We start from the raw sequence: 57671 nt of genomic DNA, 5'->3' as shown, positions 1-57671 counted from the left end.
GACCGGATCGAGCCCGATCGTGACCAGGCCGGGTACGCGCAGGCCCAGGCGACGGGCGAGTTCACCACAGACGACCTCCGCGACGAGGGTCTTCCGTCCCTGTCCGGCGCCGGTGAACTTCATGACGTACGTTCCGAGATCGTCCGCCTCGACGAGCCCCGGCAGCGAGCCGCCCTCACGCAACGGCGTGACATAGCGGGTCGCGCTGACTTCCTTGAGCATCGCCCCAGGTTACTGGGGCGTTCCCCGTCCACTCGCACGAAGGGATCACCTGTGACCGCCGAAGACCTGCCCCTGCAGCACGCCCGTACGAAACGCTTCTCCCTCGGTGTGCCGCGCGGCTTCACCGTCTCGCCGGACGGCGACCGCGTCGTCTTCCTGCGCACCACGAGCGGCCGCTCCACGACGGGCCTGCTCTGGCTGTACGAGAACGGCGAGGAGCGGCTGCTCGCCGACCCGCTCGCGCTCGGCGACAGCGGCGAGGTCCCGGAGGCAGAGCGGATCCGCCGCGAGCGGGCGCGCGAGACGAGCGCGGGGATCGTCTCGTACGCCACCGACACGGCCGTCCGCCTGGTCGTGTTCGCCCTCTCGGGCGCCCTGTGGGCCGTACGCACGGACGAGGGCGTCCCGCGCCGGATCCCCACCGCGGGCCCGGTCGTCGCCCCGCACCCGAGCCCCGACGGCTCCCGCATCGCGTACGTGAGTGACGGCGCCCTCCGGGTCGTACGCATCGACGGCACGGCCGACCGCGCGCTGGCCAGGCCGGAGGGCCCGGAGATCACGTACGGGCTCTCCGACCACGTCTCGGCCGAGTCACTGCACCGCACAGGGTCGTTCTGGTGGTCGCCGGACGGGGACGCGCTGCTGGTGGTGCGGGTCGACAACGCGCCGGTCCAGCAGTGGTTCATCAGCGATCCGGCGGACCCGACGCGTCCGCCGCGCGCGATCCGCTACCCGGCCGCGGGCACCGCCAACGCCGAGCTGTCGCTGCACGTGGTGGGCCTCGACGGCGAGCGCGTCGAGGCACGGCTCCCCAAGGAAGCTTCCGGGCCGCATCCGGCGGGCGATTGGACCGACCCGTCCTTCGAGTACGTCGTGCACGCGGCCTGGGACGACGCCGGGCCCTCCGCCGTCGTGCAGACCAGGGACCAGCGCTCGGCGTATCTGCTCAGGATCGGTTCCTCCACGGGCCTGACCACGACGCTCCACCATCTCCGCGACGCCGCCTGGCTGGAGTTCATACCCGGAACCCCGGCCACCACCGCCACCGCCGGTCTCGTCCTCACCACCCAGGAGGGGACACGCGGACTCCTGTTGACAGAAACGGGAGTGCGCACCCCGGAGAGCATGTACGTCCACGAACTGCTCGGTGTCGTGGGCGACCGGCTCTACTTCACGGCGTCCGAGGAGCCGACAGAGACGCACGTCTGGTCGTACGACCCGGAGAAGGGCTTCGAGCGGCTGACCGACGAGCCGGGTGTGCACCGCGCCACCGTCGGGGGCGACACCGCCGTCCTGGACAGCACCACCCTCGACGGGCAGACGGTGACGGTGCATCGGGACGGCGGACCGGCCGGGCGGATCCGGGTGCTGGCCGAGCGGCCCGTGACCGAGCCGCGCCCCCGCTTCCTGACCCTCGGCGAGCGGGAGTTGCGGGCGGCGCTGTACCTGCCGACGTCGAACGAACCGGGGGCGGGCCGTCTGCCCGTGATCGTGCACTCGTACGCGGGGCCCGGCGCGCAGAAGGTCGTGAAGGCCGCCGCCTGGCACCACGCCGTGAACCAGTGGTTCGCCGACCAGGGCTTCGCGGTGCTGTGCGTCGACGGCCGGGGAACGCCGGGGCGCGACCGGGCCTGGGAGACCGCCATCCACGGGGACCAGCTCATGCCCGTGATCGAGGACCAGGCGGACGCCGTACGCGCGGCCGCGGAGCTCTTCCCCGAACTGGACACGGGACGCGTGGCCATCCGGGGCTGGTCGTTCGGCGGCTATCTCGCGGCGGGGGCCGTGCTGCACCGGCCCGACGTGTTCCACGCGGCGGTCGCGGGCGCGGCCCCGACCGATCTGCGGCTGTACGACACGCACTGGAAGGAACGGTTCATGGGCCACCCGGACGTCCAGCCGGAGAACTACGAACGCTGCTCCCTGGTGGCCCACGCGCACAAGCTCACGCGCCCCTTGATGCTCGTACATGGGATGGCCGACGACAATGTGGCGCCCGCACACATGCTGCGGTTCTCGGCGGCGCTGCTCGCCGCGGGCCGGCCGCACACCGTGCTTCCGCTGCCGGGAGCCACGCACTCGGTGACACAGGAGGGCGTGATAGACACCCTGCTCAGGCTGGATCTCGATTTCATCAAGAAGTCGCTCAATTCCTGAACCGCCTGAACTGCGCGGGTGACGTACCCGTACCCCCTGTTGGATCAACACACAACTTTACAAACGCGCATCTGCACATCTGTGGAAGGGACCGCCACTATGTCCAGCGAATCGCTCAAGCCTGCGCCGGCGCTCTGTCGTCGCACCCTCCTCGCGGCACTGGGCGGGGCGGGTATCGCCGCCACGCTGACCGCCTGCGGGGGCTCCGACGACAGCTCGTCCGGCTCCTCCGACGCTTCCAAGTCGTCGGGCTCCGGCGGGGGTGCGGCGCTGGCCAAGACCACCGACATTCCGGAAGGCGGCGGCAAGGTGTTCGCCGACCAGGGTGTGGTCGTCACACAGCCGACGGCCGGTGAGTTCAAGGCCTACTCGACGGTGTGCCCGCACCAGAAGCAGCGGATCAACAGCGTCGCCGACGGCACCATCACCTGCCCCGCCCACGGCAGCCAGTTCAACGCCGCGGACGGCAGCGTCAAGAAGGGGCCCGCGACGAGTGGCCTCACCGCCGCCAAGATCACCGTCAGCGGGGACTCGATCACGCTCGGCTGACCCGACGCGGTCGCTTGAGGCAGGCCAGTACCTCGTCCGTGGTGGCGACGGTGGCCACCAGCGCGAGCGTGTTGCGGATCATCGCGGGGGTGTAGTCGGAAGGCACCCCCGCGATGGCGTCGCTGGGGACGACGACGGTGTAGCCGCGGTTCACCGCGTCGAACACGGCGTTGGGCACGGCCACGTTGGCGGAGACACCGGTCACGATCAGCGCCCGGCAGCCGAGGTTGCGCAGCAGCGCGTCGACGTCGGTACCGGCGAGGGGCGAAAGACCGTGCAGGCGGCGTACGACGAGATCCTCCTCGGCGACCTCGATGGGCGGCGCGACACGTACCGCGGTGGTCCCCGACAACTGCCGCACCGGCAGACGCTCGGCCGCGCGGAACAACCGGGCGTTGTGATTGGCCCCCCGTCCGTCGGGACGGCGCTCCGCGATCGCGTGCATGACCTGTACGCCGCTCTCGTGGGCCGCCGTGACGAGACGGGCGACCTGGGCGAGCGCGCCCGAGGCACGGAACTCCTTGGCCAGTTCGGGCAGCGCGCTGTCCGGGCCGACGACACCCTGCTGGCACTCGACGGTGAGCAGGACCGTGGTCGCGGGGTCGAGGAGTTCGCTGAGCTGCTCGTGCGACGGCATGGGCTCCCCCTGTCACGGGCGGTCCCCGGGCCCGGCGCGGCCCGGTCGACCTGGTCTGCGGTGGCGGGCGAGCGTAGCCACCATTGCGCACGGACGGAAGACACTCCATGCTTTTCTGACGTCACGTCAGAAATGGGGAACCGTATGGCCGTCACTCAGCGCCGGGGCCGAAGGATCATGATGACACCCGACGAGCTGGACGAGTTCCTGACCACTCAGCGCACCTGCCGGGTGGCGACCGTGTCGGCCGACGGCGCGCCGCACGTCAGCACGCTCTGGTTCGTCTGGGACGGCAAGTCCCTCTGGCTGTACTCGATCACACGAAGCAAACGCTGGGCCGACCTGCGCCGCGACCCCCGCGTCGCCGTGGTCGTCGACACGGGCGAGGAGTACGACGAACTGCGAGGCGTCGAACTGTCGGGCACCGTCGAGTTCATCGGCGAGGCCCCGCGCACGGGCGACCCCCACCCCGAACTCGACTCCGTGGAGCCCCTGTTCGCCCGCAAGAACTTCGGCCTCCCCGAAATGCCCCACGACGGCAGACACGCCTGGATGCGCCTCACCCCAGAAGCAACAGCATCCTGGGACTTCCGCAAACTGGCTGCCCTGTGAGGAGGGGGGGAGGCTTGCGCCCCGTAAGGGGCGCGGGGAACTGCGCGACAAGCCACAGCGGACCCGCACCCAAAATCCGAGCCTAAGAAACCCGCACCCCCGCGGAGCGCAACGCATCCACAGCGGCCCGAATAGCGGGCCGCCGATCCGCATCGGCCCGCCACACCGCATACACATGCCGCGTAACACGCGGCCGCACCGGCACGGTCCGCACCCCGGCCGGAACAGGATCCCGCCCGAGGCGAGGCGCCACGCACACGCCGAGCCCCGCCGCGACCATCGCGAGCTGCGTGTGATGCTCCTCCGCCCGGTGCGCGATGACCGGCTCGATCCCCTTGCCCCGCAACGTGAAGAGCAGCCACTCGTGACAGAACTCCCCCTCGTCCCAGGCGATCCACTCGTCGTCGACGAAGTCCTCCAGGTCCACCTCTGAACGATCGGCGAGGCGATGCCCGACAGGCAGCGCCAGATCGGTGGGGTCGTCGAGAAGCGAGGCCTTGACCAGACCGTCCGGCAGCGGCAACGGCTTGTTGTACCAGTCGAGGACGACCGCCAGATCGAGGTCACCGCGCGTCACCCAGGCGACCCCGATCTCCGGCTCCAGCTCTCGCGAGCGAACCCGCAGCCCGGGATGCTCGGCACGCAGAGCGGCGAGCGCCGTGGGAAACAGCCCGCGCGCCGCCGTGGGGAACGCGGCGAGCCTCAACTCCCCCATCACCTGCCCACGCTGCGCCTCCAGATCGGACTGGGCGAGCTCGACCTGGGACAGGATGCGCGCGGCATGGTCGGCGAGCAGCCGCCCCGCGTCGGTGAGCCGCACCCCCCGTCCGTTCTTGGCGAGCAGTTGCTGCCCCACCTCCCGCTCCAGCTTGGACATCTGCTGGGACACCGCCGAGGTCGTCACATGCAGCCCCTCGGCGGCGCCACTGACCGAGCCGTGCCGGGCCAGGGCATCGAGGGTGCGCAGGCGCTCCAGGTTCAACATGTAAGCAATACTACGAGGTACCACGACATAAATCTCGCTTGTGCTACGAGATCGTGATCCCCCATCGTGGTCGTCATGAGCGCCGCGACCGAGCCCCAGACCTCTCCCGTCCCCTTGTCCACCGCACCTCCGGGCTCGCTCCGCACCGCCCCGCCCCTTCGCCGTCGCCGAGCCCTCGACTGGCGCCTCCGCTTCGCCGGTCTGTCTCTGGTCTGGGGTTTCAGCTTCCTCCTCATCAAGGTCGGCACGAATGGCTACGCCCCCTTCCAAGTGACGTTCGGCCGCCTGCTGTTCGGGACGTTGGTGCTCGCGGTCGCAATCGCCTGGAAGCGGGACCGGCTGCCGCGCGGAGCGCATACCTGGGGGCACCTGACGGTCTCGGCCCTGCTCCTCAACGCCCTGCCGTTCTCGCTGTTCGCGTACTCCGAGCTGACGATTCCTTCCACGCTGGCGGGGATCTGTAACGCGACCTCACCCCTGTGGGGCATGGCCCTGTCGCTGGTCGCCCTCTCCGAGGACCGGCCCACCCGCCGCCGGGTCGCGGGCCTCGGCATCGGCTTCCTCGGCGTGCTGACGGTGCTCGGCGCCTGGCAGGGTTTCCACGGTCTGGACGCCGCGGGCACGGCGATGGCCCTGCTGGCGTCGCTCAGTTACCCGATCGGCTGGATCTACATCCGCCGCACGCTGGCCGGCTCCAGCGATTCCAACCTCTCACTGACCGGCGCCCAGCTTCTGCTCGCGACGGCCCAACTGGCAGTCGTCACCCCGCTGTTCACGACACTGCCGACCCACTTCCCGCTCATACCGCTGCTCGCGATCATCACGCTGGGCACTCTCGGTACGGGCCTCGCCCTTCTCATCCAGTACGGCCTGGTCGCCGAGGTCGGTCCGACGACGGCCCAGATGGTCACGTACTTCATCCCGGTCATCGCCACCGCCGCGGGCGTCGCGATCCTCGGTGAGTCGCTGGCCTGGTCGACACCGGTGGGCGCGGTCATCGTGCTGGCGGGCGCGGCACTCACCCAGTCCCGGCCCGCCAAGGCCAAGCCCTGAGCCCACCGCGCGACCGCATCACCAGGCCACCGGCTCAACGGCTCACCGAGCCCCGGTCTCAGACGTAGCGGCGCTCGGGTGCCGGCCCGACCGCGGCGGTGACCGCGTCCGCCAACGCCCCGACCTCGTCCGGCGCGAGGGTCGAGACGGTGATCCGCAGCCCGGGTGGCGCGTTCATCCGGAAGCGGGCCCCCGGAGCGACGGCCCAACCCGCGTGCAGCAGTCGCGCGACGGCCCCGGTCTCGTCCGGCACAGGCACCCACACGTTCATCCCGCTGCGCCCGTACGCCTCGACGCCCCGCTCCGCGAGCGCCCCGATCAACGCGTCCCGTCGCCGCCCGTAGGCCGCCGCCACGGTCCGCGCGTCCACCGCGCCTTCGGCCCACAGCCCGGCAACAGCCCGTTGCAGCAGCCGGCTCACCCATCCCGGCCCCAGCCGCTGCCGCCCCTGGACACGGTCCATAGTGACGGGGTCGCCGGTGAGCACGGCAAGGCGCAGATCGGGCCCGTACGCCTTGGCGACCGAGCGCAGGAACGCCCAGTGCCGGGTCACGCCGGCCAGCGGATGCAGGGGCAGGTCGACGATGCGATGCCCGTGGTCGTCCTCGACGAGCAGGGTCCCCGGGTGGTCGGCCAGCACGGAACGCAGGGCACGCGCGCGTGTGGCGCTCACCGCGGCGCCGGTCGGGTTCTGCGCGCGGTCGGTGACGATCAGGGCCCGCGCCCCGGCCTCCAGCGCGGCTCGTACGTCGTCGGGCAGCGGCCCCTCCTCGTCGACGCCGACCGGAACCGCCCGCAGCCCGAGCGCCGGGATCAGATCGAGCACACTGCGCCAGCCGGGATCCTCGTGGGCGACGGCGTCACCGGGCCTGAGGTGCACGGCCAGCACCCGCTCGATGGCGTCGAGCGACCCCGAGGCGACCACGACCGGCCCGTCCGGAACGCCGTCCGCATCCAGGTCCGCACGTGCGAGGCGCGCCAGCTCCGGCTCCACGGCGGCCTCTCCGTAGAGCACCGGCTCCCGGTCCGCGTGAGCCGCGGCCGCCGCGAACACTCCGGCGAGCGCGGGCAGCAGGGCCGGGTCCGGATTGCCGTCGGTCAGATTCCGCACTCCCGGCGGCACATCCAGGCGGGAGATCTCCCGAGCCGTCGTCACCGGCTTGGACCGTACGCGACTGCCGCGCCGGCCCGCGGTCTCGATCACCCCGCGCTCACGCAGGGTGCGATAGGCGGCCGCGACCGTATTGGGATTCACCCCGAGCCGACCCGCCAACTCCCGCATCGGCGGCAGCAGTTGACCAGGCTCCAGCTCCCCGGAACCCACCGCACGCTCGACGCTGGCCGCAATCTCAGCTGCGCGCCTACCCTCGATCCGATACTCTTCTAGCACAAAGTTGAGTATGCACTAGTGCAATAAGCCAAGCAAGGCGAGCACGGCGTACGAGCGAGAACACACGACGACGCAGACCTGGAGAGCACCATGACGGAGACGGCCGCCCCGCACCCCGCCACCTACACCCCGACCGACCGCACCGTCCCCACCCGCTCCAAGGAGCGCGCCGCGTACGACCACGAGATGGTGCACTCGATCCTCGACGAGGGGTACGTCTGTCATCTGGGCTTCGTCCGCGACGGGGCGCCGGTCGTGCTGCCCACGCTGTACGGGCGGGTCGGCGAGCACCTCTATCTGCACGGCTCGACGGGTTCGCGCCCGTTGCGGATGGCGGGACAGGCCGACCCCGGTCTGCCGGTCTGCGTCACCGTCACGCACGTCGACGGGCTGGTGCTGGCCCGCTCGGCCTTCCACCACTCGATCAACTATCGCTCCGTGGTGGTGCACGGCGTCGCCCACCAGGTGACGGACCCCGACGAGAAGCGGGAGGCCCTGGACGCGCTGGTGGACCACGTGGTGCCCGGCCGCTCGTACGACTCCCGGCCCGCCAACGCCAAGGAGCTGGCCGCCACCGCCGTGCTCCGCCTGGACCTCGCCGAGGTCTCGGCCAAGCTGCGCACCGGCGGCCCGAACGACGAGCCCGAGGACCTCGGCCTGCCGCACTGGACCGGAGTCCTCCCCCTCCGCAAGGGCTACAACGCCCCGATCCCCGCCACCGACCTCGCCCCCGGGATCGAGGTCCCGGACTACCTGGCGATCCTCTGATGCTCATACATCCCTGGGACGCGCCCCACGACGACGCCGAATGGCAACGGTGGCTGGCCGTCCACGACTTCGGCCAGCTTTCCGTGAACGGCCTGCCCGGCGAGCCGCCGCACGTCCAGCCGATGCACTTCGTCCACGAGGCCGAGCCCGGACCGTACGGACTGGTCCTCGCGCACCTGGCCCGCCCGAACCCGGTGTGGCCGGCACTCGATGCGAACCCGGTCGTGACCCTGAGCGTGGTCGACGACTACGTGTACGTGCCCGGCCCCTGGCAGGCTCCGCAGGACTCCCCGCCCGAGCACGGCACGCCGACGAGCTTCTACGCGGCGGTCCAACTCCGGTGCACCGCCCATGTGGTGGACGACCCGGACGAGAAGGCGGAGCTCCTCAATCGCCAGGTCGGCCACTTCCAGCCCGAGGGCGGTTCCGCCCGGGCGACGGTCGGCGAGGCCCCGTTCGGCCGTCTCCTCCCCGGGATCCGCGGCCTGCGGCTCGAAGTGACGAACGTACGGGCGAAGTTCAAGTACGCGAATCACCGGCCGGAGGAAATCCAGAACCGCGTTGTGGCCGAACTGACCACAAGAGGTGGTCCGGGTGACACGGCGGCGCGGGAACACCTGCTGCGGCGACGCAGCAGCAGGTGACACCGAAGTGACGCAGGCCGCCTCATAGGTGACCGGCCGTGTGGACCCTACGGGGTGGGGCCCACACGGCCGTCACCGACGTTCTCCGCTGCCCGCAGTTCCTCGGAGCAGCGCCGGCTCCTCCTCGGGAGCCCGCCTCTCGGTCCCCGTGCCCCGCGCTTCCGCGAGCGCGAGCCCAGCCACCGACCCGAGCATCAACAGCGTGCCCGCCACCGTGGCCGCGGTGAGCCGCTCGTCGAGCAGTCCGACGGCCAGGACCGCCGCGCTCACCGGTTCGAGCAGCATGATCACGGAGACGGTGGCCGAGCGGACGACGGCCGCGCCCGCGAAGTACAGGGCGTAGGCGAGGGCCGTCGGAACCGCGGCGATGAACACGACCAGCACGATGACCCGGGCGGGTTCGGCGGTGTGCGGCACCAGCCCCTCCACGAGCCCGAACGGCAGCAGACACAGAGTCGTGACGGCGAACGCCCCCACGGTGGTCGAGGACACGTCGGTGCCGCCGTCGCGCCCCCACCAGCGGGTCAGCAGCGTCATCACCGAGTACCCGGCGGCGGACACGACCGCGAGAGCGACGCCCGACGGCCGGACCGACGCACCACCACTGCCCAGCACGAGCACCGCGAGCCCAGCGAGCGCCCCGGCCACGGCGGCGTATCCGGCGCGCCCCAGCCGTTCACCCATGGTCAGCCGCGCTCCCAGCGCGATGAGCACGGGACCGGCGCCGAGGGTGACGACGGTGGCCACGGCGAGTCCGGTGGCCTCGACGGCAGCGAAGTACGCGGTCTGGAAGACCGCGAGCCCCACGCCCGTGGCTCCGGTCCGCAGCAGCCGCGTACGAAGGAGGGGGCGTGCGGCGGGGCGTGGCGGGCGCCGGAGCGACCGGACGGCGAGCAGCAGGGCCAGGCCGCCCGCGCAGCGCCAGAAGGACAGGGCGACGGGGCCCATGTCGCTGGCGCGGTAGACGAGTGAGGCGACCGCGCCCGCGGTGCCCCAGGCGGCGCCGGCGACGGTCAGACAGAGGAGGCCTCGCCCGATGGGCAGGCCGGAAACAGCATGCGACACGTGTTCTCTCCGCAGATCCGCAGAAGTTCGGGAAAGGACCACGTCACGCGCCGTACGAGCGGCACACCGGCCGGATGGGGCGTACGAGCCCCGTCAGGCGGGTGAGTCGTCGCGACCAGGTCGGTCGCGATCAGGTCGGTCGTCTCGGCGCGGATGGTCCTCGGACTTCATCCGCGGGCAGCACCGTTCCGCCCGGCCGGTGGCCGGGCGGGAATTCCGGAGGGCCCGCCTCAGGCGGCCGGAGGCGGAAGAACGAGTGCGCTCGAATGCATGATCGGGAGCCTAGACGGCGGTGCCTCGCGCCGACAACTCCCTTTCGGCGTCGCCCGTGCCGCCCGCCACCGGTGTCTGCGAGGCCTTGGCGGGCGTGGACGACTGGGCGATGAAGGCGCCGAACAGGACGACCGCGCCGCCGATGATCTGCGGCGCCGACAGGTGCTCACCGAGCAGGACCCAGGCGAGCACGGTCGCGATGACCGCCTCCAGACACGCCACGACGCCTGCCACCTGCGGCGAGAGCCTGCGCACGGACTGGACGCCGGTCACGTAGGCGACGACGGTCGCGATCAGCACGATCCAGCCCAGCAGCAGGGAGGCCGCGACCGCCGTGCCGTCCATCTCCGCGGTGCCCCCGAGCACCGACCAGTCCATGCCCCACGGCCGCGCCACGACCGTCAGGACGAGCGCGCCGACCAGCAGTCCGTACGCGATGACGCCGAGTGGGTCCGGGGCCTCCTCGCCCGCGTCGCTGCCCTGGTCGGACAGGACGAAGTAGCCGACCTGGCAGCAGGCGGCGCCGAGCGCGAGCAGCAGCCCTAGGACGTCGAAGCTCAGCCCCGACCACACCTCGACGACACAGGCGAGACCGCCCACGGCGAGGACGACCCCGAGGGCCGCGGCACGGGTCACCGGCCGCCGCTGCACGAACCGCACCCAGCAGAGGACCAGCGCAGGGGCGAGGTACTCGACGAGCAGCGCGACCCCGACGGGTATGCGCGAGATCGAGGCGAAGTAGAAGGCCTGGACACCGGCCACGGCGAGCAGTCCGAACCCGGCGAGCAGCGCGGGCCGCCTGCGCACGAGCCCCCGGTGGCGCACGGCCAGCGGCAGCATCACCAGCGCGGCGCCCGCGACCCGCAGCCACACCACGTCCAGCGGGTCGAGCCCCGCCTCGATCAACGGCTTGGCCGCGACACCGGATCCCCCGAAGGCGACCGCGGACGCGAGCGCGAGGCCGAGCCCGAAGCCCCTCCCCCGGTTGCCCTGACTGCTCTCAGACGTATGCACCGGCACATGATGACAGGCGACGACATGAGCGTCACCCCCAATGACACCTGTCTCACCGAGTGGACCGGCGACGCCCCCGCACGCCCCGTTGTCGGCTCAGGCCTCGATGCCCCGGCCCGCCGCGGCATCGATCCGCGCGAGCAGCGCCGGTACGTCGACCCCCGCGCGTCCCAGCACCTCCACGGCCCGCGACTCGGGTTCGGCGACGATCGCCGCGAGCAGGTCGACCGCGCCCGCGCGTTCGTCGCCCCGCCGCAGGGCCCGCTCGCCGGCGACCTCCAGGGCGCCCGCCGCCACCGGCGACCACCCGTCCTCGGTCACCACGGGTATGGCACCGGAGTCCTCGACGGAGCTCTGCCAGCGCAGCCCATAGCCGATGCTGCGCTGGACGAGGTAGCCGAGCAGCCGGGCGACCTGCGGGCCGCTCTCGAAGGCTTCTCGCACCTCGGGGTCGGACTCCAGGAGTGTGTGCAGCAGATGGGCCGTGTCGATCTGCCGGTCCCCGTCCCGCAGCGCTCGTCTGCGCGCACCGATGACCACCGCTGCCAGCTCCTCACTGAGCCGGGCCTCGATGTCCACGCGGACCGGGTCGTGCCCGGCGGCCTGCTGGTGGGAAGTACGGGATTGCACATCCCTTACCCCATCAGTCCCTTCGGATCGAGTCATCCTCGCGGGGAAGCATTTTGGCGTCCGACACAGGGTGGGCATGACCGTCCGGCTCCTCCTCCTTACGGATGACATCACGCCGTTTCCTCCGACGGGCGCGCGCCGCCTTGCCCTGCGCCCCTCGCGCAACCGCATCGCACCGGCGCTCGTCCAACGCAGCATGGACAGCAGGTGCTGGCTGGTGGTCCTGCCGGCGATCGACGGCAGGCAGTACGTGTACCGGGTCTACGCCCCCGACGACGCATTGCTCGCCGACCTGTTCTGGGACGCCTGGCACTGCCACGACGAAGGGCCGTACCCGCGCGCCTGGGACCTGTTCGACGCGGCGGTGATACGGCGGGTCGACTGAGCACCCGCCACAAGCGCCCACCCCCTGCCGTCTCCACACTCCCCGTCTCCACACTTCCTGACGGTTCATCAGTATTGAATGTTGAGGGTCCTGCGGCTACGTTCCGCGACACCGTAGCCAGCTGCGCCCGGCGCAGCACCCGAGACGAGGGGTGGTCGCATGGCCGAAGTCAGCGCGGAAGCACGGATAGAGGCGCCCGCCGAGAAGGTCTGGGCGCAGCTCACGGACTTCTCCTCGTACGGCGAGTGGAACTCCACCCACACCAGCTTCCCGAAGGGCGGTCCCGAGTCCCTCGAAGTCGGCGGCACCTTCGAGGAGAACATGAAGCTGATGGGTTTCCCGGCCGAGGTCAACTGGACCATCGAGGAGCTGGAGGCCGCCCGTCTGCTCGCGATCCGCGGCAAGGGCCCGATGGCCGTGACGGTCGCCACGCGCTACACGCTGACTCCTGACGGCGAGGCCACGACCGTCCGTATCGACGGCGAGTTCACGGGCGCCGCCGTCTCGCTGATGGCGGGCAAGCTGAAGGACTCGGCGACGGCGGCCCTGCACGAGTCCCTGCGCAAGCTGGGCGGGCTGGTGGCCTAGAGCAGGCTCGGAACGGGCCGTCACGCACTCGACGGCACACGCTAAAGGGGGGTACCTCGATGTCGAAGTACCCCCCATTGGCGGACCATCAGTCCTCGTCGGCGAGGATCAGATACAGCTTCTTGCGCGCGTCGTTGATGACGGTCAGCGCCTTCTCGCGCTGCTCCTTGCTGCCGGTCTTCCAGACCTGCCCGAACGCCTCCATCAGACCGAAGCCGGCCTGCCGGATGTCGCTCAGCGCCTCCCAGTCGACCCCGCGCCCGGCGTCCTCCCAAGGCGCGTCCGGGCCCTCGTCGGCCGCGGTACGGCCGGCGTCGGTGAGCGAGAACAGCTTCTTGCCACCCTCGGTCGCACTGCTGATCAGCCCCTCGTCCTCCAGAAGCTGAAGGGTGGGGTACACCGAACCGGGGCTGGGCTTCCACGCCCCGCCACTGCGCTCGGCGATCTCCTGGATCATCTCGTAGCCGTGCATCGGCCGGTCCTTGAGCAGGGCCAGGATCGACGCGCGTACGTCGCCGCGCCGCGCCCTGCCGCGCGGTCCGCCCCGACCTCCGCGCCCGCCCCAGGGGCCAGGGCCGAAGCCGGGACCACCGAAACCGGGTCCGAAGGGACCGAAGGCGGAACGCCGGCCCTCGAAGCCACCCCGACCGGGGTGCCCGGGCCCGCCGCGTCCGCGGCCACGTCCTTCACCGGGGCCGAACCCCGGTCCGTATTCCTCTCCATGGGAACGCATCGCAATCACTCCATTCGATCGTTGATCTGTCGCGATGCGTCAACGATATATCGGAAGTGTTCGGCTGGCAAGGCGCACCGACGAAAGGCCGCTGTCCTTTGTCATCCAATCGAGGCGTTTGACAACGAACTCAGTCGTTTCGGCTTTTCTGACAGTGAATCTAGTCGGAGGGGTGATCACGCTGGGGGGGTCGAATGTCGGTATCGACAGGGGTGGAGAGCACTGCCCCGTACGTCGAGGTGTCGTGTCGTGTGGACGACAAGCGCGGGAGTAAGCGGCGTCGTCCGTTGCTGGACTGCGCGACGGCCAGGTTCGAAGGCGCGGTGCCTGTCCGGCCGTTTCGGTGGTCGTGGGGTGGACGCAATTTCCCCGGGTGGTACTGGGCGGCGACTACAGGGCAGCACGTCGGTTTCGAGTCGTGGTTGGAGCGGGACCGGCTGGTACTCATGGACTTCGATCCAGCTGTGGTGGGGATGGCGTCCCAGCCGTTCTGGCTGCACTGGCACGACGGGGAACGTGAGCGTCGGCATGCCCCGGACTTCTTCGTGCGTCGGGTCGATGGCTCGGCGGTGGTCGTCGATGTCCGTGCCGACGACTGGATCGCTCCGCGGGATGCCGAAGCGTTCGAATTGACGCGCAGGGCCTGCGCGGAAGTTGGGTGGTGGTTCGAGCGGGTGGGGACGCCGGAGGCAGTGCTACTGGCGAATGTCCGGTGGCTGTCGCGCTACCGGCACCCCCGCTGCCGACGGGAGCCGGTCGCAGCTCGGCTGCTGGAGGTCTTTTCTCAGCCGGGACCGCTGATGGCCGGGGCTGATGCGGCTGGCGACCGGCTCGAGACGCTGCCTGTGTTGTTCCACCTCTTGTGGAAGCACGAGTTGTCGGCCGAGCAGATGGACATCGAACTGCTCGGTCCGCGCACGGTCGTGCACCGGGCCGGCGGGAGTACTGGATGACGAGCGAAGAGCGTCGGGTCCCGCCGACTGCGCGGATCGCGGAGTTCCCTAAGAAAGCTGCTGAACAGGCCCGTTGGTGGGAAGGACACATCCTGGAGGTGCTGCACGGATTGCCGCCGGATGCTCCCCACGGGGCAGTGCCGCGACCGGAGTTCGACCCTCGGCAACGTTGCCTGGCCGAGCGGGAGCGAGCCAAGGCCGCCGAGCTGACAGCGGCGGGCCATCGGATGACGGCCAGTGGAATCAAGCAGCGGCGACAGCGTTATCAGCGCGACGGGCTGGTGGGGCTGGCGGATGGTCGGTCGGCCAAGAAGCTGCCGGACTTCGGCCAGATTTCCCCGTTGGTGGTCGAGGCAATGAGGCAGGCGATCGCCGAGACGACCGATGCCTCATCGAGGACGGTCCGTTTCACCATCTGGCGGACGAAGGAGATCCTGGAGTCCCGCGAGGATGCCGACGGCATCGAACTGCCTACGGAGCGCACGCTTTATCGGCTGTTCGACAAGTTGGCGGTCGGCACACACGCGACCGGTTCGGCGAGGACACGCCGCTCGTTGCAGGCGCGTCCGGCCGGTCCGTTCGGGGAGGTCCCGGCTATCGCGCCGGGCGAGCTGATGCAGATCGACTCAACTCCGTTGGACGTCTTGGTACGGCTGGATGACGGCATCGCGGAGAAGGTCGAGTTGACCGCGCTGGTCGACATCGCGTCCAGGTCGATCACGGCGGCAGTGCTGCGTCCGACGACGAAGGCGGCCGACGCCTCCGCCCTCCTGGCCCGCAGCATCACACCGGAGACGATGCGGCCGGGCTGGCCACAGGCGCTGCGGATGTCCCGGTCGGTCCTGCCGCACCAGCGGCTGCTGGCCCTGGACGAGCGGCTGGAGCAGGCGGCGGCGCGGCCAGTGATCGTTCCAGAGACGATCGTCTGCGATCACGGCAAGGTGTTCATCTCGCACAACTTCCGTGCCTCCTGCCGCTTCTTGGGCGTCTCGCTGCAGCCGACGCACAAGGCGTCACCCTTCGAGAAGGGCGTGATCGAGAAGACGCTGGGATCGGTGGCGACGCTGTTCGCGCAGTTCGTCGCGGGGTACACCGGCCGCTCGGTGGAGCGCCGTGGCCGGCGTGTGGAAGACGGGCCGTTGTGGTCCTTGCCCGAGCTGCAGGACCTGCTGGACGAATGGATCGTCACGGTCTGGCAGAACCGGCCGCACGACGCGCTGCGCGATCCCAGCACACCGAAGCGGGCGTTCTCGCCGAACGAGAAGTACGCGATGCTGCTGGAGTCGTGCGGCTACGTTCCGGCCCCGTTGAGCGGTGAGGATTACGTCGAGCTGCTGCCGGAGCGGTGGCACGCGATCAACGCCTACGGCATCCGGATCAAGCGCCGCACCTACGACAGCCCGGAGTTGAACCCGCTGCGCCGTCAGCACTCCGGGGTCGCGGAGAAGAAGGGCTTGTGGGAGATCCACTACGACCCCTACGACATCTCGCGGATTTGGGTACGCGACCGCCGCGGCGAGAGAGACCGGTGGATCACCGTCTTCTGGCGGCACCTGCACCGCGTCGGCGTCCCCTTCGGCGAGATGGCCTGGGACCACGCCCGCCGACAGGTTCCGAACGACAGCGAAATCCAGATCGCGGAAGCGGCAGCCGCCCTACTCAAGCGCGCCCACGACGGTCCTGCAGGCGAGAAGAGCCCTCCGGTCAAACGATCAAGGAAGGATCGCCGGGTCGCAGCCCGCACCCGAGCGACCGCCCCGAGCCGGGAGATCCCTGACCCACCGGCCGAGAGCGAGCCCATGGACAAGGACACGGCGGACTCCGCGCTGGCAGAGGTCATCCCGCTGGGCCTGTTTGACCCGCTGGCCGATCCTTGGAGGCGCACGTGACCATCTCCAAACCGGCGGCCCGACGCACCGTGCTGCAGGAGACCGACGCCGAGGCCGACCGGCAGCTGAACACGTTGACTGGATGGCGCAGGTTCATCGACGGCCCACCCACTCCCCCGGTCTTGGCGTCGCGCAGTGCCTGGCAGCAGATGAACCCAGCCAAGCGGGATCTCTATGACGAGTCCCGCCTTGACCATCACGCTCGGATGCTCACCGTCGCCACCTCGTTCGTCGAGCGGACGGCGATCTGCGGCCGTCGTCTGGTGCTGCTGAACCGGCACGCGATCAGCGCCCGCCGCGGGCTGATCGTTTCCGGCCCGGCGGGAACCGGAAAGACCATCGCCATCACGCAGTTGGGGCGCTCCCATGAACTCCTGGACCGGGCCCGGCACCCCCATGCCACACACCGGATTCCGGTCGTCTATGTCACCGTCCCGCCCGCCGCGACCGCCCGCATGATCGCGACCGAGTTCGCACGCTTCCTCGGCCTGCCGGTGCGGGCCCGCTCGAACATGACGGACATCATCGAGGCTGCCGTCGGTGTCTGCACCGACACCCGCACCGCTCTGGTGCTGGTCGACGAACTCCACAACATCTCACTCACCAGCCGCCACGGCGCCGAAGTCGCCGACACCCTCAAGTACTTCTCCGAACGCCTGCCCGCCACCTTCGTCTATGCCGGCATCGACATCGACGAATCCGGGCTGCTGTCCGGGACACGCGGCGCCCAGATCGCCGGCCGCTTCACCCTGATCCCCACCCGCCCCTTCCCCTACAACAGCGAATGGAAGGGCCTGGTCGCCACCATGGAAGACACCCTGCGACTGCACGAACACCGCCCTGGCACACTCACCGACCTGGACCGCTTCCTGCACAACCACACCGGCGGCATGATCGGCTCTCTCCCACGCCATCCGCGGAGCCGCCCTCGACGCCATCCTCACCGGCACCGAGAAGATCACCAAGAAGAGCCTCCAGGCCATTCCGCTCGACCACACAGCCCACACCACGGCGTCCATGGCCACGAAAACCGCTGCGTCCCGATGAACAGCGAACTGCCGCCCCGGTTCGCGCCGCTGCCGGTCCGACTCCGCCCCTGCCTCGGAGAATCCACCAACTCCTACATCCGACGCCTGGCCCGCGCCAACTATCTCCAGCCCAGCTTCCTGCACTGCTATCTCTGCGGCCCACCGCAGTGGTTCGGCAGGCCCCTCCTCGAACACCTCGCCACCACCGCCGGCCACTCGCCCGAAGCACTCGAACGGGCTCTCGCCGACGCCAACTCCCTGGGCGGCACAAACAGACCACGCCGACGCCTCCCCAGGAGAAATCCCTTCGCCGGACGCCAAGACCTGGCCCACCGCATCGCCCAAGAGGCCCTCAAGGGGACACAGATCCGCACGCTCGCAAAACGCCACAACCTCCGCTGCTCGGACATCCGCTTCGCCCTGGAGGTCCCACGCCTGACCACCGCAGAGACGAGTCCGCTGACCGAACCCATCACAGGGGAACTCGCCGACCTGGTCGAGGGCATGATCGGCAGGAAGCTCAACGCAAGGCAGATCTGGACCGAACTCATGGACCACCACGACTACTTGGTCACATACGACAGCATCCGCCACTACATCCGATACACACGATCCCGAACAGCGTCAGCACGCGTAGGGAACCCAGAGGCGCATACAGCGGCCCCAACTGCCTCTCCCTGACAGCGGTGAAGTACGAGGCCCCATGCCAGAGCCGCATGCATAGGTCACGGCCGTCGTAGACAGCGACGCCACCGAGCTTGCACGGGGCGGCGACGCTCCGGGGAGGCAAGCGCGCAGGCGTGGTCCGGCGACTCGGAAGGGCCACCGGCGGAGGGGCAGCGGAGTGGCGTCCGGGGCGGCAGGGACGCAGGGGGCGTGGATGACGAAGAAGAGGAGCGCCAAAGTGTCACCTGGCGACCATCGCGTGACCGCTTTCCGCCGGGCGATTTGCCGGATCCCGGGGAAGGATGGGAGGGCGCCACGGCGAGCCCAGCCGCCGACGCACCCTCCCACATCACCCGAACCGCGCCGGAAGGACATGTCATGGCCGCCGCCACACCCAAGGCTCCGACTGCACCAGGGGTACGGTCCTGGTGGGGGATCCCGTATGCCACCGCCGAGCGGTACCGCCGCCCCGTGGTCGCGGAGTTCGATCCGGACCTCCCGTATGACCGCAAGGGCGTCGTCTCCGTCCAGCCCGACAGCGGTGACTGGCTCGAAGCGGACAGCGGGATGGGCGAGGACTGCCTGAACCTGAACGTGTGGGCTCCCGAGCAGCCGGCCAGGGAGGCGCTGCCGGTGGCCGTGTACATCCACGGCGGCGGATTCGAGTACGGCGCGAACACGCAGATCACCTCGAACGCCGCCGGCCTCGCCGCGACGGGGCGCGTGGTGGGCGTGTCGATCAACTACCGGCTCGGCGCCCTGGGCGCGCTCTCACTCTCGCAGTACGGCGGGCGGCTCGCCGAGGCCAGCAACCTCTTCCTGCAGGACGCCATCGCCGCGCTCACCTGGATCCAGCGGAACATCGCCCACTTCGGCGGCGATCCCGACAACGTCACCGTCTACGGCCACAGCGGCGGCGCCTACACCACCTTCGGGCTGCTCAGTGCCTCCTCCGCCAACGGCCTGTACCGGCGCCTGGCCGGGTTCTCCGGCGGGCCCGCCCGCTCCATCCCGGCCTGGTGGGCCGAGGAGCTCGCGCACCGGTTCGTCACGGAACTCGGTGTCGCAGACAACCCCGACAAGCTGATCGACCTCGACACGGCCTCCCTGGTGGCTGCCCTGAACAAGGTCGCCCCGACGGATCTCGGCGTCCGTGGCGGGGTGGACAACCAGGCCACCGGCGTCGTCCTGGACATCGGACAGCCCGGCGCGGTGGTGCACGCCCACCCCATGGACGTCCTGGCCTCGGGCGCGCACCGCGGTGTCGACGTGCTGCTGAGCATGGCCAGCGACGACATGGGCTGGTGGGTGGCGAACGACCTCGACCGGTTCGACCCGCACACGCTCGACCGCGTCACCGACGAGGTCGCGGGCTGGCGCATCTCCCGCTCCCGCGCCAAGAAGATCGTCCATGCCTACGACCAGGGCGGCCGTACCCCGGCCGAGGTTCGCGCCGCGCTCATGGCGGACTACCTCTTCGCGCTCCCCGCCGCCCGCGGTGCCCTGGCCCACGCCGCCGCGGGCGGCAACGCCCATCTCCTGGTGATCGGACCCGCTGAGGGCGCGCCCGCCGTGCACGGCACCGAGATGTACGCCCTGGTCGGCCAGGAAAAGCCGGGCCGCCGTGCCGAGCAGGCCGAGCGTGACACGCGTATCCGCGACATCCTGCTCGACTTCGTAACCGGCGAGCAGTCCCGTCTGTGGCCCGCCGTCACGGACCGTCCGACCTCGGAAAGCGTCGGCAACCCTCCCTTCGAGGCGAGCGCCCACTACCAGGCGGCCCTCGACCTGTGGGAGGGCATCGACCGCCCCTAACGGCCATCAGGCAATACGGACATGCGGAACAGCACAGAGCCGCCCGGGGACGAACACGGTAAAGGAGCTGGGTATGAGCCAAGGGACAGCAGCCGGCGACGCCGCACCGGCGACGATGCGGGCCGTCGTCGTCACCCGGCCCGGCGGCCTCGACGCACTGGAGATCAAGGACGTGCCGGTGCCCATACGCAAGCCCGGCTGGGTGCGGATCAGGGTGAAGGCGTTCGGCGTCAACGAGTCCGAGATCACCACCCGCAAGGGCGAGTCGGACGCGGAGGTCACCTACCCGCGCGTTCCCGGCATCGAGGGCGTCGGCGTGGTCGACGAGACCGACGAGGACAGCGGACTGCGGCCGGGACAGCAGGTGGCGACCATGATGGGCAACATGGGCCGCTCGTACGACGGCGCGTACGCCCAGTACGTGAGCGTCCCAGCCGGGCAGGTCATCCCGTTCGAGACCAGTCTGCCGTGGGAGGTCGTCGGTGCGCTGCCGGAGATGTTCCAGACCGCCTACGGATCGCTGACTACCGGCCTGGATCTCAACGCCGGGCAGACGCTGCTGATCCGCGGCGGCACCTCCACGGTCGGGCTGAGCGCGGCCACCATCGCGAAGGACCTCGGAGCCACCGTCCTGTCCACCACCCGCATCCCCGGCCGGGCCGGGGAACTGCGGGCGGCGGGCGTTGACCATCCCCTTGTCGACGACGGCACCCTCGCCGACCAGGTGCGCGCGCTGCTGCCGGACGGCGTGGACGCCGCACTGGAACTTGTGGGCTGCTCGGCCCTCGCCGACACCCTCCGCACCGTCCGCCGCCACGGCACCGTCTGCTTCACCGGAGCCCTGGCGGGGCAATGGACGATCCCCGACTTCACCCCGTTCATGATCCCCAGCGGGGTGCGGCTGACTAGCTATGCGGGCGAGGCCGCCGACCTGCCAGCCGACGTCTTCGCCCACCAGCTCCAGGCCATCGCCGCAGGACGCCTCAAGGTCCCGGTCGCGAAGGTCTACCACGGCCTGGAACAGGTCTGTGACGCCCAGGCCGACCTCGAGTCCGGCGCCATGCCGGGCAAGCACGTCGTCGTCCTGGACGACTGAGCCCGGATCCCTCGACTTCAGCGGCAAGAGCGATCGGGGCCGTCACGTATTGTTCGCGCAGGGCGGCCGCCAGTCCGGGGACTCAGCGCGCTCGAGGGAAAAGCTGCTCGACTGCTGTCACCACCGCGGCGCGGCGGGCGGCGATGGTGGGGTCCACGGCGTGTGCCGCGGCGGCCTCGCTGAGTTCGGGTTGCGACGCCCAGGTCATGGCGATCTGGTTGACCAGGGCAAGGACGTCGGCCGGGTCCCAGGCGGGGTCGAGCTGTCCAGTCTGCTGCACCCGGCGGAGCTGGTCGATTTTGCGGGCGATCACTGCCTGGTCGGGATCGTCGGTAGCGGCTCTGGTGCCCGGCAGTTCGAGGCGGCCCCAGGTGATCAGGCGGTGGTGGTCCGGACGGGCGACGAAGTAGTCGAACAGGCGACCCGCGTAGCCAGGGAGGTCGTAAGGGTCCATCTGGGTGGCCTCGGCGATGACTACGTACTCCCGTGCAGCGACAGCGGCATAGAGCGCATCTTTGCCGCGGAAGTAGGCGTAGACGCGTTCTTTGCTGGTCCTGGCGAGCTTGGCGATGCGGTCCACGCGGGCGCCGGCGATGCCGTGGCGGGCGAACTCCTCCATGGCAGCGGTAAGGATGCGCTCGCGCGTGGTGTCGCCGCCGGAGGCGGGCGCTGCGGTCTGGCCTGAGTCGCGGGACTGGGACATAACCCGAGGATAAGACACCGAACCGTTCGGTTTGGCATCCGGGCGATCGGCACGTAGAGTCAAACAGAACAGTTCGGTTTGGCCTGTGTGGTGAAGCCGGCGAAACACTGAGGAGTGAACTCATGCAGCACCGCAATCTGGGCTCACAGGGTCTGCGCGTCTCGGCGCTCGGCCTGGGGATCATGGGCATGTCCATGGCTTACGGCGCCTCGAACGACGACGAGGGCATCGCGACCATCCGCCGCGCCCACGAAGTCGGGATCGACTTCTTCGACACCGCCGAGCTGTACGGCGCCGGTACCGGCAGCAACGAGATCCTCCTCGGCAAGGCGGTCAAGAACTTCCGCGACGAGGTGGCCCTCGCCACCAAGTTCGGCTTCGACATGACCGCCCCGGCGATCAGCCCCGCCTTCAACAGCCGCCCGGAAAACATCCGCAAGGTCGCCGAGAACAGCCTGCGCTACCTGCAGAGCGACCACATCGATCTCTTCTACCAGCACATCTCCGACCCCGCCGTTCCGGTCGAGGAGGTCGCCGGCGTGGTCGGCGAACTGATCGCCGAGGGCAAGGTGAAGTACTTCGGCCTGAGCAACGTCGGCCCCCAGTACATCCGCCGCGCCCACGCCGTCACCCCGGTCTCCGTGCTCCAGTACGAGTACTCGCTCTTCGAGCGGGAGGTCGAGGAGAAGATCCTTCCCGTCCTGCGGGAACTCGGCATCGGCCTGGTGCCCTACTCCCCGCTCGGCCGCGGCTTCCTCACCGGCCAGGTCAAACCCGCCAGCGAGTACCCCGCGGACGACATGCGCAGCTGGGACGAGCGTTGGCAGGGCGAGAACTACACGTACAACGTGCGCGCCACCAAACAGCTCAAGAACCTGGCCGACACCAAGGGCACCACTACCGCCCAGCTCGCGCTGGCGTGGCTGCTCGCCCAGGGTGAGGACATCGCGCCCATTCCCGGCACCCGCAGCACCAAGCGCATCGAGGAGAACGCCGGCGCCGTCGACGTCCAGCTCTCGGCCGCCGATCTGGCCCGCATCGCCGAGATCCTTCCCCACGGCTCGGCAGGCAGCCGCCTCCCGGCCGCGGTACTGTCCAGCTTCACCACAGACTGACCGCGCCGGGAGCCATCTCCTCCTGACGGGCAAGGGGCCTGCGCCGCGTTTCCGTCACGCGTCGGTCCCGGCTGCGCGGGCCACGAAGGCGGCCGGGGTGAGGCCGGTGCGGTCGCGGAAGAAGCGGCCGAAGTTCGCGGGGTCGGTGAAGCCGAGGTGTACGGCCACGGCCCGGGCGTCCCAACCGGCGCTTCCCAGCAGGCGCCGGGCCTCCAGGAGGCGCCGCTCGTCGATGAGTTCACGTACTCCCTTGCCGGCGGCATCCTGGGCGGCACGACTGATGGTGCGGACCGAGCAGCCGAGCAACTCGGCGTAGTCCGCGGCTTGGTGCAGCTCGCGAAAGTGCAGCTCCAAGGCGTCCAGGAAGTGTCGGTATCTGTCGGCGCGGCCCGCGCCGGCCACGGCTGTCCCGGTGGGGGCGATGCCCGGGGAGTTGGCCAGGCGCAGCAGCAGTGATTCGAGCAGGCTACGCCGCAGCGCGTGGTGGATGTCGAGAGGGCGGCGCCCCAGTGCGCGGTGTTCGTCCAGGAGTTGGAGTGCCGTCTGCTGGAGCCAGGCGGTGTCGTCGGGGTGCGGGCTGAGCACGGCAGGTGCCCCGTGCGCGGTGAGCGGGGCCAGGAGACGGGCGAGGTCGGGCCGCAGTACGTCCGGTTCGAACAGGATGAACGGGCCGCGGGCCGCGCCGGGCGGATGCCAGCACTGTGCGTGTCCGGGACGCACCCACAGCCACTGGCCGGGGGTGACGGTCCGCGTGACGTGGTCGACGTCGTGCCGCAGCTCACCCTCGGTGACGGCGATGAGGTAGTGGAAGGTGGCGCGGCCCGGACGGGGCGGGTTCCACGGCCAGTCGTCGTGGTGGGCGAAGAAGTCCTCGACGGTGCTCACCTCGAGGCCATACGGGGTACCGACCGGGGGCTGGAAACCGAACAGCGGAACCGCAGCCGGACCGGCCGCGCTTCCACTCGGATCGGGGTGTCCCTTGTCGACCATCACGTGTCCGCAGCCTACCGCCCTTCCGGGCGGCTGCGGCGGAAGGATGGGACGAGCCACCGCGCCCGCGCGGCGCGCCCTCCACATTCCTCGATGCCACAGTCCGTCACCACCTGAGGAAGGCAACGCCCCATGAACGGATCGGCCCTGCACCAGACCGCCGCCGACTGCGCGGAGGAACTCCCGGGAGCCCAGCTGGAGCACCCCTTCGGCCCGGACTGGGAGGTCTACAAGGTGCGCGGCAAGGTGTTCATGCTGATGACGGAAGTCCCGGGGCGGCCCGTCGTGATCCTCAAGGCGGACCCCGGAGAGGCCCACGCTCTGCGGGAGCAGTACAGCCACATCACCCCCGGCTATCACATGAACAAGAAGCACTGGATCACCGTGGAGGGCGGAGAAGGCGTCGACAAGGAGCTCGTCAGGGAGCTCGTCACCGACTCCTACCGGCTCGTCGTCGCCCAACTGCCCAAGGCCGAGCGGCCCGTCGACCCGCACACCTACGGCACCGGCACGCGGGTGGCCCGGTGACCGCGGCCGGTGACCGGCTTCAGGACACCGCCCGCCGGGCGGCCCTGGCCCTCCCTGACGTCAGCCACGGCTACCCCTTCACACCCGGACTCGACGTGTACAAGGTCGCGGGCAAGGTGTTCCTGATCGTCACGGACGACCCGGACGTCCAGATCATCACGGTCAAGTGCGAGCCCGAGCACGCGCGGGCACTGGAGCGTGGCCATGCCTCGATCACGCCGGGCCGCTACCTCGACAAACACCACTGGATCTCGCTCGGGCCGGGCCCCGGCATCACCGAGCGGCTGATCGCCGACGCGGTCGAGGATTCCTACGACCTGGCCGTCGAGCGGCTGCCCAGGCGCGACCGCCCCCGTAGCCGCTGAGCACCGCCAGCGCGCCCACGAGCCGCTGAGCCCACGTCTGTCAGTGCCCCGTGCGAGGCTCGCCACGCCCGCACACCTTTGCCTGCGATCCGAGAGACCAATGGAACCGACCGAAGCGACCCTGCCGCTCTTCGACGAGGAGCCCGCCCGGCCCCTCGCTGACCGCCTGCGCCCCACCCAGCTGGATGAGGTCGTCGGGCAGGACCACCTCCTGGCCCCGGACGCCCCGCTGGGTCGCATGGTCGCTCAGCAACGCCTCGGCTCCGCCATCCTGTGGGGTCCGCCCGGCGTCGGGAAGACGACCATCGCCCGCCTGCTCGCGGACGGCAGCAACCTGGCCTTCGAACCGGTGTCGGCCACCTTCTCCGGCGTGGCCGACCTGCGCAAGGTCTTCGCCGCCGCCCGCAGCCGGCGCGGCATCGGCCAGGGCACCCTGCTGTTCGTCGACGAGATCCACCGCTTCAACCGCGCCCAGCAGGACAGCTTCCTGCCCTACGTCGAGGACGGCACGATCACCCTGATCGGCGCCACCACGGAGAACCCGAGCTTCGAACTCAACGGCGCCCTCCTCTCCCGCACCCAGGTCCTCGTCCTCAAACGCCTCGACGAAGCCGCCCTGTCCACACTCCTCGACCGTGCCGAGGGCCTCACCGGCCACCGGCTGCCCCTGGACGACGACGCCCGCCGCGCCCTGATCGCCATGGCCGACGGCGACGGCCGCTACCTCCTCAACATGGCCGAACAGCTCCAAGCCCTCCCGAACCCCGGCACCCCCCTGGACACCGCCGCCCTCGCCCACCACATCCAGCAGCGCGCCCCGCTATACGACAAGGCGCAGGAGAGCCACTACAACCTGATCTCCGCGCTCCACAAGTCGATGCGTGGCTCCGACCCGGACGCGGCCCTGTACTGGCTCGCCCGCATGCTCGACGGCGGCGAGGACCCCCTGTTCGTGGCCCGCCGCCTGGTCCGCTTCGCGAACGAAGACATCGGCATCGCCGACCCGCACGCCATCCAGCAGGCCCTCGCCGCTTGGGACGTGTACGAGCGACTCGGCTCCCCCGAGGGCGAGTTGGCGATCGCCCAGGCCGTTCTATACCTCGCCACGGCCCCCAAGTCCATCGCCGTCTACCGCGGCTTCAACGCGGCCCACCGATCCGCCCGCCGCACCGGCTCACTCATGCCGCCCGCCCACATCCTCAACGCCCCGACCCGGCTGATGAAGGACCTCGGCTACGGCAAGGATTACCAGTACGACCCCGACACCACCGGCGGCTTCTCCGGCGCCGACTACTTTCCCGACGACATGGACCGCGAGACCTATTACCAGCCCACACGCAACGGCTACGAAGCCCAGATCAGCGAACGGCTACGCCACTGGGCCGCCCTCCGCGCTCGCCGACGCAGCGGCTGACGCGGACGCGTGGGCAGCGCACAGAATGTGCACACGGCAGATGTCGCGCACAATCCGCATCCAGCGTCCCCCTCCGACACGATGTTCCACGCTATCGCCCGCCGTGTTGACATCCAATCCAGTCGACGCAGGTCAGCGCGCTGCGCACGACTAACTTCGCTGTCGAAGGACAGCCGCTGTCCCGTCTCACTCAATCGAGTCGTTTTCTCAACGAACCGAGTCGTTCGGGCTTCTGTCTCAGCGAACCTAGTCGCGCGGTTGAGCGCGCTGGGGGTGCTGGATGGCTGTACCGGCTGGAGTGGATCACGCGGGGCCGTGCGTCGAGCTGTCGTACGTGGACGCGGTGCACGGGCGTCGTCGGCGTCCGCTACGCGACTGTGTGACGGGCCGGTTCGAGGATGTCGATCCCGTGCGTACGTTTCGCTGGTCGCGCGGTGAGCGTCACTTCCCGGGCTGGTACTGGGCGGCGACGACCGGGCAGCACGTCGGCTTTGAGTCTTGGCTGGAGCGGGACCAACTGCTGCTGCTGGACTTCGATCCGCACGTGGTGGGCATCGGCTCGCAGCCGTTCTGGCTGCACTGGCATGACGGCGAGCGGGAGCGTCGGCACGCCCCGGACTACTTCGTGCGCCGCGCGGACGGCTCGGCGGTGGTCGTCGATGTTCGTGCGGACGATCGGATCGAGCCGAAGGACGCCGAGGCGTTCGAGGTGACGCGTCTGCTCTGCGCCCAGGCCGGGTGGAGGTTCGAGCGGCTGGGGGTGCCGGACGCGGTGCTGCTCGCGAATGTCCGGTGGCTGTCGCGCTACCGGCACCCACGGTGTCTGCACCACCCGGCGGCTGCCCGGCTCCGGGAGGTCTTCGCAGCCCCGGGACCTCTCATGGTGGGGGCAGACGCCGCCGGGGATCGGCTGTTGACGCTGCCGGTGCATTTTCCACCTCCTCTGGATCCAGGATCTAACCTCCGAGGAGATGACGAGGCAGGTGCCGCAGACGTCCCGCATCGCGGAGTTTCCCGAGGCCGCCGCTGACCAGGCCCGCTGGTGGGAGAGGCATATCCTGGAGGTCTTGCACGGCCTGCCGCCAGATGCTCCAGAAGGGGCCAAGCCGCGGCCGGAGTTCGATGCGGAACAGCGCTCGCTGGCCCAGCGCGAGCGGGCCAAGGCTGCGGAGCTGACGGCAGCTGGGCACCAGGTGTCAGCCAGCGGAATCAAGCAGCGGCGTCAGCGCTACCAGCGCGATGGACTGGTCGGGCTGGCGGACCGCCGTTCGGCCAAGCAGATGCAGGCCTTCGGCCAGGTCGAGCCCGCTGTGGTGGAGGCCATGCGACGGGCGATTGCCGAGACCGCCGAAGCCTCGTCGAGGACGATCGGCTTCATCATCTGGCGGACCAAGCAGATCCTGTCCGACCAGGAGGAGACAACCGGCGTTGAACTGCCGTCTCGGGCCACGCTCTACCGGCTGTTCGACAAGCTCGCCACGGGCACCCATGCCACCGGGTCGGCCCGAACCCGCCGATCGATTGGTGCACGGCCGTCTGGGCCGTTTGGCGAAGTGCCGGCGAGTGCGCCCGGCGAGCTGATGCAGATCGATTCCACACCGATGGACGTGCTGGTGAGACTAGATGACGGTGTCGCCGAGAAGGTCGAACTGACGGGCATGGTGGACATCGCCACCAGGTCGATCACCGCAGCGGTGTTGTGGCCCTCCACGAAGGCCGCGGACGCCTCCGCGCTGCTGGCTCGCAGTGTTACCCCTGAGGCGATGCGTCCTGGCTGGGCGGAAGCCTTGCGGATGTCCCGGTCAGCGTTGCCGCACCGGCGGCTGCTGAGCATCGACAAGCGCCTGGAACACGCGGCCGCCCGCCCGGTGATCGTGCCGGAGACGATCGTCTGCGACCACGGCAGCGTCTTCATCTCGCACGCCTTCCGCGCGTCCTGCTGCTATCTGGGCATCAACCTGCAGCCGGCGCACAAGGCGACGCCGACCGACAAGGGCACGATCGAGAAGACCCTGGGCTCTGTTGCCACACTGTTCGCCCAGTTCGTCGCGGGATACACCGGCTCGACGACGGACCGGCGCGGCCGGGCCCTGGAAGAAGGACCGCTGTGGTCACTGCCCGAACTTCAGAACCTCCTCGACGAATGGATCATTGCCTGCTGGCAGACGAGGCCCCACGACTCTCTGCGCGACCCGGACGCACCGGCACGGGCATTCTCGCCGAACGAGAAGTACGCGACGCTGCTTGAGTCCTGCGGATACGTGCCAGTGCCGCTAAGTGGGGAGGACTACGTCGAGCTGCTGCCCGAACGCTGGCAGGCAATCAACGCCTACGGAATCCGCATCAAGCACCGCACCTACGACAGCCCTGAGTTGAACCCGTTGCGCCGCCAGCGCTCCGGGGTGACGACGAAGAAGGGCCTGTGGGAGGTCCACTACGACCCCTACGACGTCTCCCGGATCTGGGTACGCGACGCCCGCGCTGATCGGTGGATCACCGTGTTCTGGAAGCATCTGCACCGCGTCGGCGTCCCCTTCGGTGAGCTGGCCTGGGACCACGCTCGCGCCCAGGTCCCCGGCGGCACCGAGGAACAGATCGCGGATGCGGCCTCTGCCCTGCTGCGGCGGGCCCACGACGGTCCCGCTGCGGAACAGAACCGTCCGGCCAAGCGCTCGAAGCGCGACCGCCGCGTCGCCGCTCGCACCCGGGCCACCACGACCGACCGCCCGGTCCCCGACCCGCGCGCCACCGAGCCCGAACACAACGACGAGTCGGACACCGAGCTCGCCGACGTCATCCCTCTGGGCCTGTTCGACCCGCTCGCCAACCCCTGGAAGCGCACATGACCCCCTCCTGCCCAGCGGCTGGACCCACGACAGTGCAGGAGGCCGACGCCGAGGCGAACCGGCAGCTGACCACTCTGGCCGGTTGGCGGAAGTTCATCGACGGCCCGCCTCCGCCCCCGGCCCAACTGTCCCTGGATGAACTGCGGCAGCTGTCACCAACCGAGCGGGACCTTTACGACGAGGACCGCCTCGATCATCACGCCCGGATGCTCACGGTCTCCACGTCGTTTGTCGAGAAGACACGGATCTGCGGCCGTCGCCTGGTCCTGCTGAACCGGCACGCGATCAGCGCCCGGCGCGGCCTGATGGTCTCAGGCCTTCCAGGCACCGGCAAGACCAGCGCCATCGCTCAGCTCGGCCGCGCCCACGAACTCCTCGACCGGGCCCGTCACCCAACGGTCGGCGATCGCATCCCGGTCCTCTACATCACCGTTCCGCCCGCTGCGACCGCCCGCATGGTCGCGGCGGAGTTCGCCCGGTTCCTGGGGCTTCCGGTCCGTCCCCGGTCGAACATGACCGACATCATCGAGGCCGTGGTGGGGGTCTGCACCGACACCCGCACGGGTCTCGTGGTCGTCGACGAGATCCACAACATCTCGCAGAGGACACAGGCCGGGGCCGAGGTCTCCGACACCTTGAAGTACTTCTCCGAACGCATCCCCGCCACCTTCGTCTACGCCGGGATCGATTTGGAGACCAGTGAACTGCTGATCGGCACACGAGGCGCTCAGATCGCAGGCCGCTTCACTCTCGTCCCCACCGGCCCGTTCCCCTACGGCGACGAATGGAAGGGTCTCATCGCGACCATGGAAGAGACCCTGATCCTGCACGATCATCCACCGCGCAGCCTGGTCAAACTGGACCGCTACCTGCACAACCGCACCGACGGGATGATCGGAGCCCTGTCCCACGCCATCCGGGGCGCCGCGATCGACGCGATCCTCAACGGCACCGAGCGCGTCACCAAGGAAGGCCTCGACGCCATCCCCCTGGATCACGCCGCGGAATCTGTCCGTCCCGCCCGGAAGCCCGCCAGGCAGCGATGATCGATACCCGTCCTCCCCGCCTGCCGATCTACGTTCGCGCCCAGCCGTCAGCGACACCGTCGACTCCTACATCCGTCATCTCGCGCGAGCCAACCATCTCCCGCCCGCCGATCTACGTTCCCACCTCTGCGCGGCAGGCTCCACTGGCCCTCCACTTATCGAGAAGCTGGCCACGGCCACGGGTCGACCCCTTGCTGACCTGCAACGAGCGCTCACCGACACGCGATGCAGCATCTGCTACCAGCCCCTGCGTTCCCGGACGGTCAAGGGCCGGCCCGCACGGTGGTGTTCCGACCGCTGCCGCGTGATCGCCCGCCGGAAGCGCGTCCCACTCTCGCACCAGGGCGCCCTTCGCCACTCGCTCCGCGCCGCGTCCTGCGCCCATTGCGGCACCGTCGTCCAGCGCAACCGCCCGTTTCGCTGGTGCTCCGAGCCTTGCAGGCAGGCCTCCTACGAGGTCCGCTGGGCCAACGGTGAGTGCGGGCAGTGCGGCCGACAGCTACAACAGAGCACGGACGCCTTGTCTGCTGGCGGGCGCCTACAGAAGTGGTGTTCACGAATCTGCCGCGTTGCGGCTGACCGTGCACGCCTCAGAGCAGGTCCGGCAGCCCATCCTGCGCCAGAACGCGGCGAGTGATGCCGCTGCGAGCACCGCTTCCACGCACCGTCTCGCTCTTTCACAACGAGACTCTGGACTCCTTTCTCGGCCGGCTCGCCGCCGCCAACCACCTTCCCGCCGACCAACTGCTGCCCCTCTTGGAAATCCGCCGGACCAAGAAGACCCCCATCAACACCCTTCTGGAGCCGCTCGCCGCTGCGGCCGGTGTCACGCGCACCGCCCTGGAACTGGCCCTGCCGGAATTCCTCGACACCGACGCTCCCGACAAACCCGGCACCATCGGCCGCCCGCGGGCAACGTTGCGCACGGCCATCCAACGTCCGGCCTGCCGACGTTGCACCCACGCCGCAGGCATCGCTCTGCCCGTGACTTGCTGGACCACCCACGATCGCAACGTCTGTCTCTGCCACCGTCTCTGGATCGGCGACGGCATCACAAACGCCGACGAACAGGTCGACATCAGCAGGATCCCCGACACAGTCAGGGCTCAAAGGCACCACCGGAATCTGATGACTCGGCATGGCCGCCGCTGGGTCCGCAGCGCCTATCCAGAGGCCCGCAAGATCTACTTCACCTGGCTGGAGAGCAGCGCTGACCCGTTTGAATTACTCAACACCGCGCGCCGCCTCCTCACCGACGGCGCAGGGAAGGCGCCCGCCCGCGACCTGACACTCGCGATGGTCTTTCACCCCCAGGTCGTGGCCCTCACCGGACTCCTCGCAGGCCGAGAGTGGGAACGCCGCGCTGTCGCCACCGGCCACGTCACCTGGCTCATCGAGCAGATCACCCTCCGCGGCATCCTCCTCGGCTACGTCCCCAAGGAACGCCAGGACCCTCTGATCCAATGGGTTGAGCAGCACTTCTCCCTCCACAAGTTCGCTGCCTTCCACCGCAGCCGGAGGATTTACGACGCATTCTTCCCACGCGAAACCATCCCGCCGTCACGGCACCACGAGGAAGTGAGCACCGAAACACGGTGGAGCCCTTTCCATCCCTACTACCGTTGCTGAGCCCACCGAGCCGCACCGCACCGCCACTCTTAAGCGATCTCAATGCTGAGTTGGGAGCCCAGCTCCTCGAAGCCCAATGCAGCCGCAACACGCCGGGAGGCGGGCGGGCGCGCGCGCCACTGCGGCAGCAGCCCGAAAGCGAGGGCATGAGCGACCGCCGCTGAGCCCGTCACCCGTGCCAGTCCCCGCCCTCGCGTTTCTGGCGCGGTCAGGACGCAGACATGGGCCGTCCGCCTCGGCCAGGCCCGATATCCCGCAGCAGCAACCACTTGGCCATGCTCGCGAACCACGAACGCGGGCGACGTAATCTCCTCCAGAGCAGCCTCACCAGCGTCCTCGTGACCAGCCACCTGCTCCAAGCTCCGCAAATCCGGATGAGCAGCTGACAGTTGCTCCACGGCCAACGCGCCAGCTTCCACTGGCCGGAAACCCGCTGGGGACACATATGACAGCGCCGCCGGCCCGAGCGCCCGAGCCACCGGAAGGGCCTCCCGGACCAAAGCGCCATCCACGACGGCCTCTACCGGAAGTCTCCCCAGTGCCTCACGAACGATCATGGCGGCACTGTCACTCGGCGCGGTCACGATCGCTGATCCACCCAGAGCTACCACTCCGACCCAGCCAACCGGGCACAGCCCGGACCGCGGGGAGACCGCAACGTTCACGCCGCCCAGCGGGGCGAACGACACCGGCACCTGGGCCAGGTCCTCCCAGAGCCCACGGCTCTGGCCACCAACGGATCCATCGACATGGCCTCGATCCTGCCAGCCGAAGCAAGCCGCTGACCTGCGAATTAACGAGAGGCATCGCCAGCTATGGCACGGCGACACTCCATTGACGTCGTCGCGGGCGAACCGGATCGACTGAGATCACATGAGACGGACAGATGCAGTCTGTCTCAACGAACCCAGTCCACGCTTCTCACTCAATCCAGTCCACGCAGGTCAGCGTCACGCAGACGACTAACTTCAATGAGACAGGACAGCCGCCGAAAGAGGACGTCGCCGCCACGCACGCACGTCCACGAGCCCCCATGGATCCCCCACGCCCCACCACCGGTCCACCCGCCCCTGATTGGCCTTGGCCCGGGGCTCCGATCAGCGCCTAGCGTCTGCCTCATGCGGATTCGAATCGTCGACGCCTTCACCGACCGCCCCTTCGCCGGCAACCCGGCCGGGGTCCTCCTCCTCGACGCCTCCACGTCCTTCCCGGACGACGCCTGGCTCCAGAACGTGGCCCTGGAGGTCAACCACGCCGAGACCGCGTTCGCCCACCCCCTCCCGGCGGGCGGAGAGGCCGACTGGGCGCTGCGCTGGTTCACGCCCACCGCCGAGGTGGCGATGTGCGGCCACGCGACCCTCGCCACGGCGCACGTACTGGCCACGACGGGCGCCGCCCAGGGACCCGTACGGTTCGCGACCAGGAGCGGCGTGCTCATCGCCACCGCGCACGACGACGGCACGATCACGCTGGACTTCCCGACGGCCCCGCTCACCCCGGTCGAGGTCCCGCAGGGCATCGCCGAGGCCCTGGGCGCCGAGCCGCTCACCGCCCATGACACGGGCCCGAACGTCGGCGACCTGCTGGTCGAACTCGCCGACGAGAAGGCGGTCCTGGGCCTCTCCCCCGACCTCGCGTCCCTCGCCCGCCACTCCGAGCGCGGCATCATCGCCACGGCCCTCGCCGGGGACCCCTCCGAGGGCTACGACTTCGTGTCCCGCTGCTTCTTCCCGAACATCGGCATCGACGAGGACCCGGTCACCGGCAGCGCCCACACCGCCCTCGCGCCCTTCTGGTCCGAGCGCCTCGGCCGCACCGCCCTCACCGGCCGCCAGGCCTCGTCCCGCTCCGGCCTCGTACGGACCGAACTCCGCGGCGAGCGCACACTGCTCACCGGCCGCGCGGTCACCGTCATCGAGGGCGAACTGCTCGCCTGAACAGCGCGAAGGGGGCGTACGAGATCTCGTACGCCCCCTTCGCGCTGTTCAGGCTTCCCGCTGTTCACGCGGTGGGCAGCCAGCCCACTTTCCCCGCCAGCAGCGCGTACCCGACGAACGCCCCGATGTCGAGCAGCGAGTGGGCGACCACCAGCGGTCCGACGCGGCCCCAGCGGCGGTACAGGTAGACGAAGACCACGCCCATCACCATGTTGCCGATGAACCCGCCGATGCCCTGATAGAGGTGGTACGAGCCGCGCAGCACCGAGCTGGCCACCAGTGCGCCGACCGGGGTCCAGCCCAACTGGTCGAGGCGGCGCAGCAGATACCCGACGACGATGACCTCCTCCAGGACCGAGTTCTGGATCGCGGAGAGGATCAGCACCGGGTACTTCCACCACACCTCGGGCAGCGCCTCGGGCACCACGGTGAGGTTGAAGCCGAGTCCGCGGGCAGCCAGATAGAACGCGATGCCCGAGCTGCCGATCACCGCGGCGATCGCGGCACCCCGGGCGAGGTCCGGCCACGGACGGGTGCGGTCGAAGCCGAGCGTGCGCAGCCCCTTCCCCTCACGCAGCAGGAAGTGCGCGACGAGGGCGACCGGCACCAGCGCGGAGGCGATCCCGAACAGCTGCCACGCCAGATCGAGCCAGGGACGGCCCGGGGCGGCCGAGGCGTTGAGCGTGGCCGCCTGGTCCTTGAGACCTCCCGGTTTGGTGACCGAACCGACGAAGCTGATCAGCGCGGAGACCCCGCTGGCCCCGAGCGAGACGCCCAGTACAAGCAGTGTCTCGTCGCGGAGAATCCGCCGCGAGGGCCGGTCCTCGGGAAAAGAATCAGCCACCGACCCAGCCTCCACGTGCACTCCTGCCTCCAGTTGAGCAATCCCGCCTCATCCCCATCTTCGCCCCGCTAGGGTCTCGAAAGAAGTTGCGAAGATCGTGCGCGACAAGCCGTCGGGGGGACGGACGCCCTGCGGGCACCCCTCCCCCTATGCCATAGCATTCGGCCATTTCACGGCTTCAACGAATCCAGCTCGACCAGGGAAGGCACGACCGCCATGGGACGTCACAGCTTGCCCGACGGGTTCCGGAGGGGCGCCACCGGCCCCCGGCGGCGCGCTCGGCGCCGCAATGTGGCGCTGACGACGGCCCTCCTGGTCGCTGCCGCCGGGGGCACGGCCGCCGCGGTCGACGGCGGCGTACTCTCCTTCGGCTCGTCCTGCTGGGACAGTGCCGTGCGCCTGCGGATCGCCGCCGCTCCCGGCATCGCGCCCGCGCTCAAGGACGCGGCAGGCTACGCCCGGGACAACGACGTGACGTCCGACGGCAGTTGCCTCGACGTGCAGGTGACCGCCCAGGACGCGTACAAGGTCACGGACGCCCTGCGGTCGAATGAGAAGAGCGCCACCGAGTTCGAGGCATGGGTGCCGGACTCGGGTGTGTGGGTGAGCCGGATCATGGCGGACGGCAAGTCGGTTCCGGTGACGCCGGCGGGCAACGTCGCCTCGTCACCGGTGGGCGTGGCCATGATCCCGACGGCCGCGAAGTCGCTCGGGTGGCCCGTCAAGACGTACAGCTGGACCGAGCTGGCCGACGCGACGACGACGAGCGAGCGGCTGAGGCTCGGGGCGGGCGACCCGTCGCGCAGCGCCACCGGCCTGCTCGCCCTGACCCGGCTGACACACGCGGTCGGCAAGGCCAAGGACGGCGACATCCTGGCGGCGGCCACCGCGAAGGCCCTCTCGCTGCGCGCCTCCGACAGCGACAGCCAGGTCCTGGACACCCTGCCGCGCGACCTCTCGGGCACCGAGCAGGGCAACCCGAAGCGCAACCAGGCGCTGATCCTCTCCGAGCAGGCGGCGTTCGCGTACAACACGACCGCGGACAGCGGCGACGACCTCGACCTCTTCTACCCGAAGGACGGCTCGCCCCTGCTCGACTTCCCGTTCGCGCTGGTCGACGAGCCGGCGCTGACCACCGACGAGAGCCGGGCCGCGCTGCGGTTCATGACCCTCCTCGGCGAGCCCGACGGGCGCCGGATCCTGGAGAAGCACGGCTTCCGTACGGATGACGACGACATCCCGGACAAGCTGGTGACCCGCGCCGGCGGCCGCGCCCCGCAGCCGTACAGGGAACTGCCGGACACACCCGCCACGGACAAGGAGATCGAGGAAGCCCTCGGCATGTGGACGATCACCGTGCAGAGCGCCCGGCTCACCACGGTCGTCGACATCTCCGCGTCCATGTCGAAGCCGGTGCCGGGCACCAGCGAGTCCCGTATGGAGGTGACCAAGTCGGCGCTGTCACAGGCTCTGGCCACCTTCACCCCTCAGGACGAGGTCGGGCTCTGGACGTTCTCCAGGAAGGTCGACGGCGAGCGCGACTACCGCGTACTCGTCCCGACCGAGCGGCTGGCCGGCCGCGCGGCCGGCAGTACCCAGCGGGACCTTCTGTCGGCGGCCTTCGACAGCCTGAAGCCGGTCAAGGACGGCGCCACAGGCCTGTACGACACGACACTGGCGGCCTACAAGGAGGCCACGGCCTCCTACACGAAGGGCAAGTTCAACGGGCTGGTACTGCTCACCGACGGCGTGAACGATGACCCGGGGAGCATCTCGCGCTCCGCCCTCGTCGCCCAACTCCGGCAGCTGACCGATCCGGACCGCCCGGTACCGCTGATCGCGATCGCGGTGGGGCCGGAGGCCGACAAGAAGGAGCTCGACGAGATCGCCGAGGCGACCGGGGGCTCGGCCCACCTGGTCACCGACCCGTCCCAGATCCACTCGGTGATCCTGAAAGCCGTCGTACGGGCCGGCGACCAGAAGTGATCACCCACCGACCTCGCCACCACGCGTCACCCCACTGACCCCACCACCACACGTCACCCCGCCGACCTCACCCGAGCGAAACGGCGGGCGCCGGTAACCCGACCGGCCAGGTGTGCACGGGCTCACCGAGGTGCATCAGCTCGGCGTACCGTTTCGTCGTGGCGGCCAGCGCGGCATCCCGCCCCATGCCGTCCTCCAGCGCCTTGTGGAACGTACGGGACTGCCAGGAGGCCCCGTTGACGCCCCGCTTGCAGCGCTCTTCGATGACGCCGAGGTAGAGGTCCCGGTCGGCCGGCTCGACGCCCCACGCGTCCAGGCCCGCCGCCGCGAGCGGCAGCAGTTCGTCCAGCACCAGCCGGGTCGCGGGCATCCGCGTGGTCCCGCCGTACCTGCCGCGTCGCGGCCACTCCAGCCGCGCGTCGATGCCGTACCGGCAGGCGTGGTCGAAGTTGGCCGCCGCGGCCTCGAAGGGCAGCCGTGTCCACACCGGCCGCGCCTCGCCCGCGAGGGCCCGTACGAGCCCGTAGTAGAAGGCCGCGTTGGCGATGACGTCGGTGACCGTGGGGCCCGCGGGCAGCACACGGTTCTCCACGCGCAGATGCGGGACACCGTCGTCGATGCCGTACACCGGGCGGTTCCAGCGGTAGATGGTGCCGTTGTGGAGCACGAGTTCGGCGAGCCGGGGCGTGCCGCCCTTGTCGAGGACGGCCTGCGGATCCTCCTCGTCGCAGATGGGCAACAGAGGAGGGAAGAAACGCAGGTTCTCCTCGAACAGGTCGTACGCCGACGAGATCCACCGCTCCCCGAACCAGGTCCGCGGACGGACCCCCTGCGCCTGGAGCTCGGGCGGACGGGTGTCGGTGGACTGCAGGAACAGCGGAGGCCGCGACTCGCGCCACAGCTCACGGCCGAACAGGAAGGGCGAGTTGGCGCCCACCGCGACCTGGACGGCGGCCACCGCCTGCGCCGCGTTCCACACGTCGGCGAAGCGTCCGGGCGTGACCTGGAGGTGCAACTGAACGGAGGTGCAGGCGGCTTCGGGCGCGATGGACGCCGAGGTGCAGCTGAGCCGCTCCACACCCTCGATGTCCAGCCTGAAGTCCTCGCCGCGGGCGGCCACGATCTGGTCGTTGAGCAGCGTGTAGCGGTCCACGTCGGAAAGGTTCGCGGAGACCAGGTCGTCGCGGGCGATCGTCGGCAGAATACCGATCATCACGATTCCGGCGTCGACCTCGTTCGCCTTCCGGTGGGCATATGCGAGTGACGTGCGCAACTCCTCGGCGAGCCGGTCGAATACACGGCCGCCGAGCCGATGGGGAGCAATGTTTACTTCCAGATTGAACATGGCGAGTTCTGTTTGGAAATCCCGGCTCGCGATGCGCTCAAGTACTTGCGCATTCATCATTCTCGGCATGCCGTCAGGACCGGCGAGATTCAGCTCGATCTCCAGGCCCATGAGATTCTTTGGGCGGTCGAACCGCTTCTCCGCCAGCAACCGCGCCAGCCCCGCCAGACACTGCTGGAGCTTTTCGCGGTAGCGCTGCCGATCGGACAGGCCGATCGGTCCCGCCACGACCTTCTCCCCCATCGAAGTGTCCCTCCTCGACTGGGCAGCCCGACGAACCGGCCGCTGATGTCCCGGGTCACGTGGGATGATGCCCAGGCAATGTGATCGATAACGCCCTGGACGAACCCCCCGGGCGCTACTCTGAACGCGGTTGCCCACAGGCACATTCACCAGGCATGGGGCAGTGCGGGTTTTCGACGATCGGCCCTGTCGTGAAAAACGCCGACAGGAACCGGCCGTCCACCCCGATGGCATATTCCGAGGTCATCGACGGGTACCCCTGGAGAACCAGGACCAAACGCACGTCACGCCGACCGAATTGTCTCTTGCCCTTAATGCGCGGAACGGCTAGACGAAACACCGTCAGAACACGTGTCGTATAAACTCCGCGAACGAGGCAGAGAGTTGGCGTTCGCCATGGTAGGTCCTGCCGTCAAAGTGCCGCCCGCCACGCGGCCGACCCTTCGGGCGAACGACGTCACTTTGACGACAGGACCTTGGGCCCACGCTCCTCTGACCCGAGAGCTGACAGCGCCGTCCGCCCCCGCCCTCGCGCCACCATGCCTGTCGAATGAGAGGCGACCCACCATGCCGCTGCATGTGCCCCCGGCTCCCGCGCCCGCGTTGCGCACCGTCCTCACCGCCCTCGGTTCCCCCACCGCGGTCCGTGAAGCACGCACCCCGGCCCTGCGCAATGCCCAGGGACCCGCCACACCCGATCTCCCTCTGCCCGTCCACGTACTCGACCGGATCACCCCGGCGGGCACCTCCGCCACCCGCCTGGCCGGGTGGCGCTTCCTGATCCGCTGCGGCGAACGTGCCGTGGCGGCCGCGGAAACGAGGCTGACCCCCGACGGCTGGGCGTTCTCGCACTTCTTCGAGGGCCCGTACGTCACCGCCACCGAGCGCGCCCTGCGCCAGGCCGAGACGATGACCGGGTCGTACCAGGCCCGTCTGTTGTCCGTACCCGAGCTCTACATGCTCACACTCTGGCTGCACGGAGACTGCGCGGCCGACGGCGCCGAGGGCCATCCCGCTGCCACCGACCTTCTGGTGCCGCTGGCTCCCGCCCCGCCCGGCATCGCCGCGCACCGACCGCACCGCGTGGCCGAGCTGCTGCCCGTCCTGACCCATCGGCTCACGCCGACGCCGACGCCCGCCCCACTGCTCGGCTCACCCGCCTGAGCGCACCCCGGCTTCCGTGCCCCGCGGCCCCACCCCGGCCGCGGGGCACACTGCTGTGCACGGGCACACCTCTCCACTCCGCTCTGTGACCGCGTGGAAACTGTGTCGCGTGGAGTGACGTCCGGTGGACACAGCGCACCCCCGGCCCGTCCGGACTAGCCCCATCCGACCACTACGAACCACCCGAAGAGGCAGCCCAGTTGGAATGAACCGTCCGCACGGGTGATGCGTCATCAACCTGTGAGGAGCGCTGACGCCAAATCCCTGCGGATTGACGCCCGTAGGGCAACACTGGGTTCCGGACCATCTGACAAACGGGGGGCGGCAATGAGCATCAGTTCGAGCCGCGGAACAGACACGACACCGATCACCGACCTCACACCAAAGCGAAAGATCCCATCAATGTGCCAGCACCAGCCACCGTGCCCGACAGCCGACTCCGCCGACCGGGAGGCCGCGCTTCTCGTGGCGCACCACCCGGAACAGGGATGGAGCCTGCTGTGCAACGGCGTTCTCCTCTTCGAGGACACCGGTGAGCTTCTGCCGGACGGCCGGATCATCGCTCCACATCGACCTGTGGCCATGGACGTGATGACCGCCGCCTGAGCGGCGCGGTGCACCAAGGGCGGCGGGGCAGGCCGTCCGGACACACGAGGGGCCGGCCCGGGAAGCAATCCCGGAACCGGCCCCGACGCATGTCTGTCGGTGACTACTCTTCGTAGGCGTCCAGCGGCGGGCAGGAGCAGACCAGGTTCCGGTCGCCGTAGGCCTGGTCGATCCGGCGCACCGGCGGCCAGTACTTGTCCGCGGCCGAGACACCGGCCGGGAAGACGGCTTCCTCACGGCTGTAGGCGTGCTCCCAGGCGTCGCCGAGCGCGGCCGCCGTGTGCGGGGCGTTCCGCAGCGGGTTGTCGTCCGCCGCCCACTCGCCCGATCCGACCTTCTCGATCTCCGCACGGATGGCGATCATCGCGTCGCAGAACCGGTCGATCTCGGTCAGGTCCTCGCTCTCCGTGGGCTCGATCATCAGCGTGCCGGCCACCGGGAACGACATCGTCGGCGCGTGGAACCCGTAGTCGATCAGCCGCTTGGCGACGTCGTCGACGCTCACACCGGTCGCCTTGGTCAGCGGCCGCAGATCGATGATGCACTCGTGCGCCACGAGCCCGCCGGGACCGGTGTAGAGCACCGGGTAGTGCGGCTCAAGACGCTTGGCGATGTAGTTGGCACTGAGCACGGCGACCTGCGTGGCCCGCTTGAGCCCCTCACCGCCCATGAGACGGACGTACGCCCACGAGATGGGCAGGATGCCCGCGGAGCCCCAGGGAGCGGCCGAGATCGGGCCCACGCCCGTCTCCGGGCCCGCGGCGGGCTGCAGCGGGTGGTTCGGCAGATACGGCGCCAGGTGCGAGCGCACCCCGACCGGACCCACGCCAGGACCGCCGCCGCCGTGCGGGATGCAGAACGTCTTGTGCAGGTTGAGGTGCGAGACGTCGCCACCGAAGTGCCCCGGCTTGGCAAGCCCCACCAGTGCGTTGAGGTTGGCGCCGTCGACGTACACCTGGCCGCCCGCCTCGTGCACCTGGGCACAGATGTCGGCGACGTGCTCCTCGAACACCCCGTGCGTCGAGGGGTACGTGATCATCAGCACCGACAGCTCGTCACGGTGCTGCTCGATCTTGGCCCGCAGGTCCTCGACATCGATCTCGCCGTCGTCGGCGGTCTTCACGACGACGACCTTCATCCCGGCCATCACCGCACTCGCGGCGTTCGTCCCGTGCGCGGACGAGGGGATGAGGCAGACGGTGCGCTGCTCGTCGCCATTGGCCCGGTGGTAGCCGCGTACGGCCAGCAGACCTGCCAGCTCGCCCTGCGAACCGGCGTTGGGCTGCAGCGACACCTTGTCGTAGCCCGTGACCTCGGCGAGCCGCTCCTCCAGCTCACGGATGAGCGTGAGATAGCCCTGTGCCTGCTCGGCGGGCGCGAAGGGGTGCAGCTGTCCGAACTCGGGCCAGGTCACCGGCTCCATCTCGGTCGTCGCGTTGAGCTTCATCGTGCAGGAGCCCAGCGGGATCATGCCCCGGTCGAGCGCGTAGTCACGGTCGGCGAGCCGGCGCAGGTAGCGCAGCATCGCGGTCTCGGAACGGTACTGGTGGAAGACGGGGTGCGTGAGGTACTCGTCGGTGCGCAGCTGCGCGGCCGGCAGCGTGTCCTCCGTCGCCTCGTCCAGCACGGCCACGTCGCCGTCGACACCGAACGCGGCCCAGACAGCGCCCAGTTGGGCCCGCGTGGTGGTCTCGTCGCAGGCGAGGGACAGGTGGTCGGCGTCGACGAGCCGGAGGTTGACCCCGCCCCGGCGCGCGGCCGCGAGCGTCTCGGCCGCCTTGCCCGGCACCCGCACGGTGAGCGTGTCGAAGTACGCCTCGTGGACGACCTCGACCCCGCCGGCCTTCAGACCCGCGGCGAGGATCGTGGCGTACCGGTGGGTGCGCCGCGCGATGGACTGCAGGCCCTGGGGCCCGTGGTAGACGGCGTACATCCCGGCCATCACGGCGAGCAGCACCTGAGCCGTACAGATGTTGCTGGTCGCCTTCTCGCGGCGGATGTGCTGCTCACGCGTCTGCAGGGCGAGCCGGTACGCCTTGTTGCCGTCCGCGTCGACCGAGACGCCGACGAGGCGGCCGGGCAGGCTGCGCGCGAACTTCTCGCGGACGGCCATGTATCCGGCGTGCGGCCCGCCGAAGCCCATCGGCACACCGAAGCGCTGGGTCGTACCGACCGCGATGTCGGCGCCGAGCTCACCGGGCGAGGTGAGCAGCGTCAGGGCGAGCAGATCGGCGGCGACGGTGACGACCGCGCCCAGCTCGTGCGCCCGCTCGACGACGGGCTTGAGGTCCCGTACGGCACCGGAGGCGCCCGGGTACTGGAGGAGCACGCCGTTGATCTCGCGCTCGGCGAACTCGGCCGGAATGCCGTCGCTCAGGTCGGCGACGACGACCTCGACGCCGGTCGGCTCGGCGCGGGTCTCGATCACGGCGATGGTCTGCGGCATGGTGTCCGCGTCGACCAGGAACAGGCCCTTCTTGTTCTTGCCCATGCGCCGCGACAGTGCCATGGCCTCGGCGGCCGCCGTGCCCTCGTCGAGCAGCGAGGCCCCGGAGGTCGGCAGACCGGTCAGCTCTGCGACCACGGTCTGGAAGTTCAGCAGCGCTTCCAGCCGCCCCTGCGAGATCTCAGGCTGGTACGGCGTATACGCGGTGTACCAAGCAGGGCTTTCCATGACATTGCGCAGAATGACAGGCGGCGTGAACGTCCCGTAGTACCCGAGTCCGATCATGGAATCCAGCACCTGGTTGCGGTCCGCGAGGGAACGCAGCTCGGCCAGTACCTCGGCCTCGGTGCGGGCGCCCGGCAGTTCCAGCGAGTCGGCGTTCTTGATCACATCCGGGACCGCGGTGGCCGTCAGCTCGTCGAGCGAGCCGTACCCCACGTGCGCGAGCATCTTGGCCCGGGCTTCGGTGTCGGGCCCGATGTGGCGCTGCTCGAAGGGGATTCCCTGTTCGAGCTCTGAGAGCGGAATACGATGGGCGGTCATTGCGGAGGCCTCCTGGTCTGACGACCTTCGAGGGCACCACTGCATGGGTGCCCGGACGGCCTCCCCCTCTGTCATCTCAACCTGAGAGCTTCACCGGGCCGCCCGCGAAGGCGCACCGGTTTTCACCGTCGGTGAGAGCGGAGCCCGTCAAAAAGCTCGAACACCGCTCTGCTTTCCAGAGTGACCTCGTCCATGCGGTACGTGGGCCTGAGAGATTCCGGGGAGGATTTGCTCCTTCGGCGCCTCCGATGAAGCCTGGAGGACTCTCCCGCACGGGGTCAGCAGCCGTTGCCCAGCGTACCAGCGGGGTTCCCTCGAGTGGCCGCCCTCCTCAAAGTGCTCTTTCGTAGTGCTTACGGATGAGTTGCGAGCAGCTGGAGGGCCCGTGCAGACCGACATCGATCCGCGCAACCTGATAGGCCGCAAGGCGTTCGACCGCAACGGCACAAAAATCGGCACGGTCGACGAGGTCTACCTCGACGACGCGACCGGCGTACCGGAGTGGGCGGCCATACGCACCGGCCTGTTCAGCAGAGACGCCTTCGTCCCCCTGGAGCCCAGCGAGCTGGCCGACGGGGCCCTGCGCGTCCCCTTCGAACGCGCCCTGATCAAGGACGCCCCCGACTTCGGAGTGGGCCGCCACCTCTCCCCCGAACAGGAACTCCAGCTCTACCACCACTACGGCCTGGACGTAGCCCCCCCACCCCCCTTCCCGGACCACGACTTCGGCCACCTGGCAGGCAAGGACGAGCCCCAGTAGGGCCCCCTTGGGGGCGCGGGGAACTGCGCGACAAGCCACAACGCACCCGCACCCACAAACCCACCCAGCTCACCCCCCTACAACCGCCTCACCCACCCCCGAATCGCCGGCCCCCCGCCCCACCAACGGCAACGGCTCCGCAACCTCCAACAAAGGATCATCACTCCGAAACGTCCGCACCCGCCCAGGCAAGGAATCCGGCGTCTCGAACCGCACAGTCACCCGCCCCAGCCCACTCCCCTGCACCCACCCATGCCCGAACTCCGCATGCCGCACATCGTGCCCCGCATGCCACCGCCGCTCCGCAGGAGCCACCGGCTCCTCCACAACCTCCTCGGCCTCCTCCTTCTCCGCATGCTCCGGCTCCTCTGCGGCAGCAGCAGCGGCAGCGGCAGCCGTCCGAGCCTGCGCGAAGAGATCCTCCTGCGTGTAGTCGGCGAGCCCCGAGACCCCCACCCCCAGAAGCCGTACGCCGCCCGTGGTGTCCACGGACTCCAGCAACCGCGCCGCGGCCTCCCGCACCACGGCGGGGTCGTCCGTGGGCCCCCTGAGCGTCTCGGACCGGGTCAGCGTCGAGAAGTCGTACCGCCGTACCTTCAGCACGATGGTCCGCCCCGACAGATGCGCGCCCCGCAACCGCCCCACACACCGGTCGGCAAGCCGCTGGACCTCCATCCGCACCCGCACCCGGTCGTGGATGTCCACGTCGTACGTGTCCTCGACGGACACCGACTTGGTGTCCCGCTCGGCCACCACGGGCCGCACGTCGTGCGCGAGCGCCATGGCGTACAGCGCGACCCCGTGGGCCTTCCCCAGGAGCCGTACGAGCTCGTCCTCGCCCGCCTCGGCGATCTCCCCGACCGTGGTGATCCCGGCCCGCCGCAGATGGTCCCCCGTGGCGGGCCCCACGCCCGGCAGCGTCCGCACGGACATGGGGGCGAGCAGCTCCCGCTCGGTGCCCGGCTCTATCAGCACCAGCCCGTCGGGCTTGGCCTGCTCGGAGGCGATCTTCGCGAGCATCTTGGAGGCTGCGAGCCCCACGGACCCGGTCAGCCCGGTGACGGCCCTGATGTCCCCGCGCAGTTTCACCCCGGTCAGCTGTGCCGACTCGGCGTCCCAGGCCGTCTGCCCGGCCTCCAGGTCCACGAACGCCTCGTCCAGGCTCAGAGGCTCCACCAGGGGCGACAGATCCCGCAGCAGGCCCATCACCTGCTCGCTGATGTCTCGATAGAGCCCGAAGCGCGGTACGAGATACGCGGCGTTCGGCGCCAGCCGGCGGGCCTGTGCCATGGGCATGGCCGAATGCACCCCGAAAACCCGTGCCTCGTACGAGCAGGTCGCCACCACGCCCCGCGGCCCGAGCCCGCCCACGATGACCGCTTTGCCGCGCAGGCTCGGCTTGGCCGCCTGCTCCGCCGAGGCGTAGAAGGCATCCATGTCGAGATGCAGGATCGTGGGCGCGGTTCTCACATGTCCGATGCTGCCCTACGCCACTGACAATGCCCCGGCACGACCTGTGGACCGCCACAAAGCCGAGACCCCACGCGCGCGCCGAACGCGGGGCGCCAGGCGACGTGCAGCAAGCGACGGGCGGCAGAGCCTTCCGGCCCGGACAGGTCCCGGGCCGGAAGGCTCAGCCCGCGCCCGCCGACTCAGACCGCGCGATTACGCCGCCGCGCCAGCTCATCCGCCGGATTGGGCCGGACAAGCGTCTCGCCCGTGTCGACCCGCTCCCCGTGCAGCTGTGAGAGGGCGCTCTCGACATCCCGCCACACCACGCCCACCGCGATCCCGAAGATGCCCTGTCCGCCCTGCAGGAGCGCGTGGACCTCGTCGGGCGAGGAGCACTCGTAGACCGTGGCGCCGTCGCTCATCAGCGTCATCCGCTCCAGGTCCCGGAACCCGCGCTCACGCAGGTGCTGGACGGTGGTGCGGATGTTCTGCAGCGAGACACCGGTGTCGAGGAACCGCTTGACGATCTTCAGGACGACGACGTCCCGGAAGCTGTAGAGCCGCTGCGTCCCCGACCCGTAGGCGGCCCGCACGCTCGGCTCGACCAGCCCGGTTCTGGCCCAGTAGTCCAGCTGCCGGTAGGTGATGCCCGCGGCCGCGCAGGCCGTGGGCCCCCGATAACCGACCTCCTCGGACGCCACCCCGCCGTCCTCGGGCACCGCTGTCGGCCGCTGTACGTGATCGGCCGCGCTGCTGTGAAGCGGGTACGGGCTGCTCTCCCCCAGACCGGGTCCGGGGGCACCCCCAGCCGTACCGTCGCCGCTGCTTCTCACGCCGACCTCCGTCCTTGACCTGCCTTCTCGACGGTAGGCAGCCACCGGGGGTGCGTCAACGACCGCCACACTCGGCACGCCGAGTGATAATCACCCTAGGAGTGGTTTCCCGTGTCCCACCGCGGGGAAAGGCTAGCCGAATGCTCTCGGGACAACCGCCGCACGGCCCGTTGTCAGGCGGTCCCGGAGGGTCACTGGAGCCCGGACCGGAAGGTCACTGGCTGTTGGTCCCGAAGTCCTCGGGCGAGATCTGGTCGAGGAACTCGCGGAACTTCTCCACCTCGTCCTCCTGCTCGTCCGGGATCGCGATACCGGCGTCGTCCAGCACCCCGTCGCTGCCGTAGATCGGCGTCCCGGTGCGCAGCGCCAGCGCTATGGCGTCGGACGGCCGGGCGCTGACCTCGACCCCGCTGGCGAACACCAGCTCCGCATAGAAGACGCCCTCCCGCAGGTCCGTGATGCGCACCTCGGTGAGCTCCTGGCCGACGGCCTCCAGCACGTCCTTGAACAGGTCGTGGGTCAGCGGTCGCGCGGGGGCCATGCCCTGCTGTGCGAAGGCGATCGCCGTCGCCTCCCCCGGCCCGATCCAGATGGGGAGGTAACGGTCGCCTCCCACTTCACGCAGGAGCACGATCGGTTGGTTGGAGGGCATTTCGACCCGGACACCTACGACGTCGAGCTCGTTCACACAGCAACCCTAGGCCGTGCCCGGCATCTTTGGGTAGTCGGGCACGGATTGGGCGCCCGATCCCGCGTTCCATGCGACCCACCGGGTCAGGGCAGCCGCACCCCGAGCGCGGACTGCACCAGCGCGGCGTGCAGCTTCACCGCGAGCCCCGCCAGTTCCTTGGTCTGCGCCTCCGCGTGCGCCCTGGTCTGCGGATTGCGGTGCCGCCGCAGTGGGGCCACGACCTGGTCGACAAGGCCCGCCTCACGGTCGGCGGCGGCCTTCACGGCACGCAGATGGCGCGGCTCGATCCCGAACCGCCCCAGTTCCACGACGAGACCGGCCACGGTCACCGCCTCGGCGTCGTAGACCCCCTCGGGCAGCGGTGTGATGAGCCCGTACGACTCCCACTCCTCGAGCTCCTGCTCGCCGATCTCCACGGCGGCCAGCAGCTCGGCCCGCCCGATCCGGGCCACTGTCGGCCCCTCGGACTCGCAGAGCACCTCACCGTCGCGCTGACGCCCCACGGACGGCAACGGCACCGCCTCACCGCGCTCCACGGCGTCCAGGTGCTCGCGGATCACCTTCAGGGGCAGATAGTGGTCCCGCTGCATCCTCAGGACGTGTCCGAGGCGCTCGACGTCTCCCGGGCTGAACTTGCGATACCCCGACGGGGTCCGCTGCGGCTCGATGAGCCCCTCCGACTCCAGGAAACGGATCTTGGAGATGGTGACTTCGGGGAACTCGTCGCGCAGCACATTGAGCACCGTGCCGATGCTCATCAGTCCGTTGTCCATGGCGGCGGTGCCGTGGCCGACACCGCCGCTCGGTGTTCGAAGCATGGACCTTCCTGAGGGTCCCCCCGGACCGGGTCCGGGGGCGGGTCAGATACCCCGCTGGCTCGCGTAGAAGACCAGCCGGTACTTGCCGATCTGCACCTCGTCGCCGTTCGCCAGCGGGACCGAGTCGATCCGCTCCCGGTTGACGTACGTGCCGTTGAGGCTGCCGACGTCGGCCACCGTGAACGAGCCGTCGGAAACACGACGGAACTCCACATGGCGGCGCGACACGGTCACGTCGTCCAGGAAGATGTCGCTCTGCGGATGACGGCCGGCGGTGGTCAGCTCGCCGTCCAGCAGGAAGCGGCTGCCCGAATTGGGTCCGCGACGCACCACCAGCAGCGCCGAGCCGAGCGGCAGAGCGTCCACGGCGGCCTGTGCCTCGGGCGAGAGCATCGGCATCTGCGTCTGGCCGGTGACCTCGGCGTCGTAGGCCTCGAGGCCCGAGATGGAGATCGTCGAGGTGGTCTCCGACGGACGCTCGGGGGTCGCCCCGGCCCGCAACGGAGCACCGCAGTTGGAGCAGAAGCGGCTCGCCTCCGCGTTGCGGTTACCGCACCTCGTACACACCAGGGCCGACATCGACGGATCCTCCTGCCGCGGCTGCCCCGTGGGGGCGTTGGACGCATACGGGTCGGAGCCGAAACCTATGCGTCCCGACTGGGCAGGGTCAACAGACGGCGCGCCCTGACCACCGGAAATGTCGCCACCAGGACCACCGACCTGATCGCGGAACAGAGGGCGGTCCCCCTGATCCTCGCCCTCTGCGGGGCGCGGTGCACGATGGCGGGCAGTGGCGTTGTCCTTGCCCTCTCGCGCGCTCTTGCCGAACAACTTCGCAAACAACTTCACGGGCGATTCCCCTTGACCGAAACAGACCCGCCCGTGGGGCAGGACGAACCCTGATTGCACACACCGGTCGAGCCGGACATCCTCACAACGTCCGTATCCACCAGACAGTTTCCACCACGCACCACCCATTCGGTGCGTCGACCCCCCGCAACCTCATGCCCTCGAGGAGCTGCCCCCAAGCGCCCCCGGTTCACTGGGAGGACGACCGAGCGTAGTCAGGCCGCTTCGCCGGTCGCAAGGCGTCCACGATGATCTTGTCCGATCGTTCCACCGTGACAGTGGCCTGCTCCTTCTCCAAAGTCTGCACCACTCCGCCCGGGATGTTGAGCGCCGGTTCGAGGTCCTGAGGCTTGCCGATGACCTTGAAACGATAGGGAGCGCTGATCTTGTTCCCGTCGACGGCGACTCCGCCGCTCACATCCGTCAGATAGGTGCCCGCGACGACCCTCACACCGTTGACCTGGATCGCCTCCGCTCCGGCGGCACGCAGCTCCTGGATCGCGTCGAGCAGCATGTCGGCCTCGACCGTCCCCTTCTCGTCCTCGATGGTCAGCGTGATGCCGGGGCCCTGCGCCGCCACGGTGCCCGCCAGGATGCCGAGCTGCTTCTCCTTCTCGACCGTCTGCTTACGGGCCTCCTCGGCCTGGTCCGAACTGTTCTCCAGCTCGGTGCGCTGATCCTCCAGCCCCTGCTTCTCCTCTTCCAGACGCTGCGTACGGTCGTCCAGTTCATCGAGGATGCGTACGAGATCCTCCTGACGCGCGCCGCGGAGGGCGCCGTCGCTGTCGCTGTTGGACGCCACCTGGACGGCGAGGCCGAAGCCGAGGCCGAACAGCAGGAGGGCGACGATGAACTGCGCACGCGACACACGCGGCGGCCAAAGACCCTTCACCAGCCGCTGCCGGCCGGTCAGAACCGGCTTGCGAGGTTCCGCCTCGGCATCCGACGGATCCGTGTCCTCCTGCGCCCGCACTTCTTCGGGAAGTTCCTTGCGCAGGCGGTTCCCGGAGGTCTCCGTGGCTTCCGGGCCCTTGGAGGGCTCAGGGGACTCTGAGGTCGCTGAGGTCTCTGGGGTCTCGTCCTGGCTGCTCATCGGCCTCACGCCCGGAACACGTGACGGCGGATCGCCGCGGCGTTGGAGAAGATCCGGATGCCGAGGACGACCACGACACCCGTGGACAGCTGGGCGCCCACACCCAACTTGTCACCGAGGAAGACGATCAGCGCGGCCACGACAACGTTGGACAGGAACGACACCACGAAGACCTTGTCGTCGAAGATGCCGTCGAGCATCGCCCGCAGACCTCCGAACACGGCGTCGAGCGCCGCAACGACGGCGATCGGAAGATAGGGCTCGACCACCGCCGGAACCTCGGGCCGGACCAACAATCCAGCCACGACTCCCACGACGAGGCCCAGTACGGCGATCACGATGTGCCTTTCTCTGTGCTCGGTTGTGCTGTTCGTACGATCACACTCGGTGCGGCGGGCAGCCGGACGTCGTCCTCGACTGAAATGCCCGTCCGGATATGGAAGTTCTTCCGCAGGGCGTCCAGATACTGTCCGTCGCCGCTGTTCTGGAACTCGGTGCTCAGCCGCTCGCCGTCCCCCACTGCCAACACCGTGTAGGGCGGCACCAGGGGCTTGTTGTCGACCAGTATCGCGTCACCCGCGGCCCGGATCGCGGACAGTGCCGTCAGCCGCTGCCCGTTGATCGAGATGGCCTCGGCGCCCGACTCCCACAGCCCGTTGACCACGCGCTGCATGTCGCGGTCGCGCACCCGACCGGTGTCGGAGAAGCCCGACGTCTCGCGTGCGTCTCCGTCGCCGCCCTGCTCGGCTTCCTTGGCGTCGTCCACAACGAGCTTCACACCGGGGCCGTGCACTTCGACCGCGCCGGCCAGGATGCCCACCAACTCGCCCTGATCCCCGCCGTGCTTCTTGAGCGCCTCGCGCTGCCGCGCGCTCACGTCGTCGCGGAGCTTGTCGATACTGCCCTCGAGCTTGTCGGCCACAGACGTCTCGCGGTCGATGCGGTCGATGAGCTCCTCGCGCTCCTTGGCGACGACCGGAGCAGCTATCCGCGCCTGCGCGGCCCCCACGGTCACCACGAGGGCCGCGAGCACCAGACCGGCCGCGAGTCCGAGCTTCGCCCGCAACGTCTTCGGCAGGGCGCCGGTCCCGTCGGCCTTCTTCCGGGCAGCCGCCTCCGCGTACCCGTCGTCGAGGCTGTGGTCCATGACGTTGGTGAGCAGCGACATGGATGCGTCCGGGCGCGGGGGGTGCGTAGGAGTGCTCCGAACGGGGGGCTGCTGCGGCATGCCGCACATCGTCGCACGTCGCGGGCAGTACCTCCGAACGGCCCCACCGTCGTGCCGGACGTGCCCCTTTGGAGCACGTCCGGCACGCGCGCGTGCGGCTCAGCGACCGGCGCTGTCCACCACCGACGACCACTCGTCGAGCAGTGCCTGCGCGGACGCGTCGTCGGGCCCTTCGGCCCACAGATGCGTGACCGCCTCCGCCCGGTCCGGAAGAACCATCACCCAGCGCCCGTCGGTCTCCACCACCCGTACGCCGTCGGTCGTGTCCACGAACCGGTCACCGGCCGCCTCGACGACGCGCCGCATCACAAGTCCCTTGACCGCCCAGGGAGTCGCCAGATCACGCTTGAGGACGTGCGCCCGCGGAATCCGCGCGTCGATCTGGCTGAGAGTGAGCTGCGTCCGCGCCACCAGACCGATGAGCCGTACGAAGGCCGCGGTGCCGTCGAAGACACTGCTGAACTCCGGCACGATGAAGCCACCGCGCCCGTCGCCTCCGAAGATCGTCGACTCCTCGCGCCCGACGCGCGTCAGGTCGTCCGGCGATGTCGTCGTCCAGTCGACCTGGGTCCCGTGGTACGCCGCCACCTGCTCGGCGATCCTCGTGGTGGTCACGGGCAACGCGACCCGCCCGCTGCGCCGTTCGGCGGCCACCAGGTCGAGCATGACGAGCAACGCCCGGTCGTCCTCGATGATCCGGCCCTTCTCGTCGACGAGCGACAGCCGCTCGCCCACCGGGTCGAACCGCACCCCGAACGCGGCACGCGCGGACGCCACGATCTCACCGAGCCGCACCATCCCCGACCTGCGAGCGTCCGCGGTCTCAGTGGGCCGCGACTCGTCGAGACCGGGATTGATGGTCAGGGAGTCGACCCCGAGCTTGCCCAGGAGGCTGGGCAGAACCAGTCCGGCACTGCCGTTCGACGCATCCACGACCACTTTCAGCCCGGACTCGGCGATCCCGGTGGTGTCCACGTTCCGCAGCAGAGAGCCGGTGTACGAGTCGAAGACGCTGGCCGGGAAGTGCAGGTCCCCGATCTCGCCCGGGAACGCACGCCGGTACTCCTGCCGCGCGAACACCCGGTCCAGCTTCCGCTGGCTCCCCTGCGAGAGATCCGCCCCACGCCCGTCGAAGAACATGATGTCGACGGAGTCGGGAACCCCGGGCGTCGTCCGGATCATGATCCCGCCGGCACTGCCCCGAGCGGTCTGCTGCCGGGCCACCGGCAGCGGTACGTTCTCCAGGTCCCGTACGTCGATGGCGCTGGTCTGCAGCGCAGAGATGACCGCCCGCTTGAGCGCACGAGCGCCTCGCGAGTGGTCACGGGCGGTCGTGACGGTCGAGCCCTTCTTGAGCGTCGTCGCATACGCACCCGCCAGACGTACGGCCAGCTCCGGTGTGATCTCGACGTTCAGGATCCCGGAGACGCCACGGGCTCCGAAGAGATGGGCCTGGCCCCGGGACTCCCAGATGACCGACGTATTGACGAAGGCGCCGGCCTCGATGGTCTTGAACGGATAGACCCGCACATTGCCCTGAACGATCGATTCTTCACCGACCAGGCACTCGTCCCCGATGACGGCGCCGTCCTCGATGCGGGCGGCCCGCATGATGTCGGTGTTCTTTCCGATGACACAACCGCGCAGATTGCTGTGCTGGCCGATGTACACGTTGTCGTGCAGCACGGCCTTGTGCAGAAACGCCCCTGCCTTCACGACGACATTGGAGCCCACCACGGTGTGCTCGCGGATTTCGACGTCCGCCTCGACCTTGGCGTAGTCCCCGATGTAGAGCGGTCCTCGCAGTACGGCGTCGGGATGTACTTCGGCGCCTTCCGCGACCCAGACCCCGGGCGAGATCTCGAAGCCGTCGAGCTCGACGTCGACCTTGCCCTCCAGGACATCGGCCTGCGCCTTGACATAGCTCTCGTGCGTGCCCACGTCCTCCCAGTAGCCCTCGGCGATATAGCCGTAGATCGGCTTGCCCTCCTTCATGAGCTGAGGGAAGACATCGCCGGACCAGTCGACGGAGACATCGGCCTCGACGTAGTCGAATACCTCTGGCTCCATGACGTAGATACCGGTGTTCACGGTGTCCGAGAAGACCTGGCCCCAGGTGGGCTTCTCGAGAAAGCGCTCGACCTTGCCTTCCTCGTCCACGATGGTGATACCGAATTCCAGCGGATTCGGGACACGGGTCAGACAGACGGTGACCAGCGCGCCCTTTTCCTTGTGGAAATTGATCAGATCAGTGAGATCGAAGTCGGTCAGAGCGTCACCGGAGATCACGAGGAAGGTGTCGTCCTTCAGCGCTTCCTCGGCGTTCTTGACACTGCCGGCAGTACCGAGTGGCTTCTCCTCATTGGCATAGGTGAGCTCCATACCGAGCTCTTCACCGTCACCGAAGTAGTTCTTGACGAGAGAGGCCAGGAACTGGACAGTAACGACGGTCTCGTTGAGCCCATGCCGCTTGAGCAGCCGTAGCACATGCTCCATGATCGGGCGATTGGCCACGGGCAGGAGCGGCTTGGGCATGCTTGAGGTCATGGGGCGAAGGCGTGTGCCTTCACCTCCGGCCATCACGACGGCCTTCATGTCGGAAGCGTCCTCCTTGAAGAGACGACGGTCTAGCCGACTTCACCCGTCAGATTGTCCCGCACATTCTGCTTGCGGGCCATCAGAGGCCACTAACGGCCGCCCATTCGGCGAGCTCAATCGGCCATGGTGTCCGCGCGGACAAGGCGGCGGACCTGAACCACGTAGAGGATCCCTGCCCACCAGTAGAGCGTTGTACCCCATCCTGCGAACGCCCATCCGAAAATAGCAGCGAGTGACGCAAGCCATCCACTTCCGTCACTGAGCAGCAGCAACGGGAAGGCGTACATCAGGTTGAACGTAGCAGCCTTCCCAAGGAAGTTCACCTGCGGTGGCGGATAGCCGTGACGCCTGAGGATGCCCACCATCACCAGGAGAAGCAGCTCACGCGCCAGCAGGACACTTGTCAGCCAGAGCGGCAGAATCTCGCGCCAGGTGAGCCCGACCAAAGTCGACAGAATGTAGAGCCGGTCGGCCGCGGGGTCCAGCAGCCGGCCGAGGCTGCTGATCTGGTTCCAGCGACGGGCCAGCTTGCCGTCCAAATAGTCACTGATGCCACTGAGCATGAGCACCAGGAGTGCCCAGCCGTCACTCTGGGGACCGCCGAACTCCGGCCTGAGGATCAGCCACAGGAACAGCGGCACGCCTGCGAGGCGGGCCATGCTGAGGATGTTCGGGATGGTGAGGACCCGGTCTGTCTGGACGCGGGTCTCCTGGACCTCCACCCGGGGGCCTCCTGTGGGAACGTGCCAACGATGCCCCCTGACCTTACCCTCAGGCATCTGCGCGCAGCGCGGAGGGGGTCCGGCCGGCATCCCGGAAAACAAAAAAGCTCCGGTTCTTGGACTGAACGTCCAAGAACCGGAGCTCTAAAAGGAGTTCGGCGGTGTCCTACTCTCCCACAGGGTCCCCCCTGCAGTACCATCGGCGCTGTAAGGCTTAGCTTCCGGGTTCGGAATGTAACCGGGCGTTTCCCTCACGCTATGACCACCGAAACACTATGAAACTGTCAACCGGAGCCGTGGCCTTGGCTACGACGGTTGTTCGTGGTTTCAGAACCAACACAGTGGACGCGAGCAACTGAGGACAAGCCCTCGGCCTATTAGTACCAGTCAGCTTCACCCCTTACGGGGCTTCCACATCCGGCCTATCAACCCAGTCGTCTACTGGGAGCCTTAACCAATCTAGTTGGTGGGAATACTCATCTCGAAGCAGGCTTCCCGCTTAGATGCTTTCAGCGGTTATCCCTCCCGAACGTAGCCAACCAGCCATGCCCTTGGCAGGACAACTGGCACACCAGAGGTTCGTCCGTCCCGGTCCTCTCGTACTAGGGACAGCCCTTCTCAATATTCCTACGCGCACAGCGGATAGGGACCGAACTGTCTCACGACGTTCTAAACCCAGCTCGCGTACCGCTTTAATGGGCGAACAGCCCAACCCTTGGGACCGACTCCAGCCCCAGGATGCGACGAGCCGACATCGAGGTGCCAAACCATCCCGTCGATATGGACTCTTGGGGAAGATCAGCCTGTTATCCCCGGGGTACCTTTTATCCGTTGAGCGACGGCGCTTCCACAAGCCACCGCCGGATCACTAGTCCCGACTTTCGTCCCTGCTCGACCCGTCGGTCTCACAGTCAAGCTCCCTTGTGCACTTACACTCAACACCTGATTGCCAACCAGGCTGAGGGAACCTTTGGGCGCCTCCGTTACTCTTTAGGAGGCAACCGCCCCAGTTAAACTACCCATCAGACACTGTCCCTGATCCGGATCACGGACCCAGGTTAGACATCCAGCACGACCAGACTGGTATTTCAACGACGACTCCACAGACACTGGCGTGCCCGCTTCACAGTCTCCCAGCTATCCTACACAAGCCGAACCGAACACCAATATCAAACTGTAGTAAAGGTCCCGGGGTCTTTCCGTCCTGCTGCGCGAAACGAGCATCTTTACTCGTAGTGCAATTTCACCGGGCCTATGGTTGAGACAGTCGAGAAGTCGTTACGCCATTCGTGCAGGTCGGAACTTACCCGACAAGGAATTTCGCTACCTTAGGATGGTTATAGTTACCACCGCCGTTTACTGGCGCTTAAGTTCTCAGCTTCGCACACCCGAAAGTGCACTAACCGGTCCCCTTAACGTTCCAGCACCGGGCAGGCGTCAGTCCGTATACATCGCCTTACGGCTTCGCACGGACCTGTGTTTTTAGTAAACAGTCGCTTCTCGCTGGTCTCTGCGGCCACCCCCAGCTCACGGAGTAAATCCGATCACCAGTGATGGCCCCCCTTCTCCCGAAGTTACGGGGGCATTTTGCCGAGTTCCTTAACCATAGTTCACCCGAACGCCTCGGTATTCTCTACCTGACCACCTGAGTCGGTTTAGGGTACGGGCCGCCATGAAACTCGCTAGAGGCTTTTCTCGACAGCATAGGATCATCCACTTCACCACAATCGGCTCGGCATCAGGTCTCACCCTTAATGTGCGACGGATTTACCTATCACACGGGCTACACCCTTACCCCGGGACAACCACCGCCCGGGCTGGACTACCTTCCTGCGTCACCCCATCACTCACCTACTACAGGTCTGGTCCGTCGGCTCCACCACTCCCCTTTGCCCGAAGGCTCCAGGGCGGCTTCACGGACTTAGCATCGCCTGGTTCAATGTTTGACGCTTCACAGCGGGTACCGGAATATCAACCGGTTATCCATCGACTACGCCTGTCGGCCTCGCCTTAGGTCCCGACTTACCCTGGGCAGATCAGCTTGACCCAGGAACCCTTAGTCAATCGGCGCACACGTTTCTCACGTGTGTATCGCTACTCATGCCTGCATTCTCACTCGTGAACCGTCCACCACTAGCTTCCGCTGCGGCTTCACCCGGCACACGACGCTCCCCTACCCATCCCAGCGGGCGTTGGCCCTATATGCTGAAATGACACGACTTCGGCGGTACGCTTGAGCCCCGCTACATTGTCGGCGCGGAATCACTAGACCAGTGAGCTATTACGCACTCTTTCAAGGGTGGCTGCTTCTAAGCCAACCTCCTGGTTGTCTCTGCGACTCCACATCCTTTCCCACTTAGCGTACGCTTAGGGGCCTTAGTCGATGCTCTGGGCTGTTTCCCTCTCGACCATGGAGCTTATCCCCCACAGTCTCACTGCCGTGCTCTCACTTACCGGCATTCGGAGTTTGGCTAAGGTCAGTAACCCGGTAGGGCCCATCGCCTATCCAGTGCTCTACCTCCGGCAAGAAACACACGACGCTGCACCTAAATGCATTTCGGGGAGAACCAGCTATCACGGAGTTTGATTGGCCTTTCACCCCTAACCACAGGTCATCCCCCAGGTTTTCAACCCTGGTGGGTTCGGTCCTCCACGACCTCTTACAGCCGCTTCAACCTGCCCATGGCTAGATCACTCCGCTTCGGGTCTTGAGCGCGCTACTAAACCGCCCTGTTCGGACTCGCTTTCGCTACGGCTTCCCCACACGGGTTAACCTCGCAACACACCGCAAACTCGCAGGCTCATTCTTCAAAAGGCACGCAGTCACGACTGTATGTGCAAGCACATACAGCGACGCTCCCACGGCTTGTAGGCACACGGTTTCAGGTACTATTTCACTCCGCTCCCGCGGTACTTTTCACCATTCCCTCACGGTACTATCCGCTATCGGTCACCAGGGAATATTTAGGCTTAGCGGGTGGTCCCGCCAGATTCACACGGGATTTCTCGGGCCCCGTGCTACTTGGGTGTCTCTCAAACGAGCCGTTGATGTTTCGACTACGGGGGTCTTACCCTCTACGCCGGACCTTTCGCATGTCCTTCGCCTACACCAACGGTTTCTGACTCGTCTCACAGCCGGCAGACTGTGAAAGAGAGATCCCACAACCCCGTACACGCAACCCCTGCCGGGTCTCACACGTATACGGTTTGGCCTCATCCGGTTTCGCTCGCCACTACTCCCGGAATCACGGTTGTTTTCTCTTCCTGCGGGTACTGAGATGTTTCACTTCCCCGCGTTCCCTCCACACACCCTATGTGTTCAGATGTGGGTGACAGCCCATGACGACTGCCGGGTTTCCCCATTCGGAAACCCCCGGATCAAAGCCTGGTTGACGGCTCCCCGGGGACTATCGTGGCCTCCCACGTCCTTCATCGGTTCCTGGTACCAAGGCATCCACCGTGCGCCCTTAAAAACTTGGCCACAGATGCTCGCGTCCACTGTGCAGTTCTCAAACAACGACCAACCACCCGTCACCCCACCCCTTTACGGGCGAGTTCACTGGGGCCGGCACTGAAGATCCAGACACGATGGTCCGTACCCTCAGACACCCAACAGCGTGCCCGGCACCCTCGCCACCCGTGATCAGCTTTCCACGCCCCGAAGGACAGTACTTGCAGCCCGAGATGACTGAGAGTGCCGAATAATCAACGTTCCACCCATGAGC

Annotated in this window: 48 protein-coding genes, 2 rRNA genes, 3 pseudogenes and 1 riboswitch (1 of these 54 cut by a window edge); of the genes and pseudogenes, 27 read left to right on the top strand and 26 right to left on the bottom strand. The window is 68.6% G+C overall.

The window, feature by feature from the left end; genetic code table 11:
• Positions 1-222 carry the 5' portion of a HipA family kinase gene (locus QF035_RS42865; RefSeq protein WP_307526886.1) on the bottom strand. 546 nt of this gene lie to the left of the window's left edge, so only the first 222 of its 768 coding nucleotides appear in the window; it begins with the start codon at positions 220-222; its stop codon lies off the left edge, out of view.
• A gap of 51 nt (positions 223-273) precedes the next feature.
• Here QF035_RS42865 and QF035_RS42860 point away from each other — a divergent pair, with 51 nt between their 5' ends.
• On the top strand, positions 274-2379 hold the full coding sequence (locus QF035_RS42860) for a prolyl oligopeptidase family serine peptidase (RefSeq protein WP_307526884.1): 2106 nt from the start codon (positions 274-276) through the stop codon (positions 2377-2379).
• Positions 2380-2478: 99 nt separating this feature from the next.
• On the top strand, positions 2479-2928 hold the full coding sequence (locus tag QF035_RS42855) for a Rieske (2Fe-2S) protein (RefSeq protein WP_307526883.1): 450 nt from the start codon (positions 2479-2481) through the stop codon (positions 2926-2928).
• Here the strand turns inward: QF035_RS42855 and QF035_RS42850 are convergent.
• Positions 2915-3565 (bottom strand): cysteine hydrolase, encoded by a 651-nt coding sequence (locus QF035_RS42850; protein ID WP_307526881.1) that lies wholly within the window; start codon positions 3563-3565, stop codon positions 2915-2917. The genes QF035_RS42855 and QF035_RS42850 overlap by 14 nt on opposite strands.
• 144 nt (positions 3566-3709) lie before the next feature.
• Between QF035_RS42850 and QF035_RS42845 the strand changes: the two genes are divergently transcribed.
• Complete coding sequence (locus QF035_RS42845; RefSeq protein ID WP_307526879.1) at positions 3710-4177, top strand: pyridoxamine 5'-phosphate oxidase family protein; 468 nt, start codon at positions 3710-3712, stop codon at positions 4175-4177.
• Between the two features lie 82 nt (positions 4178-4259).
• Here the strand turns inward: QF035_RS42845 and QF035_RS42840 are convergent, their stop codons facing one another.
• Positions 4260-5162 carry a LysR family transcriptional regulator gene (locus QF035_RS42840; RefSeq protein ID WP_307526877.1) on the bottom strand — a complete coding sequence of 301 codons (903 nt, stop codon included), beginning with the start codon at positions 5160-5162 and terminating at the stop codon, positions 4260-4262.
• Positions 5163-5237: 75 nt separating this feature from the next.
• Here QF035_RS42840 and QF035_RS42835 point away from each other — a divergent pair, with 75 nt between their 5' ends.
• The gene (locus tag QF035_RS42835) at positions 5238-6215 is read left to right on the top strand and encodes a DMT family transporter (protein ID WP_307526874.1); all 978 of its coding nucleotides are present in this window, start codon (positions 5238-5240) and stop codon (positions 6213-6215) included.
• A 58-nt stretch (positions 6216-6273) separates the two neighbouring features.
• On the opposite strand, the gene QF035_RS42830 is transcribed toward QF035_RS42835, so the two are convergent.
• Positions 6274-7605: an aminotransferase class I/II-fold pyridoxal phosphate-dependent enzyme gene (locus tag QF035_RS42830; RefSeq protein ID WP_307526872.1), complete on the bottom strand. Its 1332-nt coding sequence runs from the start codon at positions 7603-7605 to the stop codon at positions 6274-6276.
• A gap of 90 nt (positions 7606-7695) precedes the next feature.
• Here QF035_RS42830 and QF035_RS42825 point away from each other — a divergent pair, with 90 nt between their 5' ends.
• Positions 7696-8373 (top strand): pyridoxamine 5'-phosphate oxidase family protein, encoded by a 678-nt coding sequence (locus QF035_RS42825; RefSeq protein WP_307526870.1) that lies wholly within the window; start codon positions 7696-7698, stop codon positions 8371-8373.
• A complete protein-coding gene (locus QF035_RS42820; RefSeq protein ID WP_307526869.1) occupies positions 8373-9017 on the top strand; it encodes an FMN-binding negative transcriptional regulator in 645 nt (214 codons plus the stop codon). The genes QF035_RS42825 and QF035_RS42820 overlap by 1 nt, the downstream gene beginning before the upstream one ends.
• 72 nt (positions 9018-9089) lie before the next feature.
• On the opposite strand, the gene QF035_RS42815 is transcribed toward QF035_RS42820, so the two are convergent.
• The 3 genes from QF035_RS42815 to QF035_RS42805 form a co-directional block, all read right to left on the bottom strand.
• Positions 9090-10082 carry a DMT family transporter gene (locus QF035_RS42815; RefSeq protein ID WP_307526868.1) on the bottom strand — a complete coding sequence of 331 codons (993 nt, stop codon included), beginning with the start codon at positions 10080-10082 and terminating at the stop codon, positions 9090-9092.
• 282 nt (positions 10083-10364) lie between these two features.
• Entirely contained in the window at positions 10365-11375 is a 1011-nt protein-coding gene (locus QF035_RS42810) for an EamA family transporter (RefSeq protein WP_307526867.1), read from the bottom strand.
• A 90-nt stretch (positions 11376-11465) separates the two neighbouring features.
• Complete coding sequence (locus tag QF035_RS42805; protein WP_307526866.1) at positions 11466-11999, bottom strand: Clp protease N-terminal domain-containing protein; 534 nt, start codon at positions 11997-11999, stop codon at positions 11466-11468.
• A gap of 76 nt (positions 12000-12075) precedes the next feature.
• Between QF035_RS42805 and QF035_RS42800 the strand changes: the two genes are divergently transcribed.
• Positions 12076-12384: a hypothetical protein gene (locus QF035_RS42800; protein ID WP_307532063.1), complete on the top strand. Its 309-nt coding sequence runs from the start codon at positions 12076-12078 to the stop codon at positions 12382-12384.
• A 159-nt stretch (positions 12385-12543) separates the two neighbouring features.
• Entirely contained in the window at positions 12544-12972 is a 429-nt protein-coding gene (locus QF035_RS42795) for a type II toxin-antitoxin system Rv0910 family toxin (protein ID WP_307526865.1), read from the top strand.
• An 88-nt stretch (positions 12973-13060) separates the two neighbouring features.
• On the opposite strand, the gene QF035_RS42790 is transcribed toward QF035_RS42795, so the two are convergent.
• Positions 13061-13705, bottom strand: a complete 645-nt coding sequence (locus tag QF035_RS42790; RefSeq protein ID WP_189845289.1) for a PadR family transcriptional regulator — start codon at positions 13703-13705, stop codon at positions 13061-13063.
• A 194-nt stretch (positions 13706-13899) separates the two neighbouring features.
• On the opposite strand from QF035_RS42790, the gene QF035_RS42785 reads away from it, so the two are divergent.
• From QF035_RS42785 to QF035_RS42760, 6 genes and pseudogenes are all read left to right on the top strand, one after another.
• Positions 13900-14658, top strand: coding sequence for a TnsA-like heteromeric transposase endonuclease subunit (locus tag QF035_RS42785; protein WP_307526864.1), 759 nt, complete (start codon positions 13900-13902; stop codon positions 14656-14658).
• Positions 14655-16547 (top strand): Mu transposase C-terminal domain-containing protein, encoded by a 1893-nt coding sequence (locus QF035_RS42780; RefSeq protein WP_307526863.1) that lies wholly within the window; start codon positions 14655-14657, stop codon positions 16545-16547. The genes QF035_RS42785 and QF035_RS42780 overlap by 4 nt, the downstream gene beginning before the upstream one ends.
• Positions 16544-17594: pseudogene (locus QF035_RS42775) on the top strand (TniB family NTP-binding protein). The gene QF035_RS42780 and the pseudogene QF035_RS42775 overlap by 4 nt, the downstream one beginning before the upstream one ends.
• Positions 17591-18256, top strand: a complete 666-nt coding sequence (locus QF035_RS42770) for a hypothetical protein (protein WP_307526862.1) — start codon at positions 17591-17593, stop codon at positions 18254-18256. The pseudogene QF035_RS42775 and the gene QF035_RS42770 overlap by 4 nt, the downstream one beginning before the upstream one ends.
• Before the next feature lie 363 nt (positions 18257-18619).
• Positions 18620-20056 (top strand): carboxylesterase family protein, encoded by a 1437-nt coding sequence (locus QF035_RS42765; RefSeq protein ID WP_307526860.1) that lies wholly within the window; start codon positions 18620-18622, stop codon positions 20054-20056.
• Positions 20057-20129: 73 nt separating this feature from the next.
• Positions 20130-21152 (top strand): alcohol dehydrogenase catalytic domain-containing protein, encoded by a 1023-nt coding sequence (locus tag QF035_RS42760; RefSeq protein WP_307526857.1) that lies wholly within the window; start codon positions 20130-20132, stop codon positions 21150-21152.
• An 82-nt stretch (positions 21153-21234) separates the two neighbouring features.
• Here the strand turns inward: QF035_RS42760 and QF035_RS42755 are convergent, their stop codons facing one another.
• Positions 21235-21855, bottom strand: a complete 621-nt coding sequence (locus QF035_RS42755) for a TetR family transcriptional regulator (protein WP_307526855.1) — start codon at positions 21853-21855, stop codon at positions 21235-21237.
• 122 nt (positions 21856-21977) lie between these two features.
• On the opposite strand from QF035_RS42755, the gene QF035_RS42750 reads away from it, so the two are divergent.
• The gene (locus tag QF035_RS42750) at positions 21978-22970 is read left to right on the top strand and encodes an aldo/keto reductase (protein ID WP_307526853.1); all 993 of its coding nucleotides are present in this window, start codon (positions 21978-21980) and stop codon (positions 22968-22970) included.
• A gap of 54 nt (positions 22971-23024) precedes the next feature.
• Here the strand turns inward: QF035_RS42750 and QF035_RS42745 are convergent, their stop codons facing one another.
• Positions 23025-23855: a helix-turn-helix domain-containing protein gene (locus QF035_RS42745; RefSeq protein ID WP_307526851.1), complete on the bottom strand. Its 831-nt coding sequence runs from the start codon at positions 23853-23855 to the stop codon at positions 23025-23027.
• A gap of 237 nt (positions 23856-24092) precedes the next feature.
• Here QF035_RS42745 and QF035_RS42740 point away from each other — a divergent pair, with 237 nt between their 5' ends.
• The 7 genes and pseudogenes from QF035_RS42740 to QF035_RS42710 all read left to right on the top strand — a co-directional run bounded on the left by QF035_RS42740 (position 24093) and on the right by QF035_RS42710 (position 31788).
• Positions 24093-24488, top strand: coding sequence for an MmcQ/YjbR family DNA-binding protein (locus QF035_RS42740; protein WP_307526849.1), 396 nt, complete (start codon positions 24093-24095; stop codon positions 24486-24488).
• The gene (locus QF035_RS42735) at positions 24485-24853 is read left to right on the top strand and encodes an MmcQ/YjbR family DNA-binding protein (RefSeq protein WP_307526848.1); all 369 of its coding nucleotides are present in this window, start codon (positions 24485-24487) and stop codon (positions 24851-24853) included. The genes QF035_RS42740 and QF035_RS42735 overlap by 4 nt, the downstream gene beginning before the upstream one ends.
• A 100-nt stretch (positions 24854-24953) precedes the next feature.
• Entirely contained in the window at positions 24954-26267 is a 1314-nt protein-coding gene (locus QF035_RS42730) for a replication-associated recombination protein A (RefSeq protein WP_307526847.1), read from the top strand.
• 280 nt (positions 26268-26547) lie between these two features.
• A pseudogene (locus QF035_RS42725) lies at positions 26548-27235 on the top strand (TnsA-like heteromeric transposase endonuclease subunit); the annotation flags it as partial.
• 3 nt (positions 27236-27238) lie between these two features.
• Positions 27239-29113: a Mu transposase C-terminal domain-containing protein gene (locus QF035_RS42720; RefSeq protein ID WP_307531831.1), complete on the top strand. Its 1875-nt coding sequence runs from the start codon at positions 27239-27241 to the stop codon at positions 29111-29113.
• On the top strand, positions 29110-30159 hold the full coding sequence (locus QF035_RS42715; RefSeq protein WP_307526846.1) for an ATP-binding protein: 1050 nt from the start codon (positions 29110-29112) through the stop codon (positions 30157-30159). The genes QF035_RS42720 and QF035_RS42715 overlap by 4 nt, the downstream gene beginning before the upstream one ends.
• Positions 30160-30795: 636 nt before the next feature.
• The gene (locus tag QF035_RS42710; protein ID WP_307526845.1) at positions 30796-31788 is read left to right on the top strand and encodes a TniQ family protein; all 993 of its coding nucleotides are present in this window, start codon (positions 30796-30798) and stop codon (positions 31786-31788) included.
• 29 nt (positions 31789-31817) lie between these two features.
• Here QF035_RS42710 and QF035_RS42705 read toward each other — a convergent pair whose 3' ends face one another.
• Entirely contained in the window at positions 31818-32345 is a 528-nt protein-coding gene (locus QF035_RS42705; protein ID WP_307526843.1) for a GNAT family N-acetyltransferase, read from the bottom strand.
• Positions 32346-32906: 561 nt separating this feature from the next.
• Between QF035_RS42705 and QF035_RS42700 the strand changes: the two genes are divergently transcribed.
• The gene (locus QF035_RS42700; protein ID WP_307526841.1) at positions 32907-33725 is read left to right on the top strand and encodes a PhzF family phenazine biosynthesis protein; all 819 of its coding nucleotides are present in this window, start codon (positions 32907-32909) and stop codon (positions 33723-33725) included.
• A 64-nt stretch (positions 33726-33789) separates the two neighbouring features.
• Here QF035_RS42700 and QF035_RS42695 read toward each other — a convergent pair whose 3' ends face one another.
• Positions 33790-34590, bottom strand: a complete 801-nt coding sequence (locus QF035_RS42695) for a CPBP family intramembrane glutamic endopeptidase (RefSeq protein WP_200399636.1) — start codon at positions 34588-34590, stop codon at positions 33790-33792.
• 195 nt (positions 34591-34785) lie between these two features.
• Here QF035_RS42695 and QF035_RS42690 point away from each other — a divergent pair, with 195 nt between their 5' ends.
• Positions 34786-36555 carry a substrate-binding and VWA domain-containing protein gene (locus tag QF035_RS42690; RefSeq protein ID WP_307526838.1) on the top strand — a complete coding sequence of 590 codons (1770 nt, stop codon included), beginning with the start codon at positions 34786-34788 and terminating at the stop codon, positions 36553-36555.
• Between the two features lie 67 nt (positions 36556-36622).
• Here the strand turns inward: QF035_RS42690 and QF035_RS42685 are convergent, their stop codons facing one another.
• Positions 36623-38143 carry a glutamate--cysteine ligase gene (locus QF035_RS42685; RefSeq protein ID WP_307526836.1) on the bottom strand — a complete coding sequence of 507 codons (1521 nt, stop codon included), beginning with the start codon at positions 38141-38143 and terminating at the stop codon, positions 36623-36625.
• 567 nt (positions 38144-38710) lie between these two features.
• Here QF035_RS42685 and QF035_RS42680 point away from each other — a divergent pair.
• Complete coding sequence (locus QF035_RS42680; protein ID WP_307526834.1) at positions 38711-39307, top strand: hypothetical protein; 597 nt, start codon at positions 38711-38713, stop codon at positions 39305-39307.
• Positions 39308-39709: 402 nt separating this feature from the next.
• Positions 39710-39913, top strand: coding sequence for a DUF5999 family protein (locus QF035_RS42675; protein ID WP_200399633.1), 204 nt, complete (start codon positions 39710-39712; stop codon positions 39911-39913).
• Between the two features lie 103 nt (positions 39914-40016).
• Here the strand turns inward: QF035_RS42675 and gcvP are convergent, their stop codons facing one another.
• Positions 40017-42902, bottom strand: coding sequence for an aminomethyl-transferring glycine dehydrogenase (gene gcvP / locus QF035_RS42670; protein ID WP_307526831.1), 2886 nt, complete (start codon positions 42900-42902; stop codon positions 40017-40019).
• A 185-nt stretch (positions 42903-43087) separates the two neighbouring features.
• A riboswitch (glycine riboswitch) is annotated at positions 43088-43183 on the bottom strand.
• Between the two features lie 104 nt (positions 43184-43287).
• On the opposite strand from gcvP, the gene QF035_RS42665 reads away from it, so the two are divergent.
• Positions 43288-43662: a PRC-barrel domain-containing protein gene (locus tag QF035_RS42665; RefSeq protein WP_307526829.1), complete on the top strand. Its 375-nt coding sequence runs from the start codon at positions 43288-43290 to the stop codon at positions 43660-43662.
• Here the strand turns inward: QF035_RS42665 and QF035_RS42660 are convergent.
• The 12 genes and pseudogenes from QF035_RS42660 to QF035_RS42605 all read right to left on the bottom strand — a co-directional run bounded on the left by QF035_RS42660 (position 43581) and on the right by QF035_RS42605 (position 57427).
• Positions 43581-45132, bottom strand: a pseudogene (locus QF035_RS42660) (DNA polymerase IV). The gene QF035_RS42665 and the pseudogene QF035_RS42660 overlap by 82 nt on opposite strands.
• Positions 45133-45314: 182 nt before the next feature.
• On the bottom strand, positions 45315-45947 hold the full coding sequence (locus QF035_RS42655; protein ID WP_200399629.1) for a MerR family transcriptional regulator: 633 nt from the start codon (positions 45945-45947) through the stop codon (positions 45315-45317).
• Between the two features lie 214 nt (positions 45948-46161).
• Positions 46162-46635 (bottom strand): bifunctional nuclease family protein, encoded by a 474-nt coding sequence (locus tag QF035_RS42650; RefSeq protein WP_006123076.1) that lies wholly within the window; start codon positions 46633-46635, stop codon positions 46162-46164.
• A gap of 86 nt (positions 46636-46721) precedes the next feature.
• Positions 46722-47456: a transcriptional regulator FtsR gene (gene ftsR / locus QF035_RS42645; protein WP_269653495.1), complete on the bottom strand. Its 735-nt coding sequence runs from the start codon at positions 47454-47456 to the stop codon at positions 46722-46724.
• Positions 47457-47498: 42 nt separating this feature from the next.
• Entirely contained in the window at positions 47499-48434 is a 936-nt protein-coding gene (locus QF035_RS42640) for an FHA domain-containing protein (RefSeq protein ID WP_307526825.1), read from the bottom strand.
• Positions 48435-48495: 61 nt separating this feature from the next.
• Positions 48496-49398, bottom strand: coding sequence for a DUF881 domain-containing protein (locus QF035_RS42635; RefSeq protein WP_307526823.1), 903 nt, complete (start codon positions 49396-49398; stop codon positions 48496-48498).
• 5 nt (positions 49399-49403) lie between these two features.
• Positions 49404-49736 carry a small basic family protein gene (locus tag QF035_RS42630; protein WP_003988855.1) on the bottom strand — a complete coding sequence of 111 codons (333 nt, stop codon included), beginning with the start codon at positions 49734-49736 and terminating at the stop codon, positions 49404-49406.
• Positions 49733-50635, bottom strand: a complete 903-nt coding sequence (locus QF035_RS42625) for a DUF881 domain-containing protein (protein ID WP_307526821.1) — start codon at positions 50633-50635, stop codon at positions 49733-49735. Before QF035_RS42625 ends, QF035_RS42630 begins: the two co-directional genes overlap by 4 nt.
• 90 nt (positions 50636-50725) lie before the next feature.
• Positions 50726-53221 (bottom strand): mannose-1-phosphate guanyltransferase, encoded by a 2496-nt coding sequence (locus tag QF035_RS42620; protein WP_143644369.1) that lies wholly within the window; start codon positions 53219-53221, stop codon positions 50726-50728.
• A gap of 116 nt (positions 53222-53337) precedes the next feature.
• On the bottom strand, positions 53338-53946 hold the full coding sequence (locus QF035_RS42615; RefSeq protein WP_200399624.1) for a CDP-alcohol phosphatidyltransferase family protein: 609 nt from the start codon (positions 53944-53946) through the stop codon (positions 53338-53340).
• A 153-nt stretch (positions 53947-54099) separates the two neighbouring features.
• Positions 54100-54216, bottom strand: a 5S ribosomal RNA gene (gene rrf / locus QF035_RS42610).
• An 87-nt stretch (positions 54217-54303) separates the two neighbouring features.
• Positions 54304-57427 (bottom strand): 23S ribosomal RNA (locus QF035_RS42605).
• Positions 57428-57671 lie beyond the last annotated feature (244 nt).

The sequence above is a fragment of the Streptomyces umbrinus genome (assembly GCF_030817415.1).
Lineage (GTDB): Bacteria > Actinomycetota > Actinomycetes > Streptomycetales > Streptomycetaceae > Streptomyces > Streptomyces umbrinus_A.
The sequence above is the reverse complement of the archived record's forward strand: the minus strand, read 5'-3'. Positions and strand labels throughout refer to the sequence as shown.

Bases quoted from the DNA above. Each gene is read 5' to 3' on its own strand.
- QF035_RS42765 (WP_307526860.1), top strand. From the start codon at position 18,620: ATGGCCGCCGCCACACCCAAGGCTCCGACTGCACCAGGGGTACGGTCC.
- QF035_RS42760 (WP_307526857.1), top strand. From the start codon at position 20,130: ATGAGCCAAGGGACAGCAGCCGGCGACGCCGCACCGGCGACGATGCGG.
- QF035_RS42825 (WP_307526870.1), top strand. From the start codon at position 7,696: ATGACGGAGACGGCCGCCCCGCACCCCGCCACCTACACCCCGACCGAC.
- QF035_RS42755 (WP_307526855.1), bottom strand. From the start codon at position 21,855: ATGTCCCAGTCCCGCGACTCAGGCCAGACCGCAGCGCCCGCCTCCGGC.
- QF035_RS42720 (WP_307531831.1), top strand. From the start codon at position 27,239: ATGACGAGGCAGGTGCCGCAGACGTCCCGCATCGCGGAGTTTCCCGAG.
- QF035_RS42855 (WP_307526883.1), top strand. From the start codon at position 2,479: ATGTCCAGCGAATCGCTCAAGCCTGCGCCGGCGCTCTGTCGTCGCACC.
- QF035_RS42625 (WP_307526821.1), bottom strand. From the start codon at position 50,635: ATGTGCGGCATGCCGCAGCAGCCCCCCGTTCGGAGCACTCCTACGCAC.
- QF035_RS42675 (WP_200399633.1), top strand. From the start codon at position 39,710: ATGTGCCAGCACCAGCCACCGTGCCCGACAGCCGACTCCGCCGACCGG.
- QF035_RS42705 (WP_307526843.1), bottom strand. From the start codon at position 32,345: ATGATCGTTCGTGAGGCACTGGGGAGACTTCCGGTAGAGGCCGTCGTG.
- ftsR (WP_269653495.1), bottom strand. From the start codon at position 47,456: ATGCTTCGAACACCGAGCGGCGGTGTCGGCCACGGCACCGCCGCCATG.
- QF035_RS42845 (WP_307526879.1), top strand. From the start codon at position 3,710: ATGGCCGTCACTCAGCGCCGGGGCCGAAGGATCATGATGACACCCGAC.
- QF035_RS42740 (WP_307526849.1), top strand. From the start codon at position 24,093: ATGAACGGATCGGCCCTGCACCAGACCGCCGCCGACTGCGCGGAGGAA.
- QF035_RS42840 (WP_307526877.1), bottom strand. From the start codon at position 5,162: ATGTTGAACCTGGAGCGCCTGCGCACCCTCGATGCCCTGGCCCGGCAC.
- QF035_RS42780 (WP_307526863.1), top strand. From the start codon at position 14,655: ATGACGAGCGAAGAGCGTCGGGTCCCGCCGACTGCGCGGATCGCGGAG.
- QF035_RS42700 (WP_307526841.1), top strand. From the start codon at position 32,907: ATGCGGATTCGAATCGTCGACGCCTTCACCGACCGCCCCTTCGCCGGC.
- QF035_RS42640 (WP_307526825.1), bottom strand. From the start codon at position 48,434: ATGGGTGGTGCGTGGTGGAAACTGTCTGGTGGATACGGACGTTGTGAG.
- gcvP (WP_307526831.1), bottom strand. From the start codon at position 42,902: ATGACCGCCCATCGTATTCCGCTCTCAGAGCTCGAACAGGGAATCCCC.
- QF035_RS42820 (WP_307526869.1), top strand. From the start codon at position 8,373: ATGCTCATACATCCCTGGGACGCGCCCCACGACGACGCCGAATGGCAA.
- QF035_RS42850 (WP_307526881.1), bottom strand. From the start codon at position 3,565: ATGCCGTCGCACGAGCAGCTCAGCGAACTCCTCGACCCCGCGACCACG.
- QF035_RS42750 (WP_307526853.1), top strand. From the start codon at position 21,978: ATGCAGCACCGCAATCTGGGCTCACAGGGTCTGCGCGTCTCGGCGCTC.
- QF035_RS42730 (WP_307526847.1), top strand. From the start codon at position 24,954: ATGGAACCGACCGAAGCGACCCTGCCGCTCTTCGACGAGGAGCCCGCC.
- QF035_RS42785 (WP_307526864.1), top strand. From the start codon at position 13,900: ATGTCGGTATCGACAGGGGTGGAGAGCACTGCCCCGTACGTCGAGGTG.
- QF035_RS42715 (WP_307526846.1), top strand. From the start codon at position 29,110: ATGACCCCCTCCTGCCCAGCGGCTGGACCCACGACAGTGCAGGAGGCC.
- QF035_RS42635 (WP_307526823.1), bottom strand. From the start codon at position 49,398: ATGAGCAGCCAGGACGAGACCCCAGAGACCTCAGCGACCTCAGAGTCC.
- QF035_RS42685 (WP_307526836.1), bottom strand. From the start codon at position 38,143: ATGGGGGAGAAGGTCGTGGCGGGACCGATCGGCCTGTCCGATCGGCAG.
- QF035_RS42680 (WP_307526834.1), top strand. From the start codon at position 38,711: ATGCCGCTGCATGTGCCCCCGGCTCCCGCGCCCGCGTTGCGCACCGTC.
- QF035_RS42835 (WP_307526874.1), top strand. From the start codon at position 5,238: ATGAGCGCCGCGACCGAGCCCCAGACCTCTCCCGTCCCCTTGTCCACC.
- QF035_RS42770 (WP_307526862.1), top strand. From the start codon at position 17,591: ATGAACAGCGAACTGCCGCCCCGGTTCGCGCCGCTGCCGGTCCGACTC.
- QF035_RS42690 (WP_307526838.1), top strand. From the start codon at position 34,786: ATGGGACGTCACAGCTTGCCCGACGGGTTCCGGAGGGGCGCCACCGGC.
- QF035_RS42800 (WP_307532063.1), top strand. From the start codon at position 12,076: ATGACCGTCCGGCTCCTCCTCCTTACGGATGACATCACGCCGTTTCCT.
- QF035_RS42710 (WP_307526845.1), top strand. From the start codon at position 30,796: ATGCCGCTGCGAGCACCGCTTCCACGCACCGTCTCGCTCTTTCACAAC.
- QF035_RS42790 (WP_189845289.1), bottom strand. From the start codon at position 13,705: ATGCGTTCCCATGGAGAGGAATACGGACCGGGGTTCGGCCCCGGTGAA.
- QF035_RS42620 (WP_143644369.1), bottom strand. From the start codon at position 53,221: ATGAAGGCCGTCGTGATGGCCGGAGGTGAAGGCACACGCCTTCGCCCC.
- QF035_RS42795 (WP_307526865.1), top strand. From the start codon at position 12,544: ATGGCCGAAGTCAGCGCGGAAGCACGGATAGAGGCGCCCGCCGAGAAG.